The following is a 57,671-nucleotide window of genomic DNA, read 5'->3' as shown; positions in this document are numbered from 1 at the left end:
TTAACTGATCAGTCATTTCAGTGGCAATGAAACCAGGTGCAACACTGTTCACTGTAATCTGACGACTACCCATCTCTTTGGCTAAGCTACGACCGAATGCTTCAATCCCTGCTTTTGCTGCCGAGTAGTTGGCTTGTCCAGGGTTGGCAAAATGTGCAACCACTGAACTAATATTAATAATGCGACCAAAACGTGCTTTCGTCATACCTTTAAGCACACGCTTAGACAAGCGATAAACAGCTTTCAGGTGAATGTTGAGAATGTCATCCCAATCATCTTCAGACATGCGAAGTAGCAAATTATCTTTGGTAATGCCTGCATTGTTGACCAATACCAACACTGAACCATATTTTTGTTCAATGTCTGAGACAAGTGCATCAATCGCTGTGCCATCACGAACATCGAGTACAGCACCTGCTCCATGTTCAGCAAAACTTTCTGTGAGTTTTTGCGCGCCTGATTCAGAAGTCGCGGTACCAACTACAAAAAAACCGTCTTGAATGAGTTGCTGTGCAATTGCTGCGCCAATACCTCGGCTTGCTCCTGTCACTAACGCAACTTTTCGTTGTTGTGTCATGCAATTTTTCCTTCAGCCACTAACACTGCGTTTAGGGCATCTTCCATACGTGCTTTGCTATCAATCGCAAATGCTTTTTCTATGTTCGGTAATCGCTTGGCAAGATTGCTGAGTACTGTACCTGGTCCACATTCAACCACGTACTGGATACCTTGATCTTGTAGATACTGCATCGTACGTGTCCATTGAACTGACTGGTATAACTGAGCCGTTAATGCCTGACGTAACTGAGCAACATCTGTCGCAATTTCCGCGTTGACATTTTGTATTACAGGAAGGTGTGGTAGCTCAATGGCAGTTTGTTCCAAAGCTTCAGCAAACTTTTCTGCTGCTGGTTTCATCAAGGTACAATGTGACGGAACAGAAACAGGCAATGCAATCGCTTTACCAGATTGCTCTTTTGCTTCAGCCATAACTTGCTGAACCAAAGCTGTACTGCCTGCAATCACCACCTGACCTTGCGCATTATAATTCGCCGCTTCAACCGAACCTTGGCCTGCCGCAGATGCATTCACTTTTTGGCAAAGCTCGATCACTTTCTCATCGGCTAAACCAAGAATTGCAGCCATTGCGCCTGTACCTTGAGGAACAGCACTCTGCATCAATTTTCCGCGTAAATGGACTAATTTAACAGCGTCAGCTAGAGTCATTGCCTCTGCTGCAACAAGCGCACTATATTCTCCCAAAGAATGCCCAGCCAAGTATTTCGGTGCTATACCCCCTAACTCTAACCATACACGCCATAAGGCAATACTTGCTGTTAGCAAAACTGGTTGAGTATTTTCAGTTTGATCTAAACCCTCACCACTTTGGGCAATCTGCCAAAGATCAAAACCAAGTGCTGCTGATGCTTCTGCAAAGGTATCTCGAACGACACTAAACTGCTCTGCAAGCTCAGCCAGCATCCCTACTTTTTGTGAACCCTGACCAGGAAAAACAAATGCTGTTTTTGTTGCTTGAGCAGCCTGCTCAAGTCGCTTAGTCGACATATAAAAATCCTTAAAATGGTCTATCGCCAGTTTTATCAACACTCATGATTCTACATGAGAATGACAACAGACTCTTTTCCGATGCGGCAATTTACCATTGATTAAATCGTTTTTTAATTGCGAAAAACAACAAAAAAGGGAGCTTTCGCTCCCATTTTTTTATACTTTAAGCTAACGCTTAATGCATATAACTCAATTATTCAGCATCAGCTGCTTTAGCGAATAATTGACGACCACGGTAAATACCGTCTTTAGTCACGTGGTGACGACGATGAGTTTCACCAGTAGTTTGGTCTACAGATAATGCATTCTCGGTTAAAGCGTCATGTGAACGGCGCATGTCACGGCGAGAGCGACTTTTACGGTTTTGCTGAACGGCCATGATGGCTCCTTACAAAGATCGAAAAATGGATCAGAACAAATTCAGTTGTCTTAACTCAACATGATAACACAAATTGTGTTATGAGTTAAGTTTGCCTTTCAAACTTGCCAAAACATCAAACGGGTTATCCCGCTTTTCTTCGACAACATCCTGAACGACAGGTTGATGTTTATGCTCACAAACATCATGTTTGGGAGACAAAGGCATCAACAATAACAATTCATCTTCTAGTAATGCGAGTAAATCAATCGAAGCAGGTGTATCAATACTCCCTTTTTTTGACGATTCACTTTCACCTAAAACGATGAAATCAGCATCCTCATCCAATCGCTCTATCAGTGACTCATCATCAATTAAAGCTAAATGAAATTCTGAGACTAATTCAATTTCAACAGATCCCAAACAACGTTGGCATTCCATTGGAACTTTAGTATCAATATGTCCATCTAACCATACAATGCGATGATAGGCATCCATTGATAGCTTACAGTCTATGTTGATCAATTGATCATCAATTGAACCAACAGCTTCTCGAGCAATACGAGCAAAGCGAGACAATGGCAGTGTTCCTGACCATGTATAGCCCTGTTCAGCCCATTTAAATGGCTCGATTTGGCTTGGAAAAGTATTTGCTGACATAATTAAGGCGGCAATTCTACAAATTCATCGGTACTCTGTCAAAGATTAAGATACAATTTTGCACTTCTTTAGACAGAACTCGTGGTAACACAGCAATGCATCTGTTGCAGCCGCAACTTGAAGTAACAACTTCATCACTTGTTAGCCCCCATTCAATCACTGCTCCTATGTTAACACCAGATCAAGTGCAACGCTCATCTTGGAAAACGTTAACAACAGAACCAGAACAGGTTGATTGGCTTATTTTACACTTTAATGATTGGTTTTCCCACCATAATGTCACGCTTGTTAAAGGTGATTTTGAACCAGAATATTTCCCAGCGATAAATCAACAGCCTGCAAAAATCCAGTTTGCACATGGTTTTTTTAACAGTGCCCTGCATGAAATTAGCCACTGGTCTATTTCTGGTGAGAAGCGACGTCTTTTACCTGATTTAGGTTATTGGTATGCACCCGATGGTCGTACTGCAGAACAGCAAGCTTTATTTGAACAAGTTGAAATTAAGCCTCAAGCCATTGAATGGTTATTTGCAACAGCCTTTGGTCGAAAGTTTCGTGTCTCTTTAGATAATCTAACGGGTGATAGCGGCAATGGGACACAATTTAAAGATAATGTTTTTGCTCAAGTACAACGTTATTTTTCAGGTGAAGCCACTTTGCCACGAGATGCTGCACTTTTTATTCACTATATCTGTGTTTGTACCCGTAATGGCTTACCATTACAACTAAATGAATTTAAACGTGAATTACTTGATTGAATGACAAAATTAACACATCTAGGACTTGCATCTTTACTAGAACAAGTTTCATACTTAATTCAGCCATAAAGATCAGGGAGTTACAATAATAATGTTACATTTACATATTCATCCTGAAAATCCACAGGCTCGCTTAATCACTCAGGCGGTTGAACGTATTCGTGCGGGTGATGTGGTGGTTTATCCAACTGATGCAGCCTATGCGATTGGTTGTCAGATTGGGAATAAAAGTGCGATGGAGCGAATAGCTCAGATTCGTGGCTTAGGTCCTAAACATCAATATGCAATTATGTGTTGTGATTTATCTGATATTGCAACTTATGCAAAAGTTGATAATGCGATGTATAGATTGTTAAAAGCCAATACCCCTGCTATTACCACATTTATTTTACCTGCTACCAGTGAAGTGCCAAAACGCTTAATGCACCCAAAGAAAAAAACCATTGGTCTGCGTATTCCAAGTAATCCTGTTGCACAAGCTTTATTACAAGAACTTGGCGAACCGTTACTCACCAGTACATTGATCTTGCCTGATCAAAAAGATCCGCTTGATGATCCTTATGATATTGAAAACCAGCTCGGTAAACGCATTGATGTGTTTATTGACAGCGGCTTTGGCACCTTATCCACCACCAGTATTGTTGATTTATCGGGAGAAAATCCTGTGATTGTTCGCCGTGGCGTTGGCGATGTCAGTGCTTTTGAATAAGCACTGATCCTTATTCAATCAAAAAAATCAGACAACTTCTGTTTCTGAATACCCTGCCAATCAAAATTGTCTGGGTTTAACCATTGCTGATAAGCATTTTTTAATTCCGACCACTCATCATCAACAATCGAAAACCATGCAGTATTTCGATTTCGTCCTTTTATGATCCAATCTTGGCGAAATACGCCTTCATACTGAAAACCGAAGCGTAAAGCAGCAGTTTTAGACGGCGCATTACAATCATCACATTTCCATTCAATACGTCTAAAACCATGTGCAAAACATTGTTCTAGCAGTAAGAAAATTGTTTCAGTTGACGCCTTTGATTTTTTCATTTTATGTGAAAAATAAACATTACCAATCTCAATCACGCCATGCCCAAGCCTCGGATTTAACAATGCAACCCAACCTTGTATCTCTTCAGCAACTTGAATTAGAAAATGAGTGGAATCTTTAAAACCGAATAAGTTGTCTAATGAATCTTTTAAACTATGTTGGCTCTGTGGAGCTGAATAAGGCAGATAAGTCCAGCATCGTTCATCGGGTTCTGTGGATACAGCTTTCCATAACTGTTCTGCAACCTGATTCGTAATTCCATCTGCTACATCAACCAACTGAACGTATTGTCCAAATATATTTCCCTGCACGGGTGAAGCTGTCACATTTTCTTCAAGCGAAAAACCTGTCGTTTGTCCGAACTGATTCCGTTGTGTTTTTAAATAATTTTTCATGGTGACTTATAGTTTAGAAATGCGATGTTGAATGACCGATTTAAGTATAAGATTTTTATATCATCCATATTCGCTTGTATAAGTATAGAAAATACCCTGAGAACTTTAAGGTTTTTGTAAGTGAGTAATTTATTAAATGAAGGATTTCGATTAGAATAGGCTTGCTTGTAGCATGTGTCACTTTCTTGAACACAAAAAAATCATCCTTTCATGCTTTTGAAAATTCGCGTGGCTTATAAACGGTAATGAATCAAATTCTTCCTTCGACCTTGGAATTAATTCCTTCCATTCGTGTGCTTGACGAGTGGCAAGAAGTCATACCTGAAGATTTGTACATTCCACCTGCCGCATTTGAAATTTTACTGGAGCAGTTTGAAGGGCCATTAGACTTTCTGATTTATTTGATTCAGAAAAATGGCTTTGATCTTTTACAACTCGATATTTCACCAATTGCAACCCAGTATTTATCCTATATGGATAGTATGAAGTCTTTGAATATCGAATTAACTGCTGATTATATGGTGATGGCAGCACTACTCGCTGATTTGAAATCACGATTATTGCTTCCAAAACCAACTCTAGTTGATCAATTTGAAAAAGATCCTAAACAAGAATTGATTGATCGTTTAGAAACATACCTCCGTATTAAGCAAGCAGCTGAACGATTGGGGCAAATGCCAATCTTTGAAAGAGATACTTTTAGTGCCAATGTCAGTATTGGACATATTGCTCCAATTTATGAGGGTTATGATGTCGATGCCCTGCGTGATGCATTATTCTGTATCTTTAACCGTCCTGAACCGATTACCCATGTGGTTGCACAGGAACCCGTATTACTTGAAGAACGTATAGCATTTATTGAAGGTCAACTTGCATCAGGTCAAGCATTAAGTTTTATGGAATTATTAAATCCTATGCAAGGTCGTATGGGCATGGTGGTGACTTTTATGGCAGTGCTTGAACTCACGCGCCAGCAAAAAATTCAAATCATCCATACAGGTATTGAAGCTCCTTTAACAGTTCAAGGCATTGCAGCATGAGTTTAGATCCATTTGACACCAATGAAGGAATGTCACTTGAAGATATTCATCACGATGTCTTATTACAGATTGAAGCAATTTTGTTCGCTAGTGACTCACCAGTTTCACTTGCACGATTAAAAGAAGCATTTCAAAACCAATATAATAAACAACAATTACGTCATTTTTTACAGCAACTTGCGATGTTGCAACATGGCCGTTCAATTGAGTTAATTGAGACGGCTCAAGGGTTCCGCTTTCAGGTGCGAGCAAAGTATCGCAATATTATTGCGCAGGTTTGGCCTGAACGCCCGACCAAGTTGTCACCCTCGTTGCTCGAAACAGTCGCCGTGATTGCGTACCATCAGCCTGTTACACGTGCTGATATTGAACAGATTCGTGGTGTATCGAATAATAGTCAGATCTTGAGAAACTTATTTGACTGGAACTGGATCAAAGAATCTGGTTTTAGAGATTTACCTGGAAGACCTGCGTTGTTAGTCACAACGCCCCAATTTTTAAATGCATTTGGTTTAGCTTCGCTAGGTCAATTGCCTCCCCTGCAGAACGCCAAGGAAGCATTCATGACACTCGATGCACATGCACCGAAGTCTTGAGAGGTGAACTGTTGATCATTATGTCTAAGGTTGTGCTGTCATGAGTGAAAAATTACAAAAGGTTTTAGCGAGAGTCGGGTTAGGCTCACGTCGCTATATGGAGGAAGTCATTGCTGCTGGTCGCGTCAGTATCAATGGAAAAATTGCTCAAGTGGGTGAACGTATTGAACCTACAGATGAACTCCGTATCGATGGTCGTAAAGTTCAGTTTCAGGTTGAAGATGAAATTCGCCGCCGTGTTCTCATTTATTATAAACCAGAGGGTGAAATTTGCTCACGCAATGATCCTGAGAAACGTCCAACTGTATTTGATCATTTACCACAAATCGCCAATGATCGCTGGGTAATGGTGGGGCGTCTGGATATTAACAGTACAGGCTTGTTGTTATTCACGAATGATGGTGAACTTGCGAATCGTTTGATGCATCCTTCAAACGAAGTTGAGCGTGAATATGCGGTACGTGTGATGGGTGAAGTCACGCCACAAATTCGCAATAACATGCTGAAAGGTGTTGAACTTGAAGATGGTCCAGCCAAATTCGAATCATTCTCTGAAATTGGCGGTGAAGGTATCAACCGTTGGTATCAAGTTGTGGTGAAAGAAGGCCGTAATCGCGAAGTACGTCGTATCTTTGAATCACAAAGCTTAAAAGTAAGTCGCTTGTTACGTACCCGTTATGGCACTGTCATTTTGCCACGTGAATTACGTACAGGTCGTTGGATGGAATTAGATAAAACTGATATCGACAACTTAGCGAAATCAGTTGAATTAAAACCACGTCAAGGTACTGGCTTGTTTGGTATGGCGAAACGTCGTACTGAAAAAATGGCAGAAAAACCATTGGCTGCACGTCGTGGTGGTTATTTACGTCAGCAACGTCGTGATGATGAACAAGATCAATCACAGCAACAGCAACGTCCAAGTAGTAATGGCAACAATAACAATGGTCGTAAAACCATTGGTTTTAATAAAGGCTTTAAGAAGTTCTAATTCTTGGCTTTAAAATGAAAAAACGCTCTGATTAGAGCGTTTTTTTATGCTTGAATTTTAATGATGATGGCTTACCCCCTGCGGAATCGCATTCAGCAGTTTCTTGGTATATTCATGTTGTGGATGTAAATACAACTCATCCGAATTGGCAATTTCAACCAACTCACCATGATTCATCACCATTACCTGATCAGAAATATATTTCACTACAGATAAATCATGCGAAATAAAGATATAACTCAAACCAAATTCATCCTGTAGGTCCTGCAATAAATTCAATACTTGCGCCTGCACCGAAACATCTAAGGCAGAAACGGATTCATCACAGATCAAAATCTCAGGTTTTAAAGTCAGACAGCGTGCGATGGCAATCCGTTGCCGCTGCCCACCTGAAAACTCATGCGGATAACGGTCATAGGCATCTACAGGTAAACTGACTTTTTCCAGTAACTCCAAAGCCATCTTTTTGCGCTCAGCATCATTCTGACCTATGCCATGAATCCGCATCGGTTCTAATAAAATCTGCCCGATGGTAAAGCGTGGATTGAGTGAAGCATAAGGGTTCTGGAAAATAATTTGAATCTTACGTTGATACCGTGAAAATTCTTTCTCAGTCATGGCAAGAATATCTTTGCCACCAATCAAAACCTGCCCACCTGTCGCCTCATGCAAACGCATTAACAATAGACCAATGGTGGTTTTCCCAGAACCCGATTCACCGACCAAACCCAAAGTCTTACCTTTCGCCAATTGAAAAGATACACCTTTGACCGCCTGAAATTCCTCTCGCCCCCATAAACCTTTACGGCTATAAAACGACTTTTTCAGATCTTTAACATCAAGCACAATCGGTTCATCACCAGACAAACCACGGACACGCTGTTTCAGATTTAATTCGGACAAATTGGTTGCTTCAATCAATTGTCCATTTTCGTCCTGCTTCATAAAATCACTGGTCACAGGTAAACGGTATGGTCGGGTTGAAAGTTGTGGTCGGCAGTGCAACAAAGCACGAGTGTACACATCTTTCGGTTGTTCTAACACTTGCTCAACAGCGCCAGATTCACGGATTTCACCATGCCGCATTACGATCACTTCATCAGCAATTTCGCCAACCAGTGCTAAATCATGCGTGATGAAAAGCATCGACATTTGATGGCGTTGTCGTAATGATTCCAACAAATCAATGATTTGCTTTTGAATAGTGACATCTAAAGCCGTGGTTGGTTCATCCGCAATCAATAGCTTTGGTTCACAGGCGATTGCCATCGCAATCATCACCCGTTGCTGCTGACCACCAGAAAGCTGACTTGGATACGCATCTATTTTTGTTTCAGGTGCAGGGATACCGACTTCTCGAAGTAACTCAAGCACTCGTACTCTGGCCTGCTTGCGTCCCATGCCTAAATGAATGCATAGCACTTCGGCAATCTGATCTCCGACCGTGAATACAGGATTCAATGAAGACATCGGCTCTTGGAAAATCATGGCAATTTCCTTACCACAGATTTTCCGAATTTCTTTTGCAGATAAATTCAGTAAATCCTTACCCTCAAAAGTAATACGACTTTGCGCTGCAATTTGACTTTGTCCTTTCGGTAATAAACCCATCACCGCTAGGGAAGTAACCGATTTACCACTGCCCGACTCACCGACCAAAGCCACGGTTTTATTTTTAGGAATTGAAAATGAAATTCCTTTAACCGTTTCGATCCATTGTTTATTTTCACCTTTAAAGCTGATCTGAAGATCGTCTACCTGTAATAGCGGTGTTTCATTTTGAGGTTGCATATTTTTTCTCCGCTATTTCAACTTAGGATCTAAAGCATCACGCAATGCATCGGTAAACATGGAGAATGCCGTGACTAAAACCGCCATCGCAATCGAAGCCGCTGCCAATTGCCACCATTTCCCCAAAATCAATTCATTTTGCGCTTCATTCAACATACTGCCCCATGACACCACCCCCACAGGCACACCAAAACCAAGGAAGCTCAGAATCACTTCAGATTTAATGAATGACACCACCAGAATCGAAATTTGAACCAACGCGATATGACTGACATTCGGGAAAATATGCACAAACATACGGCGTAAATGACTCACTCCAATGGCTTTGGCGGCAAGTACATATTCACGCGATTTGTGTTTCATATATTCAGCACGAACCAAACGAAATACCCCAGTCCAACCCGTTAGACCTAAAATCAAAACAATTGACAAAATTCCTTTTTGTTGGAGTACCGCAGCGATCGCGAGCACTAATAGCAGATAAGGAATCGAAGTGAAAATGTTATAGAACCAATTCAGTACATCATCAATCCAACCGCCAAAATAACCTGCAATCGCGCCAAGAAAAGTACCAATCACCACCGCCAATAAAGCAGATAACAAACCGACCAGAATTGAGGTTTCAGCACCTTTAATAGTTTTGAGCAGCACATCTTGCCCCCACTTATCTGCCCCAAAAGGCAACGTGGTTTTTAACTCTTGTTTTTGATCAAGTAGACGCCCACCAAGCTGTTGATCAATTTGCTGCATATCCTCTGCTAAAGGATCAACCACACCATAATTATCAATGACTGAGCTACCTTGTTGTTCAGCCTGAATTTCGGCATTGAGCTGTTGAATCACATCTTTCAATGGATCAACTGGATTTTCAGGTAATGTCTCTATCTTCTGGCTACTGTCTTTCATTTGATCTGAGTCAGTATCCGCCCCTAAAAATGTCGGTGGCGCGTAGCTGACGGCGACTTCTTTATTCCAATTGGAAGCAATCACGCCTGTCATTGATAACGCGAGCAAGATGAAATAAAACAGCACCACCAAGAAAGAAACCACGGCGATTCGATCTGATTTCAATCGATTCAATGCCAACTGCCAGAGTCCTGTTGATGCAGGAGACTCACTTGAGGAGGATTTGCCTTTAAAAATTGTACTGAGCATTGTCATCCTCCTATTTCAACTGTACGCGAGGATCGAGGAGCTTGTAAATCAGATCGGCGATCAAGTTAAAAATCATGGTCACAACAGCGATATATACGGTAATCGCTTTAATTACAGGGAAATCACTACGCTCAACCGCAATAATAATTTCACGCCCGATGCCCGGAATACCAAAGAATCGCTCAATCAGGAAAGCACCAATCAGTAAGGCAGGCAGACTAGCCATCACTTCAGTGACAATTGGAATCGATGCATTACGCAAAACATGCACACTCAGTACCCTAGACTCCCCCACACCTTTGGCACGCGCAGTCCGCACATAATCTTGGTTAATTTCATCCAGGACGAAGCTTCGATATAAACGTAGTGTTGGGGCAATGCTCACCACCAACATGATTAAGATAGGTAGCAAAGAATATTGGAATAAGTTTTGACTAAACTGATCACTCCAGCCTTGTACGGGGAACCAACTGAGTTGGTATGCCAACACATACTGGAACACGATGATATACACCAAAATACTGATCGACATGCCAATGGTACACAGCATCATGACCATACGATCTGTCAGTGATCCACGTACCGATGCCACCGCCAAGGCCAGCACAATCGAAACCACAGTTTGTAAAATCACCAATGGAACCAGCAAGGTCAGCGATGGCCCCAAACGGGTCAGGATAATCTGTGATACAGGCTCTCCCGTACTCCAACTCGCACCATAATCGAAAGTCAGAATCTGTTTAATAAAAATCCACAGCTGCACATAATAGGGCTGATCAACGCCCAATTGTTTACGGATGTTTTCGATTTGCTCTGGGCTAGACATTTTCCCTGCCAAAATATATGCAGGATCTCCCCCCACCCAGTTAAACAAGAAGAAAATCAGCAAAATGACCCCCAACATGGTCGGGATCATTTGCCATAGTCTACGCACGAGATAAGCAAGCATAATGGCAAATCCTTATTTGACCCGTTGACCTGTAATTTCACTAAAGAAAGCTTTGTTATCTGGTTCTCTGCCTAAGAAATCTTTGACCAGTTGAGCTGCATTCTTTTGGCTGCCTTGAGATAAAATCGTTTGGCGGTAACGCTGACCCACTTCTGGATTATTCAAGTTATCACCGAAAGCAGACAACATATCCAGAGCCAATACTTCAGACCACATATAACCATAGTAGCCTGCTTGATAGCCCATCAGATGTCCAAACTGCCCAGGAAATTCAGTATTCGGCACATAGCCTAGAGCGGTTGCGGATTCCATTTTTTTCCACACATCCATCGGCTGTACTTTGAGTGCATCAACGCCATGCAATGCCATATCATATTGTGCATAAAGCGTTTGACGTGCATACCCTAATCCACGTCCATAATTATGCACAGCTTTTAATCGTGCAATCAGTGCATCATCCACTCTCGGACAAGCAGGATCACAATAGTCAGCGACTTTAGATAAAGTTTCTTTACGGCGCGCCCATTCTTCATACATTTGCGATGGCGCTTCAACAAAATCACGCTCTACTGATGTTCCTGACTGACCTGAATAGCGGGTTTTTGACAAAATTTCATGTAAAGCATGCCCAAACTCATGCACAAAAGTTTCAAGCTCATTGCTGTTTAAACCTTTACGATTAAAATTAGTCACTAATACTGAAATTGGTTTACGTTTACTCAGCGTACTGCCCCCATATACGCCCCATACTGCTGCATGACCATATTTACCTTCACGTGGGAACTTATCCATATATAAGCTACCCAATATCTCACCTGTTTTTTGGTCTACAACATCGTAATATTCGACTTCTTGTTGCCACGTATCCACTTTAGCGGCTTTAAACTGAATACCATACAAATTTTCGGAAATTGCAAATAACCATTTCTGTGCGGCGAGTGTTGGGAAATAATCACGCAGTTTTTCTTGGTCAATCTGGTATTTGTCCTTGCGTAGTTTTTCGCTCCAATACCCCACATTCCAACGGTTAATTTCAGCTTTTTCCAAAGAAATATTTAGGGTTTTAGCTTTAAATGCACGTAACTCCTGCACCTCTTTTTGCTCTAAAGGTGCCACGACTTTATGAACATCTGCTAAGAAGTTATTCACTGTTTTTGGTGTTTTCGCCATGCGTTTCTTTAATGCCCATTCTGCATAACTTGGCTGACCAAATAGCTGTGCTAATTCATAACGTAAGTCGACAATCTGTTTAAGCAGGACTAAATTCTTTTCTGTACCACGACGTGTAAATGCCGTTTGATAACGTTTTCTTGCATCATCACTGTCTGAAAGTTCCATAAATGGTTGATATTCAGGATATTCAAAACCCAATAAATAATTGCCTTTATCATTTTTCTTTAAGCCTGAAATATAACTTTCAGGTAGTCCCTTTAATTCGGCTGGCGTGAATTCTAATTTCTCTGGATTGTCGCGGACATTACGAGAGAACTCTTGCGAAAGTTTGGTGAGTTCATCCAATATATATTTTAAACGTGCTCGTTTTTCAGGTGCAAGCTGCACCCCTGTATCTTCAAATTGATCAAGAATATCTTGACGATATTTACGATCAATTGGATCTGTTGTTTTGGTATTTTTAATTCGTTGATACAATTTTGGGTTCTGATAAATTTCAGTCTGCAACTGATTGATTTTTACTTCACAATCATCAGCAGCCTTACGAAATTTCGCATCGGGATGCACATTGCTATATAAGCTAATTGGCCCAGAAAAATCCTCAAAGCTTGCCATCAATTGATCCCATTCAGCAAGAACAGGTGCAGCTGTCGATTGCGGTTGAATGGATTGTTGTTCTAATTGAGAAATACGCTGTTGTAACTTGTGTAAATTCGCATCGCACCATTCTGCACTGTCATTCAGTTTAAAAATAGGTAAAACAGCAGATGTGCTTTCTGCCCACACGCCTTGACTCATCCCTGTGATCGCCATAGATAACAGACATAGTGTCGATCGTTTCAAGATGTTCTTCGCCATTATTATTTCTCTCCAATTTAATTTCATTCATATGTTGTTTAGGTTTCTCACGAACCTTCTTTCGACACTATGGTTTGTTTTGTTGAATATCGATATACATCCACTCTGCGGGCAGAATCGGATGCTTTTTATAGCCAATCACTCGAGGTTGAGCCACGACAGTACGGTAACGGGTCGACATGAATTGTACAGGGGCATAAAACTCTAAAAGACGTGACATTTTTCGATATAACAAATTCCGTTCAGGACCATCAGCAAGTTTCAATGACTGTTCATATAAACGATCATATTCTGGCAATTTAAAACAAGTATGGTTGGTGGCATGAATATTATTGCCATAAAACAACTGCACAAAGTTGTCTGCATCAGGATAGTCTGCAATCCAAGCGGAAGCTTTAAACATGGTTTTACATTGTTTTTCAGCCTTTAAACCTTCTGCAAAAGGCACAGGTTTAGAGACCATATTGACTTTGATATTGGCTAATTCTTTCTTTAACAGTTCTGCCATCTGCATACTGCGTGCACTGCTACTGGATGGCATAAACTCAATCACCAGTGGCTTGCCATTCGGCAACATCCGCCAACCATCTTTGCCCACTTTGTAGTTATAACGATCTAGTAATAAATTTGCTGCTTTGACGGAATACGGAATGCTGCTTCTATAACTGGGATCATGCCCCGCGATACCATAAGGAATCGGCGATTCTAAATTTTTGGCGTTCCCTTTGGCTAAAATGTTGATAAATTTCTCTTTAGAGGTTGCCATCGCCATTGCACGGCGTAAAGCAATTTTCTCTTTACTCACGCCACCGACCACAGGGTTTTGTATATTCCAATACAAATAATCAATCGAAGGGTCAGCAATACGTGAAAGTTGAATCCCTTTTTTTGCTAACTCTGGCTTTAACTGACCGTCTTTTAAAGCTTGTGCAGGTAATTCACCATCTAAAGTAAATATATCTAGCCCATCTTTTTGGAAAGATAACCATCCTGACTGTGATTCTTCAATCACCTGAATATCAACTACACCAATCTGCGGCATTTTTTTGCCTTGCATTTGCTGTACGATTTTCTGATCTTCAGGATGGGTCGCTTTAAAATTCCATGTGTAACCGCGATAATCAGGATTTGCTTTCAAAATAATACGCGAGCCTGGTGTCCATTGTGCAAGAACATAAGGCCCTGTCCCTACAGGATGTCCCATCGCATAGCCTGCTTTATCACGATAATCTTCAATCACTTCACGCGCGACTGCCCCCGTTGGTTGATGTGCAAGTAGCATTGGAAAATTATAATTTGGCTCTTTTAATCGAATCACCAAAGTATAACGATCTGGTGTTTGTAGCCCTGCAATCGGCTGATCGTAATTAAATTTTCCATTTTTCGCTGCTTGCTGGATAGCACTATCTATTCCTGAGATACGTCCATCAAACAACCAACTGTTGGGTGAATGTAGATTTGGATCAAGCAAACGTTTAAAAGAATAGGCATAGTCTGCTGTAGTTAATTCTCTCGCTTTGCCTTTAAATACAGGATCAGGGGTGAAATAAATTCCTTTTTTTATTCGAATGGTATAGGTCAAACCATCGGTACTCACTTCTGGCAAAGCCACCGCCGTATTTGGAACGAGTTTTGCGGGTGAAGCTAAATAATCATAGGTATATAATGTTTCAAACACTGAATACAAAATATGTGCTGAATATAAATCTTGTACAGCAACAGGATCAAATCCAGTCTCAGCCACGGGAAAAGCATAACGTAACACTTTTTTTGGATCGGCAGGGCTTTTCGCTTCTGTAATCGTTACCCCTAGACTCAATGTTGTCCCCAATAACAGCACCAGACTAGTCCGTTGCATCGAAAGTTTAAAATTTTGCTTCATCATAAACACATCACTTATTTTTGATTTGGTGAAACAATATCTAAGTATTGCCAGTTGGTATTCATAATTGGATGAGCTTTAAATCCCTGCACATCAGGTTGAATCAACCAGTTCCGAATCCGTGTATCTTGTAAAATCCACGTTCCATCTGCTTCAATTTGGCGACTCATTTTTTCATAGAATGGCATACGTTTTTCAGGGGCTTGCTGCATCGCCTGTTTATATAAATTGTCATAAGCAACTGACTGATAACAGGATTGATTACCACGACCAACATTCGGACCATAAAGCAATTGCGTGAAATTTTCACCCTCTGGATAATCCGCATGCCATGCTCCACTCCACATCATGTATTGACACTGGGTTGCGGCTTTTAAGTTATCGGCAAAATTACTGACTTTAAAGTCTGCCCGAATCCCGATTGCATCTAAATTTTTCTTCCACAATTCAGAATACATCACGGAAGCTGTACCACTCTCGGTATTTATTTTTAAGGTTAAAGGCTTCCCATTGGGCAAATTACGATAGCCATCTGGGCCTTTTTTATAGCCAAAATGATCAAGTAATTTATTGGCTAAAACAGGGTTATAACCAATACTACTGCGATAATTCGGGTTATGACCATTAATGCCTGCAGGTACCAGCATTTCAGCCTTAACCGCCTGACCTTTTCTTAAGATACGAATATATTCATTGACATTAAAAGACATGGCGATGGCACGTCTTAACGCAATTTTATCTAGGCTATTTCCTCCAACAACAGGATCACGCATATTCAACATTGAATAGGTGATCTCTGCCTCTTTATTGGCATACAAACGTATACCCTGCTTTTGCATTTCTGCTTTTAACTGATTATTTTGATCAAGCACTTTAGGAATTGCACTTGAAGTGACCTTATCAAAATCCAGTTGTTTGGACTGAAAAGCCAGCCAACGTGATTGTTCTTCTTCGATAATGCTGATATTGACTTTGCCAATTTGTGGCATACGCTTGCCACTCATTTGCTTGACGAGTTGATTATCCCACGCTGTTCCAGTGGACTTGAAATTCCAAACAAAGCCGCGATAATTTGGATTAGCAATCAGTTCAATCTTGCTACGTGGGACATATCGACTCAACATATAAGGCCCTGTTCCCACAGGATGCATGCCTAATTGATCTTTATAATATTCAACCACTTCTCTAGCCGTCGCTCCAAATGTGCTATAGGCAAGAATATAAGGAAAATTATAATCAGGTTGCGTCAAGGTAAATTGAATCGTATATTTATCCAGTGCTTTAACGCCGTCAATCTTGGCATCATAGTTAAATGTGCCCGTTTTTTTGGCTTGGTCCACCAGTGCATTTGCACCAACTAATTTGTTATCAATAAAAGAAAAAGAAGGCGCATGATTTTTAGGGTCTAATATCCGCTTAATGGAATAGACATAATCTTCAGCAACTAGCTCTCTACGCTTGCCTTTAAATGCAGGATCATCGGTAAAATAAATCCCTGGCTTTATTTTAAATATATAAACCTGACCATTTTTTTCAATCACAGGTAGGCTTTCTGCTGTAGATGGAACCAATTTTACTGGGTTAGCGAGATAATCGTATTGAAGCAATCTTTCAAAAATTACATCGGCGACATTTCCGCTGTAAAAATTAAAAGTTTTAACCATATCAAAACCATCATCTGGGGCTTCAAAAGCAACACGGAGTACTTTATCTGCCTGAGCAGGTGTTTTTGCATACCCCATCGGCATAAATACAATAACGGTTGATAATACAGTGACCGTAAAAAAAGTTGACTTCAAATCAGTGCTCACATCATCGTTTTTTAATAAATACTAGACTTTTAGATTGTATTCAACTTTATAACCAAACTTACTTTAACTATTTAATAATTCAGTATTTTTATCAAATCATTATTTCTTCTAAAAAATTTAACAAGCAATCAAAACATACTCTTGTTTATCTATTTTATTTCATTGATGACAACTGGAATAAGCTTACTACTCACGTTATAGCCTTGTGGTTTGTTATTACATGCATCTCCGGTTACTGTCGTTCGAATCACATAAGGTGAATAAGGCATGACATTTAAATAACCCGAATTGTCTCGGCCAGTACGGCAATCTTCTGCGCCCAGTTTTTCATCGTAGCGACCGTCATAAGAAGATTCCTCCACTTCTGTAATCAGTTTGCTTGTCCACTGAGTGAAATAAACTAAACTTTTAGTAGTTTCAACAGTACCTTGTCCCGACCCAGCACTTTCAATTTCGATCAGTTGAATCGGTTTGCCTTTATAAACGGTTGAATGCACTTTAAAGCTATTTGATTGGCCACCAAACTCTTTTAAGATTCGAGCCTGTTTTAATTTTGGACGGGTTAATACATAACCAGCCCAAAAATTACGTCCTGCATTGTCAAAACTCACACTCGATAAATAGGCTTCTTCACCTGAGATCAGTTTTACGGCTTCGGTTGAATCGATATGAATGGCTTGAGGTGGATTGGCATTTGAATCTTGTAAATTAGTGATCCAACTAATGATGGTTTTATCTGTGGGTACAGTAGCGTGAGTTGTCGAGATTAGACCTGACAGGCAGAGGGTTATATAAATAAAATTCTTTTTATTCATTATGATTTCTCTTTAGTGATTAAATCTGAAAGCGGTCTTGACGGAGTCTCCCCCAGCTCTCATCCGATCATAGGGAAACCTTCTTACTTTTCAAAGATGAAAAGTAACAAAAATCTTTTGTTAGACTGACGGTACGTCCTGAGCAATTTCAAAGCAAGGCTTTGAAAGCAGCGCAAGGCACTCTAACTTGGCGGCATCCTTGCCGCCCATCACGATTACAGATATTTACTAGACAATAAATATCTAAAGCTATTTAAATTTTTCCAACTCAATCCATTCTGCTTCTGGAAAATGCTTTGTCAAATAAGCTTTTAAATAATCAGCCGTATCTTTCGAAATAAGTGGATCTTTCGACTCATCCTTTAAGTTATACACCAAAGCATGCAAATTCAAATCACGCTGCTTTAATGCCTCTAAACTCAATAAGGTATGATTAATACTACCTAAACGCCCAGAAGTCACTAAAATCACAGGAAATTGATGTTGAGCAATATAATCAATGGTCAACAACTCTGTGGTTAAAGGCACCATTAAACCGCCCGCACCTTCTAATAGCACCACATCAAAACGCTGAGCAAGCTCTTTAGTTGCAGCTTCGATCTTGGCAAAATCTAGATCACGCCCATCCAACCGCGTGGCTAAATGTGGCGAGGCAGGATAGCTAAAAATTTCAGGCATGGTCAATTTTTCATGATCTTCTGGAAACCAACCACTTCCCATAATTTCACGGTGTTTTTCGATGTCTTCAGACACATCGACATTACCCGTTTGTACTAATTTCTGGGTGATAACACGCTGCCCTTGTTCGGTCCAAAGTTTGGCAAGATAACCTGTGGCATAAGTTTTACCAATTTCAGTATCAATACCGCTGACAAAATAAATTGCTGCACTCATGCTATTCTCCGCGCAATCACATAGATCGGGTGATAAGTCAGGCTAAAACCCTGCTCACCATAAAACTGTTGATAATCTAAATAAAACTGCTGCAACGATTGCTTAGTCCAACGATGCGATTTTGCTGTTGCGGTCACGCCTGTTGCTTTTAAATGCTGCAATACCGATTTTGGATGATCAAAATAAATCTGCTTCACTTCTTGCTCAATGAACAGCACTTCAAAGTTTTGCTGTTCAAGCTGTCGTTTTAAAAACTCTAGGCTAATATAATTTAAGCCTTGTCCTGTCAACTGCTTAATTTCAGTGAGATTATCTGACCCAAAAGTGGAAAAACCGAAATATGCATTGGGTTTTAAAGCATCATGAATTCGGTGCAATAACGTAGGTAGATCAGTCATCCACTGTAATGCTGAACTAGAAATCACTGCATCTAAGGACTGCGGTAAATGCAGTTGCTCAATATCTCCGATCAACCAAGCTATATTTTCAATCGTTGAAAAATGCTGATCTACATCCTCATAAAGATCATTTAAAAATAGTTGATCAACTTGAAAATAAGAATGAAATAAGTGAGTTAAATTACCCGAACCGCAGCCAATCTCAAGCACAGAGGCTAAGTTCTGCGGACAATACACTTTAAGGTATTTAAATAATTGTGCACTAATCTGTTTCTGTACCACAGCATGCTCGACATAGCTTTGCCCTGCTTTGGCAAAACGTTGGGCAACCAGTGCTTTATTAATACTCACAAATACTCCACTAGTTGTTGCAATTCATTTTTTTGCACCAAAGAGGTTAATGAAATTCGCAGGCGTGAACTATTTTGTGGCACTGTTGGTGGGCGTACTGGCATAGCATAAAAGCCTTGTTGCTGTACATAACGTGCTTTTTCAATGGCCGCTTGGCTTTCACCTACGATAACTGGAATGATATGACTGCTCGAGGGGCTTGAAAAACCTTTTGCAATTACCGCTTGCTGTAAATACTGACTGATCTCGGCCAAGTGCTGACGCTGTTGCTGCATGCTCAATACTTTATTAAAAATAAAATCTGACCATGCCATTGAGATCGGTGGCAATGCGGTACTAAAAATCAATGGACGCATTTTATTGATCAGATAATCACGGATAATCGAATCACAAATGATATAACCGCCCACTGAGGCAATTGCTTTGCCAAAGGTTCCCACCAAGAAATCAATCTGATCCAATACGCCATATTGTTCAGCACAACCCAGACCTTGCTCTCCCCTAACCCCAATCGCATGTGCTTCATCGACATACAACATGGTTTTGGCAAAGCGCTGCTTTAACTGCGCCAATGCAGCTAAATCCGTTTCGTCGCCATCCATACTAAAAATACTTTCAGTCACCACAATAATGCGTTCAACTTGTTCATCTTGATGATACTTTTGCAATAACTGTTCCAGATGCTGCAAATCATTATGGCGATAACGCACATATTGAGTATTCGATAATCGAATGCCATCAATCATACTGGCATGTACCAGTTTATCGGCTAGAATCACGGTTTTGCTATCACACAAGGCTGGCAAAATACCGATATTCATGTGGTAGCCACTATTGAAAAGTAAAGCTGCACGACCAAAGGCTATGCTTAGGCTATTTTCAAATTGTTCATATTCTGCAAAATTACCCGTCAGTAAGCGTGAAGAAGATGAACTAAAGAGCGCTCGTTCAATTTTCAGCGTATCAAGAAATTCTTCTCTTAAATTTAAGTCAGCGGCCAAGCCTAAATAATCATTGGATGCCAGATTCAACATGGTTCGATCTTGAATCGTGATCCATTTTCCCTGCTGTTGATTTGCAGTAAATTGGCGGAAATTACCTTGCTGTTTGAACTGGTCAAGCTGCTCGGCATAATGATCAAGCAAGGACATTGGCATTTGCTCCTTGCATATTTTTTACCACTTCACTCATCTGTGCTAATAAATAATGGAGTTCGTCATCGCTAATCACATACGGCGGCATCACGTACACCAATTTTCCAAATGGTCGTACCCAAATACCCCGTTCAACAAACTGTTGCTGCAAGGTTTTCATATCGACATTACTGGTTAATTCAACCACACCAATCGCACCTAAAACCCGTACATCCGCAACATGATCAAGCTGTGATAAATCATTTAAATGTTCAACCAGAATCTTTTCAATCCGTTGAATATTGGCTTGCCAATCTTGCTCAACCAATAATTGGGTGCTTCTTAATGCTACTGCACAAGCCAGCGGATTCGCCATAAAGGTTGGGCCGTGCATAAACACACCCGCTTCACCACGACTAATGCTTTCAGCCACTTGCTTGGTGGTCAAGGTTGCAGACAGCGTCATATAACCGCCCGTTAAACCTTTGCCAATACACATAATATCGGGTTCAACTTGGGCATGTTCCCAAGCAAACATTTTACCTGTACGCCCAAAACCCGTGGCAATCTCATCAAAGATCAGCAATAAATTGTATTGCTTACATAAAGCTTTGGCCTGACGTAAATATTCAGGATGATAAAAACGCATCCCACCTGCACCCTGAACAATTGGCTCGATAATCAATGCGGCAATACTCTGATGATGCTGTTCGATCTGCTGTTTGAGCTCTTGAACATCTTGTGGAGTCCACTCACCATCAAAGCGACATTGTGGCGCAGGTACAAAGATTCGATTCGGTAAACTACTGCCAAAAATCTGATGCATTCCTGTGACAGGATCACACACAGACATCGCATTCCAAGTATCACCATGGTAGCCAGAACGTGTAGTAATAAAATTGGTTTTCTCAGGTTGATTCAATGCAGCCCAATACTGCACTGCCATTTTTAAGGCGACTTCTACTGCAACTGAGCCTGAATCTGCGTAGAAAATCTTATCTAAGTTCGGCGGTGTAATTTTTAATAAGAGTTTACCCAATTCAATTGCAGGTTCATGCGTCAAACCACCAAACATGATATGCGCCATGTTTTGCAATTGGTCAGCAACTGCCTTGTTTAGTTGTGGATGGTTATAGCCATGAATCGCACACCACCATGACGACATGCCATCAACCAAAGTTCGCCCATCTTCTAATTCAATGGTTGCGCCATAGGCACGTTTCACTTTAAAAGTTGGCAGTGGATTTAACATCGAAGTATAGGGATGCCATATATGTTCTAAATCAAATGAGTCTGTCATCCGTTATTTACTCTTCATCCTAAGCCAATTAAATTCATGGCAGTACCTACGATCATGGAGGCGGCATGGATGCCGCCTGTTAAGCTGTGGTATCAAGGATGTACCATCAGCTTAACAAGTGCCTTTGCTTACTTTGGGCGAAACCAAAGTAAGTCTAGCTGAAGGCATATCCTGAAAATGGATGAGGACTCGGCACGATTCCGTTAGATCTATAAAATAGGTTTTATCTTAAACTTGTCAGAACCTAAAATATATTGCGAGAACTCTCAATTCAAGCAAGATTAAACCGTCTGTTAAATAAAATCTTCAATTATTTGCACAGTCTGCTCCACCATAAAGCATGGAAAGCCATGTGAAGCACCTTCAACAGAAACGATAGATGAATTATTTGCAGCTAAATCTTTAGTTTTTTGCATAACTTGGTAAGGAACTAAAGCATCATACTTGGCAAAGACATGCAACTGCTTACCCTGATAATTTTTATACAACTCAACCAAGTTTAACTGCTCCAGCAACTGTAACCCGTCCCTAAGCAATGCAATCGGTTGTGGACGAATCAATTTCTGCATAGCTACGAAATCTTTCTTTGCAGAACTTGCACCCTGACACACCAATAAACCAAACCGTTTTAGCGTGGTAATGGCATCCTGTTCAAATGATTGTTTAAATTGCATAAAGGTTTCAACAGGCATGGCCGTCATCCAATCTGCTTGAGCAACAAAACATGGATTCGACGCTAAAGTGATTAAAACTTTCTGTTCAGCATATTGTTGTTGTATTTGATTGACCAAGATTGTTGCCAGTTGTCCGCCAAGCGACCATCCAATAATTACATCATATTCAACCGCAAGTTCGACATGCTGTTGTAGGATTTCATTATCCAAAGCATTAAAAATATTAATTCGCTCAACTGAATGTCCTTGCTGTTCTAAAGCTTCATGTAAAGGTTTTAATAATTCGGCACCACCGCCCCATCCAGTAATGAGCAAAATCTTCTTCGACAAATGTATACCTTTAATGCTGATCAATCATTTTGTATAAAACATCGCATAGATTGGTTATTTTTTCTAGCTGACACGATTCAATTTGCTAAAATATGCGCTATTACTCCAACGATACTTTGAGATCAACATGATGAATACGATAAAGTCCAAAGTTATTATTTTATGCAGTTTATTTTTTTTACTTGGTATCCCTAGCCTTAGTACAGCGCAAACTTCTATTTTTTCTAAGCAAAATACAGCTCAAAAAGAATGGGTTGGACAGTCTGCACCAGATTTTAAACTGCAAGATCAAAGTGGTAAATGGCACACTTTAAACCAATATAAAGGCAAGTGGATTGTGCTTTATTTCTACCCTAAAGATGACACTGCGGGATGTACTCAAGAAGCGAATCAATTTAAATCACTTTATCCTCAATTCTTAAAGTCGAATGCAGTAGTTTTGGGTGTTAGCTTAGATGATGTTGCATCACATCAAAAGTTTTCACAAAAGCTTGGTTTACCGTTCCCAATTTTGGCAGATGAAAAAGGCGAACTTGCTGGAAAATTTGGTATTGTTAGAAACCTCGGGATTACAAAAATTGCCAAACGTGAGAGTTTCTTGATTAATCCTCAAAGTGCAATTATGTATCACTACACGAGTGTGAATACGCAAACGCATGCTGATCAAGTATTAAAAGATTTAAAAGAAGCCCAAACTAAAAAATAATTCATAAATAAAAAACTCAGCAGGTGCTGAGTTTTTTATTTATTCGAAAATCTTAAATTTGCGATTGAATATAATTTTGCAAACCAATTAATTCAATTAAACGCAATTGTTTTTCTAACCAATACGTATGATCTTCTTCTGTGTCCGAAAGCTGCTGACGCAACATATCACGACTAATGTAATCACCTTTATCTTCACAAAGCTTAATGCCTGTCGCTAGTTTTTCACGCACATGATATTCAAGTGCTAAATCAGCTTTTAAACAACTTACGACATCTGTACCCACATTGATGTCTTCACGATTCATGTTTGGTTGAGCACCCAAAAATAAAACACGGCGAATGATTGAATCAGCATGTGAAGCTTCTTCTTGCATTTCATGATCAATACGCTCATAAATTTTACTTAAGCCCCAATCTTCGTACATTCTTGAATGAATTAAATATTGATCACGAGCAGCCAATTCACCGCCAATGAGCATATTTAAATAGTCGATGACTTCTGGATTGCCACGCATAATATTTACTCCTATCGAATAATAATATTATGGTGAACTTAAATCATATTTGCAAAATTAAATTGTGTAAGTTTATGATTTTTATAAAATTAAAATGAGAAACATACGCATTTACAGTTTTAATTCGCCTAATTTATCTAAATAAAAGAAGCATTTGCATATCATTTTAACCTTTCAAAATAGATAATCTTATTGAAAATCATTTGTTTGATTTTTTGTAACGATTCGCAATGCTTCTTATTCCACTGCAATTTTGATCAAAAAAGATTAAAAAATGACTGCTCGGCTGTTGTTTGTTTATACAAAATTCGGTAAATAACATCAATCACAAAAACACAATGCGGAAATAAAATGGATAAAAGTAAGCCCATTCTGGTCACGGGTGCAACGGGTTATATTGCGAGCTGGATTATCGAACGCCTGTTGAATCAGGGTTATAGCGTTCATGCCACGGTTCGAGATCCATCTAAGCAAAATAAAATTCAGCACCTGTATGATCTAGCAGATAAATCATCAGGACAAATCCAGTTTTACCAAGCAGATTTACTCGAACCAAATTCCTTTGATGAAGCTATGCAAGGTTGTGAAGTTGTTATTCATACTGCATCACCTTTTGTAGTCACTAACTATAAAGATGCCGTCAAAGACATTATTGAACCTGCAGTGAAAGGCACAGAAAATGTCTTAGATAGTGTAAATCGTACAGAATCAGTCAAACGTGTGGTTCTCACTTCAAGCATTGCCTCAACCTATGGCGATGCGATTGAGATTCAAAATACCGCGAATAACGAGTTTGATGAAAGTCACTGGAACAATACGAGTAGTGAAACGCACCAACCCTATCCATATTCAAAAGTCGCGGCTGAACGTAAAGCATGGGAAATGGCCGAGCAACAAAATCGCTGGAGTCTTGTCTGTATCAACCCTGCACTGGTGATGGGACCATCACTCACTGATGCAAGTCAGTCTGGCAGTATTGAAGTACTACAACAGTTTGGCAATGGTACCACTCTGTTTGGTGTACCACCAATGTGGAATGGTATTGTTGATGTTCGTGACGTTGCCGATGCACATGTTGCTGCGGCACTCAATCCTAAAGCACAAGGTCGCTATATCATTTGTGGTGGCACATTAAGCCTACTAGAAATGGGCCAGGCATTAACGAAAAAGTTTGGCTACAGATATCCTTTCCCACATTTTACCGTGCCTAAAGCAGCTTTTTCCTTGATCGCACCAGTATTTGGACATTCCCGTCAATTTGTAAAACTGAATATGGGTTATCCTATCTACTTTAATTCACAACGTAGTGTGAAAGATTTAGGGATTCAATATCGCAATATTCGTGAAAGTGTTTGTGAACATTTCCAGCAATTGCTTGATGATGGGATTGTTAAAAAATATATTTAACACATTAAAAGGCGGCATCAACATGCCGCCTTTTTCTTCTCAAGGATCAACTTTAAATTAACTCGAGAAGAAAGAAATTAATTTTCATACTGCGCTAAAAATGCCAAAAATTCTTGTTCATTCATCACGCGAATCTCAAGCTTTTGCGCTTTATCCAATTTGCTTCCCGCTTTTTCCCCTGCCACCACACATTTGGTTTTACTAGAAACACTGCCACTGACACGTGCACCCAAAGCTTGTAACTTTTGTGTCGCCTCATCACGTCCCATGGTTTCCAGTGTACCCGTCACCACCCAACTCTCACCATTCAATGGCTGACGAGTCGGTGCAGTTGGTGCATCCCAATGAATTCCTGCTGCCAATAAACGATCGAGTACTTCAATGTTATGTGGTGCTTGGAAAAAGTCTGCAATCCATTCCGCAGTAATATCACCGACATCAGGAGTTTTCTTAAGTGCTTCAACATCGGCTACTTTCAAAGCATCCAAAGTTTGGAAAGTATTGGCTAACATGCGTGCTGTAGTTTCACCGACACCACGAATACCTAGGCCATAAATAAAACGTGCCAAGGTGGTTTTCTTACTTGCTTCGATTGCATCAATCAGATTTTGAACGGATTTTTCACCCATTTTCTCGATGGTCAATAAGGTGTCACGATGTTCATGCAAATGATAAATATCAGCAACGTCTTTGAGTAAGTCGAGATGTAATAGTGATTCCACCCAACGATCGCCCAAGCCTTCAATATCCAAGGCTTTACGCGAAACAAAGTGACGAATGGCTTCAATCCGTTGTGCTGCACAATACAGGCCACCCGAACAACGTGCCAATGCCTCACCTTCTGGCATCACTACAGGTGAATCACAGACTGGACAATTGGTCGGAAGATGAACCATCTCTGCATCGGCAGGTCGGAACTCCGCCCAGACTTTCTCAACTTTTGGAATCACATCACCAGTACGGTAGACGCTGACAGTATCGCCTACACGTACATCTAAACGGTGGATTTCACCAATATTGTGTAAAGTCACATTGGATACGGTAACGCCTCCCACAAATACAGGGGCTAAACGCGCAACAGGCGTTAAAGTTCCTGTTCTGCCAACTTGCCAGTCAATATTCTCAACTTTGGTTAAAGCGGCTTGTGCTGGGAATTTATAAGCTGTTGCCCAACGAGGTTCACGACTCAGGAAGCCGAGTTGTTGTTGTTGTTTAAGGCTGTCCACCTTAATCACCATACCATCAATTTCAACTTTAAGATCTGGACGTTCTTGTTGGATTTGTTCATAGCGTTGCTGTACCTCATCAATCGAGGCACAGAGAAATTGACGTTCAGCAATTTCAAAACCAAATTTGGTCAGCCAATGCAAACTATCGTGCATCGTAGCCAAACCATGATTTGGGACACACTGCGCGATACCATAGGCATAGAACGCCAATGGACGTGAGGCTGCGATATTTGGATCAAGCTGCCTTAGACTTCCTGCTGCGGCATTCCGTGGATTCGCAAAAGTCTTCTCGCCTTTCGCTTCTTGATCGGCATTGAGTTTTTCAAAGCCTTGCTTTGGCATCAGCACTTCACCACGCACCTCAAGAAACTCTGGAATCGCTTGATGCTGACTGGATAATACTTTAGGTAGATTCCGAATGGTTTTAACATTTTGAGTAATGTCTTCACCTGTCTCACCATCGCCACGAGTGACCCCACGAACCAATACACCATTTTCATACCACAGTGAAATCGCTAAGCCATCGAGTTTAAGTTCAACTTCATATTGAACTTCTTGATTGGGTAGACGCTCATCAATACGGCGTGCAAAGGCAAACAGGTCTTCCTGATTAAACACATTACCTAAAGACAGCATCGGCACTGCATGAGTCACACTTTCAAATTTTGACAGCGCTTGACCACCGACTTTATTGGTCGGTGTATCTGCCTGAATACATTCTGGATATTGTTGTTCTAAGGCTTTCAGTTGATGAAATAAATGGTCATATTCACTATCAGAAATGGAAGGTTGATCCATCACATAGTAAGCATGATTATGTTTTGCAATCAGTTGAATTAACTGACGCATTTGCTCAATAACTGAGTTGTGTTCCATTTAAGTTTCACCATATAAAAGGGCGGAAAAACCGCCCTATAATTTTTTACTAAATTTATTATAAAAGATTCATTAGACGGTTGCTTGATTTGGACGATAATCAATCACATGATGTCGCCAATGCTCTTTCAACTGCGGCGTGAATTCAAGATTGTTTTCATCGTAAACTTTACCATCAATCTCACGCGCAATTAAGCCTGCGATACTGGTCATCATGTCATAACCTGTCACCGCCTTGCTGTTTGGCAATGCAAGGAAAAATGCCAGACCCTGCACCTGTTCCGCAGATAATGTTTCCAAATCAAAACCCGCAGGCCCATGATCCGTCACACGTAATACAGAGAACATTAATGGGCTTGGCTCATCGGTATTTTCATAACGATGGAAGCAAGACATCTCTCCAAAACGCAGACCATATTTCAGCAATACTTTGAGAGCTTTATCACCAGACAAAGCACGGCGTGGATTTGGATAAACATTAAGGGCAATGATCTGTTCAGCAGTCGCCAATGCACTTTCATCATCACAGCGTTGCTGCTCATGCAGATGCACATCCAGAATATTGCTTTCACCATCAAATTCTTCAATTTCAACAGTTGCAATATTTGGGTTTAAGCTAAGCTCTGTTTCAGCTTTCTCATCCTCAGCTTTTTCTGGCGTTGCTAAAAGCGCTTCAACTTCGTCTTGAGACTGCGATTCAAGAATTGTCTCTTGTTTATTTGCACTCCTAGTGAACTCAACGACTGGCTCAGGTTCAATCACAACATCAGTTTCACTCGCTTTTACAATATTTTCTGCAGCAGTTGTTTCAACTGGCGCTTTTGCTTCAATCGGTGCCGTGTTAAAACTTGGTTCAACGCGTTCAACTGTAGCGGCGACATTGCTTTGTAGGAGTTGATCTCGCACATGACGAGGAATCACAGGTTGCTGACTTTCAGGGTTAACATGAAGATCTGCTTCTAATGAAGGCTCAACTGGTTTTGGTTTTCTTAAAATCATGATCAAACCAACGAGCATAATCACAACGGCGATAACAATGCCTATTATTGTATTCATTTCCATATTAGGACTCCGCAACTAACCCGTATTCTTTTGCCTGTTCTAAATCGACAGTCACTAATTTTGATGTGCCCGGCTCTGGCATGGTCACTCCCAGTAAATCAGTTGCCATTGTCATCGCCAATTTATTATGTGTAATGTAAATGAATTGCACTTGTTCAGAAAGCTCTTTTACCAAATTACAATACCGCTGTACGTTGGCATCATCAAGTGGTGCATCAACTTCATCTAATACACAGAAAGGTGCTGGATTTAACCTAAAGATCGCAAATACTAAAGCCAGAGCAGTTAAGGTCTTTTCACCACCAGATAATAGTGCCAAAGAACTATTACGTTTGCCAGGTGGACGTGCCATCAGCTTCACCCCAGACTGCCAATCATCTTCAAGGCTTAAAGTCGCTTCACCACCACCAAATACCTTTGGAAATAGCAGTTGTAACTCTTGATTGACCTGATCAAAAGTGGTCATAAACAACTTACGCGTTTCCTGATCAATGCTTTTCATCGCATCTTTGAGCTGATCAACCGTATTTTGTAGATCCTGCATCTGGTGACTCAGTTCATCAAACCGCTGTGACACGTCTGCATATTCTTGTGAAGCTGCCAGGTTTACCGCACCAATTTTATCAAATTGTTGCAATGCTCTTTCTAATTTCTGTTGATGATCTTTTATTTCAATCGAGAGATCAGATAAGGCATCCGCATTGAGTTCTTTGAGCTGTTCCAGATAATGCTCACGATCTGATTTAGCAGCTTGCCAAGCCAAACGCTTTTGCTCTAACTGCTCACGCACCTGCTCATCTTTTTGCTGTGCTTGATGACGTTGTTCTGTCAATTGCTGCTGTTTCTCTTGGACTTGATTCAATTCAAGTTGCCACTCATTCCAATTTTTTTGCAGCTTTTCTGTTTGCTGAAATTGCTCTTGGAATTGCGACTCTAAGTTCGGTAATTCAAGCTGAATCGGATCAACAAACTTCTTCGCTTGCTCAATCTGTTCAATGATTTGTCGATATTGGGTTTTCAGGAATGAAATATCCTTTTCGAGCAACTCAATTTGTTGATTGGCTTGTGAAGTCTGACGGCGCAAAGCTTCACGTTGCTGCTGCTGTTGCGTAAGCTGTTGTTGTTGCTCATCCAGCTGTTCATTCAAGTTTTCCACCTGAAACTGCAAGGTTTTATAATTTGGCAATACTGCTTCGAGTTTGAGTGCCAATGCATGTAAATCAATTTCCAGATCATCGCGCTGCATGGCATCTTCTTCAAGTTGCACATCCAGTTGTTTCAGTTGCTCTGCCAGTTGCTGTTGCTGCAATACAAAAGCCTGTGCGGTACTTTGTAGCTTGACAATCTGCACATCCAGTTGCTGCAACTCTTTTTGCTTTTGTTTCACACTTTGCTGCTGTTGCTGCAAGATTTGTTGTTGCTGTTGCAGGCTTTGCTGTTGTTGGAAAAACTGGTTTTCCAAATCAAGCAACTGGGGTTGTTTCTGTGCCAGTTGCTGTTGAATTTCCTCTAAACGCACCTGATGACTGAGCATCCCCTGCGCAGTTTGACTGTCTTCATCATAGTGCAGTGCAATCACCCAGTCTGAGCCGACATGATAACCATCAAGCGTCAGAATAGATTGTGCTTGCTGGAGATCCGCTTGATATCGCAAAGCTGTGGTTAAATCTTCTGCAACGGCGACATTTGTCCATAAAGAAGATTGTGGTGCCTCGATCCATTCACTCAAACAAGTCAGCTCTGCAACTTGAATAGGCTGCTGTTGTGATGATTTTAACTGCCGTGCGATACCCTCTTGGAAGGCTTGCTCATTCCCAATCAACTGCGCTTGTAACCACTTGGCTAAGAACTTCTCAATAATGCTTGCATGCGCTTTAGCTTGAGCGCTTAAACGTAGGCTTTGCATCAGTCGAACTGCATGTTGATCCTGCTTCGGGCTTTGCTTTGCGACAAGCTGATTCAGGTTTTTTTGTTCAGCCAATAAAACTTGAATTTCAGTTTTCAGGCTTTGCAGATCCATTTTGTTCGACTGTTGTTGATCTTGCTTAGTCTGAACATCCTGCTGTAATTGTTCAATGGCAGTTTCTAACGTAATAATTTCCTGTTGCAGTTGCTGCTGCAACTGTTCTAACTGCGCCTGTTCATCATCCTGAACCTGAGCACGAATCTGAGTGGTTTGTGTTTGCAGAGTCTGCTTTTGCTGCCCAATCCGTAGCACATTCTTACCCAACTGCTCAATTTGCGCTGCCATCTGCAACTTTTTTTGTTGTTGCTGATCGACTTGGATTTTCAGTTGTTCAAATTGCTGTTGTGCTTGCTTATGTTGTGCTTGAACATCGCTAAAATTTTGCTCAGCCGTTTGTGTCTGCTGTTCTAAAGCAAGTAAGCTTTCGTTTTGCTCATCAAATTGAGTTGTTAAAGTCTCAACCTGTAACTCTGATAATTGTAAACGCTCTTTGGTTTGTAATTTTTGCTGTTCAAGTTGCAGCAAGCTGGTACTGTTTTGCTGGAATAAACTCTGTTTTTGTTCCAAGGTCATTTTTAATTCAGACAGCTTTTTCTCGGCCTGTTGCCATTCATGCTGCAACGGTGAAGACTGCTGAATTAAGCGTTGGAATAAAGCACTGGTGGCTTCAAGATCGTGTTCAATGGTTTGAGATTCTGAACGGACTAACTTAAAGTTTTCGCCGAGTGCCGTCATTTCAACAGTATATTCTTGTTGTAGCTTTTGACTTTGATTGGCTTGAAACGAAAGAATTTCAATTTTTAAAGTTCGAATCTGCCCTTCTAGGGTCTTATATTGAATTGCAGCTTCAGACTGGCGCTTTAGGCTTCTAAGTTGGGATTTTAGTTCAGCGGCAATATCGTCTAAACGCGCCAGATTTTGCTCAGTATGCTCTAAGTGCTGCAAGGTTTCACGACGGCGCGCTTGATAACGAGACACTCCTGCCGCTTCTTCAATAAACACACGCATTTCTTCAGGCTTGGCATCAACCAGACGGTTAATCATGCCCTGTTCAATCACCGCATAAGAACGTGGCCCTAGGCCTGTCCCCAAGAAAATATCAGTGATATCACGACGACGACAACGCGTGCCATTTAAGAAATATTCAGACTTACCTTCACGTGTGACTTGGCGACGGACGGCCAGCTCGCTATAAGCATTATAAGCACCGCCTAATTTGCCATAAGTATTATCAAAACGAAGTTCGACACTGGCAACCCCGACAGGTTTACGTTTGGCTGTCCCAGTAAAAATGACATCCTGCATACTACCGCCGCGCAACTGACGTGCATTGGATTCACCCATCACCCAACGAATAGCATCGATGACATTTGATTTACCGCAACCGTTCGGTCCAACCACCGCAGTACGGTTGGCCTTAAAATTTAAAGTGGTACTATCGGCAAAAGATTTAAAGCCTGAAAGTTTTAAACTGCTTAAACGCATAACACCGTGTTTTGACCTAAAAAATTAGCGGCGTGAGCGTCTTGCCCAAGCCAATTCAATCTGTTTCATACGAGTCAGAGATTCCAACACAAGGTTACGTAAGTGTCGACAAAAATCTTCCATAAATAAAGCAGCTTGTTGTGATTTTCGGATCAAAATAGCATCAATCACTAACTTAAACAGGGTAAAAGATTCCTGTAATTCACGACGTGAAGTATTTAAGGTTAAAAAGTAGCTACGACGTAATGAAGGCAACAGTTCTTTATAAAATTGCATTAAATAGGGATTGGCCACCATATCATGCTGATCTGCTAAATATTTAAAAATCGAATCGTAGAATTTTTCAATGTCCCCAGCACGTACAAATTCAACCAGTTGATCTAATAAGGTCTGTAGCTGTTCAGCCTCATTAACTCTCCAAGTCTCACTAATTCGTTGCACAATATGCCCAAGTACCATGACATTGGTATCAAACAAAGCTTTAACTTGTTGAGCTGACATTTCAGAAACAATTGCACCACGTCTTGGGAAAATTTCAATTAAATAAGTACGTTCTAGTAGTAGCAAAGCTTCACGAACAGAACCTCGACTCACATCTAATTCTTTCGCAATACGTAGCTCTTGAATACGCTCTCCCTCAACCAGCTCACCACTAATAATTTGTTCACTAATATATTTTGCAATCTGTTCAGAAAGACTATCAGCCTCTTCGAGATTCATGATCCCCTCGCTATCGTTGTTATACGCATATTCCAATGCTATTTGCGCTTTTTTGTTTTAACTGATCTCACTGCATAAATTCTATATCATTGTCTAACAATTTTATTGCTTTTTAAGTCAATCGAAAGATAAAAACAATATTTTAAGGAAATATTTGGTTAAAAATTTAAATTCCTTATGTTTAAGATCAATGAGTTAAGCTTACGAAATTGCGCTAACCGAATATCTGAAAATTAATTTATTCACCAAAAATTTATTGATATTAATCACATAAAACAATATATTCCACAAACATAAGCACGTTTTTATTAATTTTACTGAATTGCTCAGCAATTATGAGTAGCATTATGAGTCTTCATCAAGCTGTTAATATCGCAATTTTTGGGCTCAGTCTCAGAACATTGAATGAATTAAAAGAACATGTACAAACTGCTATTCCTAGTCATATCCAAGTCAATTGGAGCAATATTGCTGAACCACATCTCGATATTTTGATGATCAATCATATCTTTTTTGATTCACCGAATATCAAAAGCTTAATCCAAAATAACCATATTAATGTTCTACAAATTGCCAATAATGCTGATAAAAATAGTTCAATCGAAGATGACATTCTATATCTACCATTGAATCATCTTCACTCACTACATCAATGGCTAAATGAGCGCTTAGCTAAAAATGCTGCGATAGAGAAAGTATCCCCACCTCAAGCAACGAATACTACAATTCATCGGAAACAAATCGGGGAAGTTCTACAAGAAATCCTCAATCCTAAAAATGGCAAAATTCAGTTGTTTGATCACAATGGTTTAATTGCAATTGCAGACCCTCGTAACGAATGGGTTTGGCAAAATCCGATGCTACAAACATTACATACAGATCCAAGCTTAAATTACACCTACGCCACACAAAATGACCAACTTTGGATCACAGAGACTCCACAACAAGATTTAAAACAATGGTTATGGAATTTACTTTGGGCATCAAAAGATTTTAATGAACTTTGCCCCCCCTCTGCATCAAGTTTCTATTTAGAGATTTGGCCACAACCAATAAATAAAATTGAGCGCCAAGATATTTTACGTATGGCTGCTTGTTTTGCTAAAGGGGCTGAAATTTCAGTTGTAGCCAGCCAATTAAAATTACCTGAACAGCGTGTCAAACAATTTGTTGCAGCAAGTTTAGGTGCAAATTACGGCAAAATTATCAAAGATCATCAAGCCAACTATCATCCGCAAAATAATCAAAATATGACTGAACAAAATTTTATGAAAAAATTGTTTGGTCGATTACGTAACCGTTTAGGCTTCTAACCTAGGATAACTCTATGATTATACAACAATATAAAATTGTCTTTGGTGGAACTATGGGGTCAGGTAAATCCAGTGCGATAAAGGCCCTCTCGGAAATTGACGTACTCAGCACCGAGGCTTTAAATACTGATCTTGAATCGCATGAAAAAATGCTCACCACTGTCGGTATCGATTATGGTGAGATTACTTTAGATGATGGCGTCAAAGTCGGGTTATACGGGACGCCTGGACAAGAACGTTTTGAGTTTATTTGGGCTGTAATTTGCAAAGGTGCAATTGGTACGATTATCATGATTGACCACGCCACAGAAAATCCACTACTCGATCTAGCTCAGTATGTAGAAGCATTCAAACCATTTGGCAATAATATTGTGATTGCGATTACTCATATTGATCAAAAACCAGAAAGAACGCTTTCGATGTACCGAGATTGGCTTGCAACACAAGGCGTTAATTACCCTCTGTTTTTCATCGATGCACGGCAACAGGATGATGTTTTGCTGTTGGTAGAGACGCTGATCGCAAATATTGAAGTACATTATGGGCTGATAACTTAAATTAAACCTTTATAAATAAAGTAGCAGCCAACAACAACTAATAAGCCTGCAAAAGATTTTTTTAACATCGCAGATGATAAGCGATGTGCTACTTTTGCTCCCAGTTTAGCTGTAATAAAGCTCATTGCGCTAATACCAAGAAAAGCATAAATATGAACATAGCCAATCGTATTTGGCACATTAATTTGTTCTTTTGCACCAAACCACATAAATCCGATTGCACCAGCAATCGCAATCGGCAATCCACACGCCGCTGAAGTTGCCACCGCCTTTTGCATCACCACACCATGACGGTTCAAATAAGGTACCGTTAGGCTACCACCACCAATCCCAAATATCGCAGATGCCACTCCAATTCCACCACCAGCAATAAACTGTAATGGTGCAGATGGTAAGTGGCGATTTGGATCAATAACAGCATGCGCTCCGCTAAACATTTTATAAGACATCCACACTGCAAATACACCAATAATTAACTGTAAATGCTGCCCAGAGAGTAAATCCGCCACACCTGCACCGAAGAAAGACCCCAAAACCAAACCTGGTGCTAAATTACGAAATACATTCCACAAGACAGCACCTTTTTTATGGTGAGCAGTCACAGAACTAATTGATGTTACAATAATTGTAGCTAGAGATGTCCCCACAGCTACATGCATGATCACATTCGGGTCATAATGCATTTGAGTAAAGACAATATATAAAATTGGTACAATAATTAATCCACCGCCAACACCAAACAAACCTGCAGTAAATCCAGCAATTGCGCCAATCAGCAAATATATGATTAACTCCATAAACACATGACCACTCTACTTATAAAACAATGGAAGATTTAGCAACTCGCCAGCTTCAGCAATTACTTAATGCAAAAAATCAATTTCCTGAAATCGTCTTGCTCAAAACGACGACAACATCGACAAATGATGATATGCGTGAAATTGCACAAAAAGGCATTAGCTCAGGATTAGTTTGCAGTGCACTGCAAACACAAGGTCGAGGTCAGCACCAACGGCAATGGTCTTCTCCTGAAGGTAATATTTATTTAAGCACACTGATTCAAAGCAAGACAGCGCTAGATGGTCGTCTTGCACTGGAAGTTGCTTTAAATATCCTACAAATGACAAGCTTACAAGGTCTAAGTTTACAAATTAAATGGCCAAATGATTTATATAGTGCTCAAGGAAAATGGGGAGGTATTCTGGTTGAACCGCTCTCCCCTCATCAAGCGATTGTTGGCGTAGGCATTAACTTGAACACACCCCCTGTAGAAAATGCGGATCAGCCAATTACCTCTCTGACGATGCTCGGTTTAGCTCATATTGATCGTTTAATGCTTATTGCTGAACTGTACACTGCGATTCAACAGGCTTCTCAATGGTTTGAACATGGCAGTTATAATTTAGCTGAACGCTTTAACCATCATGCAATATGGCTCAATCAACAAGTTGAGTTTGAACATGCGCAAGGTAAGCTTCAAGGGCGTTTTCAAGGCATCTCCAATGATGGTGCTGTACTCATTAAAACCGATCATGTTCAAGCCTTCTATCAAGGCCGTTTACGCCTCGCGCCCATTTAAGGAATGATCATTTTATGAAAAGTCTATGGTTGGATATTGGTAATACCCGTTTAAAGTATTGGATTACCGAAAATGATCAAGTGCTTGAACATGCTGCCGAATTACACTTACAGTCACCTGCCGATTTACTGTTAGGTTTAATTCAACATTTTAGACATCAAAATTTAAGTCAGGTTGGAATTTCATCTGTTTTAGATACAGAAAATAATCAACGTATTCAAATGATCCTCGATATTTTGGAAATTCCAATTATCTTCGCTCAGGTACATGCTAATTATGCAGGACTTCGTTGTGGTTATGATGTTCCAAGTCAACTCGGGATTGATCGTTGGTTACAGGTCTTAGCAATTTCAAAACCTGATCAAAACTTTTGTGTGATTGGCTGTGGTACAGCGCTGACCATTGATTTAGTAGAAGGGTTACAACATTTAGGCGGTTATATTCTGCCAAATTTATATTTGCAACGAGATTCACTGATTCAAAATACCAAAGGTATTAAAATTCCTGATTCTGCATTCGATAATCTGAAACCAGGACACAACACCGTTGATGCTGTGCATCACGGTATCTTGCTAGGTCTAATTAGTACTATTGATCAAATTATGCAACAGTCACCTAAACACCTGATTTTAACAGGCGGAGATGCTGAGATATTTGCCAAATTTCTGCAACATCATCGACCTTTGATTGAATCTGATCTCTTACTTAAAGGACTAAAAAATTACGTTCAACTTAAGTCAGCATTAACCAATGTTTGAAGTATCTGGAACAACTGAGGAAACATCGTATATCCATCTTCAGTGCGAAAATGCCCTGCATGAACAGCTTCAATCAGTTGGGCATTCAGTAAAAAGGCGCAATTTGCGCCTTTTCTAGAGAGCTTTAGGTTATTTTTTTGGTTCATTACTACCAAATAAAGGTCCCATGTTACCGCCACCAAATTGTTTTTGCATATTACCTAATGACTTCAACATTTTGCTCATTCCTGACGGATTCGCAAATTTCTTCATCATTTTCGCCATTTGAGCTTGTTGCTTAATTAATTTATTCACTTCAGCAACGTCCATACCACAACCCGCAGCAATACGCTTCTTACGGCTTGGATTCATCAAATCTGGGTTACGGCGTTCTTTAATGGTCATCGATTGAATAATCGCTTCCATTTTTTTCACTTGCTTTTCAGGATTTGCTTGTGCAATCGCATCTTGAATACCAGAGTTACTCATGCCAGGCAACTTATCCAAGAAGCCCATCATACCACCCATCTTGCTCATTTGCTCAAATTGCATCAGCATATCTTCAAAGTTGAAGGTTCCGCCTTTCTGCAATTTCTTCGCCATTTTTTCGGCTTTTTCTTTGTCGATTTTGCGTTCAACTTCTTCGACCAAAGAAAGTACGTCACCCATACCTAAGATACGTTGTGCAACACGATCTGGATGGAATGGCTCAAGTGCATCTAGTTTTTCACCGATACCCAAGAACTTGATCGGTTTACCTGTAATCGCACGAACAGAAAGCGCAGCACCACCACGTGCATCACCATCAGTTTTAGTCAGAATAACACCAGTCAAAGCCAAAGCATCGTTAAATGCTTTTGCTGTATTAGCAGCATCCTGACCTGTCATCGCATCGACAACAAACAGAGTCTCTGTTGGCTTAACTGCAGCGTGTAATTCTTTAATCTCATCCATCATGTCTTCATCGACATGTAGACGACCTGCTGTATCGACAATTAAAACATCCGCAAACTGGATTTTAGCTTGTTCAATCGCACGATTAACAATATCAATTGGCTTTTCAGATGCTTGCGATGGAATGAAACCCACACCAACTTCACTGGATACGGTTTCTAACTGCTTGATTGCGGCTGGACGATAGACGTCAGCAGAAACAGTCATTACTTTTTTCTTTTGGCGCTCTTTCAGAAAACGCGCTAATTTTGCGGCAGTTGTTGTTTTACCCGCACCTTGCAAACCTGCAAGTAAAACCACGACAGGTGGCTTTGCACTTAAATCTAGAGTCTCATTTGCCTCACCCATCATTTTGGTGAGTTCATCATAGACAATTTTTACAAATGCCTGACCTGGAGAAAGCTGAGTCATGACTTCTTGACCGAGAGCTTCTTCCTTAACCTTCGCGATGAATTCACGAGTTACAGGTAATGCCACATCGGCTTCAAGAAGTGCCATACGTACTTCACGTAAGGTATCTTTAATATTGTCTTCGGTCAGCTGCCCTGAGCCAGTAACATTTCTTAAACTCTGTGTGAGTCGTTCTGTTAAGGTATCAAACATTGCGAAATCCGCTTAAAATGGCTAGTTGCAAAAAAATCTTTCTTAAAATAGAAAATTTATGCGTAAGATGCTATAGGATACTGTAGTTCGAAGCGAATTTACATCTTATATAGTGAATATTATTCAACCCCCTGAAAAAGGTTTGACATGATCAGTCTCCCCTTGGTTTACACAATTTTGGCACTTGTAGCCTATACCAGTTCTTTTTGGTATTTGTTTATACGTTTGATGTCAAAACGTACTCCAAATCTTTGGTGTTATTCGATTATGATTGGTCTAGGGCTACTACTGCATAGTACGGTGCTCTATCAAGACATGATGACACCAATGGGAGTAAATTATGATGTATTTAACCTAATGTCATTTACTTCGGGGCTGATGTTAGCACTCAGTTTAATTTTAAGTTTCATTCGACCAATCTTGCCATTAAATTTAATCGGCACTCCTGTTGCCGCAATTGGTTTAATTTTAGGATATGCTTTTAGTCAATCAAACCAAGTCATTGAACAACATAGCTTAGGTTTAGATCTGCATATCATCCTCTCTTTATCAGCTTATGCTGTTTTACTAATGGCAACTATTCATTCCGTATTGCTTTGGTTTCAAGATAGAGAACTTAAGAAGAAACAAAAAAGACGAATTTGGGTTAACTTACTTCCACCATTCCAAGTGATGGAATCGGTACTCTTTGATTTAATTATCACAGGTTTTGGCTTACTCACTGCTGCACTTCTCTTTGGCTTTTTTACAATTGATAACTTCTTTGCTCAACATCTTGCTCATAAAACCGCTTTTAGTATTATTTCATGGTTTTTATATGGTGCGCTTTTAATTGGCCATTACAAATTCGGTTGGCGCGGACGCAAAGCAATTCGCTTTACCATTACAGGTTTTATCTTACTTGCAATTGGTTTTATCGGTAGTAAGTTTGTTTTAGAAATGATTCTGGGACGTTGATTTCTAGCTTCAGAATAAACTAGACAGCCTATCTGAAAATGCGTATAACGCTGTATTGTTTTAATTAGGTAATAATAATCGTGAAACTTGTGCTCGCTCCAATGGAAGGTCTAACTGATCCGATCATGCGTGATGTGCTCACTCATGTTGGCAGTTTTGATTGGTGCGTAACCGAGTTTATTCGTATTACCGATAGTATTCTTCCAGATCATATTTATTATAGTTTTTGTCCCGAACTCAAAAACTCAGGTAAAACTGCAGCTGGTACACCAGTTCATGTTCAATTTCTTGGGAATAATCCAGAGATGTTGGCCGCCAATGCCGCGAAAGTAGTCGAGCTTGGCGCTCCAGCGATTGATCTCAATTTTGGCTGCCCTGCCAAAACCGTCAATCGTCATCGTGGCGGTTCTGTTCTATTGGATGAACCTGAAACCGTACACCTCTTAGTTAAAGCAGTTCGTGATGCTGTACCTGCACATATACCCGTTTCAGCTAAAATGCGTCTGGGCTATCTAGATGAAAACCACACTTTAGATAATGCACATGCGATAGAAGACGCTGGTGCAAATTGGCTTACCGTACATGCGCGTACTAAAGCAGATGGCTATACCCCACCCGCTTACTGGGAAAAAATTCAGCCAATTACTGAGGCACTAAAAATCAATGTCATTGCTAACGGTGAAATCTGGAATAATACAGATGCCAAAGCTTGTATAGCGCAATCAGATTGCAAAGATATTATGATTGGACGTGGTGCGGTTACAACACCAGATTTAACCTTATGTATTCGAGAGAATAGTGATCAAGCTATCCTTTCTTGGTCAGAGTTAGTGCAACTCCAGCAACGTTTTTTAAGTGGTCAGTACAAAACTGAAATTGGAATGATCGGACGTTATAAGCAATGGTTAGGTATGATGACCAAAGCCTATCCTGAAGCTCAAGAGCTTTGGACAAAAGTAAAGAAAGAGAAACAACTAGATGAAATTTTAAAAAATTTAACTCGCTAATTATGCAGATCAAGTTACTGCTGGGCTTTCTTTTCCCACCATTCTAGCATATCTTCATTTTTAACCTGACGGTAAATATCCTCAACTGAAACAGTTAAATCAATTGAATGAAAGGTAATATCATCGCCCAAATAATAAACCGACTGTTGCCAAAGATTATCTTGATCTCGTGACCAAAATTCAATTTCGACAAAGTCCTGCTCAATCATGACATATTCTTTTAAGGTGGGAATTTGGAAATAGGCTAAACGTTTGTCTGTTTTATCGCGCTGACGAGTGGATTTTGATAAAACTTCAACGATAATACTTGGTTTTTCAACAACGTAGTCCGTCTCTTCATTGCTACAATCCACCATGACATCTGGATAAAAGTATTTTTTATCAATTTTAACTTTCATATCTGAAGCATAAGGTTGGCATGGTTTGTCTAATAAATGATTCGCAAATATTCGAAACATTTCACCTGTAATTAGGTTGTGATATTTATGTGCTCCTACCATCGCATAGACTTCACCATCAATATATTCATGGCGAATTTCAGATAACAATTCGCCGTTTAAATATTCTTGCTCACTGATCAAGTCATATTTTTTCGCAAGTGACATGTTCATTTCCTGTGAATCCGTACCATGAAATAACATATAGCATTTTTCAGCCATAAAAAAAAGCGACCGAAGCCGCTTTGGAAAACTGGTTATAACCGTTTACATGCCACTCACGCGCATTTTCAAATTAGTTGCAGAAATACCGACTGCACCAATATTACCTAAAGAACCGTTATTTAAACCATTAAAAACGTTGGCATTTGCAGCATCAGCATCTCCTAACCAAACATTATTTAAGTTCAAATTTAGTTTATCTGAAACACCTGTATTACCAAATATAACAGCACCAGGAATACTACCTGCGCCAGCTTCAATACCTGCATAGAAGCCATTTAAAGAAAAGCCATTGGCATCTTCCCCTGACATTTGCAAATCAAATTTAGCTCCTGTCGATCCCGAAACTAAATTAAATGAACACCCACTTGGCTGAGAATTAGTCGAAGCACAAACCGAATCAACTGCACCACTAAACATGACTAAATGACCTTGTGGAGAAGCTCCAAGCTGAATATTCATACGCGGTTTATTAGTGGTCACAAACTTAACATCAATATTATTACTCACACGCAATAATTCTTTAATATTTGAAGATTTAAGGGTTGTACCTGTACTAAAAATAGAGTGCTGTGTGTAGGTTGATCCCACCAAAGTAGAGATAGCATGTTTGGTAGAATCGCCCGGATCATATTGGTCTGGTGTCAAATAAACCGAGAATGGACGGATTCGAAGACCATTTACATCACTTCCCAAAGTCAAGGCAACATTGGCGAATGCACCATTTGTGCCTGTGCCTGCATCAGAGTCTATGACGGCTTTAAATAATTCAGACGAACTATTTTGAATGGAACCATTTGCATTAAATGTTTGCACAAAATCAATACCAATATTAGCAGGCCCACCTGGACTAGTAGCCATCACTAAAGCCGCTTTCCCTGGTAAAGTTGCATCTGGATTGCTAAAGCCGTCATTATCAATAATTGCGGCCTGCTTAAAGTCAAACTTGGAAATATTTACACTTACGGTCAGACCGTCTTGACCTGTCATAGCAGAAAGACTTTGATCGTCCAATGGCTGCATTGCACTTGCAAATGGACTGAACAACAATAATGCCAAACAACCTATTTTTTTGTTTTTTTCCATTGCCCTAATCCATAGACAAATGTTTAAAATATGAGCTGTAGTTTAACATAGTTAGCATGAGCAGTAACTATCCATAGAAAAATAAACTAACAGAACGTTAAAGAGCCATAACAGTTATCAACTGGAACTTGGTTCTGATTCAAATCTTTTAAATCCAAACCAAACACCGCTCCTAAAGTGGTATAAACACGTCTTGTGGTAAAGTTTTCAATTTTACCCTCTGGCATTTCCATCCACCAGCCTTTTTGGGCATTTAACCACTGCCCATTGGTATTCCATCTGACATCTTGCCCTTGTACAGAAATACCAAAATTTGGTGCACTTTCACCTAAATCATATTTCCCATTATTATTTGTATCTGTACCCAAAGTCATGTTATGGATAAATTTTAAACTCTGATCCAAATTTGAAGTAATCGTCAAATTCAGTAAAGATTTTACCTGAATTCCATTAAGCGCAACCCGGCTAGCACGCTGTAAAATTAAATCAAAGCGGTTGTCACCCGTGTTGGGCTCATCAACATTAATCGTGGAGTTAGTAGAAGTTAATTCAAAATTTGCGAATCCTGTACAACCCGTTTGTGTAGTAGGCGTACCAGCACAAATTGTAGTAGGAACGGTACCATTGTTAAGGATGGTAGGCAGATGTCCACTAAGACTATTAATCCCAGTATGGTTATCTGGATTATTGGCATCACTACCATTGGTCGGTGGTCCACCTATCGACAGCATTCCCCACACTGAATCAGCACCTATACGAAAACCCACCACCTCACGTGTTGCGGCACTTGTTGGGTTTTTAATGGCAAGTTCATAAAAAGGGTTAATTAAAGTAAAATCCGAAGCAGGACCCGCATCGGGAGTATTAGGATTAACAATCCCCGTAAAACTTAGGTTATCAATATCAATATCACAACCTGGCCCCTTAAAACCACCGCAACCCAATTGAAATTTCTTGATATTCGCGTTTAAATCAAGTTGCGCTTCCATGCCTAATTTATAAAAACCCACATCAGCACTTGGATTCGACCCACCTGGTGCAATATAAGACATATTAAAGAGGGCTTGTCCCGTTTCAGCAGATAACTCCGTATCTGTTAATGCCGTTAATCCTTCTTGCATTGCAAAGGTAGAGTTTCCCATTGTTACCAACACAATGAGAGCCAAATAATTTAATCCTTTCATTTCTTTACTCCCGTGCCGACTTAATGTGGTGTGATGTTAAACTTGCTGTTCAACATTCCACCTGTCAGTGCCATTTCACCTAACCGCTGGGCCGCACCACCCGTTGGGTAAAAATTCAAATCCTTAATACGAAACACATCTGCAGCCTGTTTATTCGGATTAATCGTCAATGCTGTATTAAAATCCACATTTCCATTGTTGATTTTAATTTGATTGCTAAAACCCAACTTACCTGTAATATTATCAAATCCAACAATTGAACCATCGATAGGTTCTACAATCTGCACAGCACCACTGGTTAAATTTAAATTACCATCGAAGCTAATAAAATTGGTTGCCGCAGTATTACCACCAGGCACCATGGTCATATCGACACTTCCACCCATACGCAGGCGTAACCCAAACAACACGTCTGCATTACTAATAAAGCCATTACTCGGTGCATAACCCTTACCAGCAGTTTTGTATTGTGAACCAGGCAGGTAACCTACAGCCAACTGTCCAGAAGCAGCAAGCATAAATTCAGGAATAGATAAATTGAGTTGACCATTTTCCAGACCAATACTGCCATAACCTGACATCAGCATGTCAATATTACGTAAACCGATATAATAGTTAATCGGGTTATAATCTGTTTCAGAACCACTCACATATGCATCTCGCACACCATTCGTTGACGCTGAATTATGATACTTTTTCCCATCAATCAATAAAATTGAAGTCGTTTTACTTCCATCTGCACTTACCCCTTTGGTTGACAGACCCAAACCAAAACCTAAACGTTGCGAGGGGTTCGTTAAAGTGGTTCCCCCATAAGGCGTACCGCTAAAAGTAGTGCCATAAATTGCAAGATTGGCATCGAGACCGTAAATAGGTAAGCCCAAGCCCCATGTACCACCCAGATTACTTGGCTGAGCGATATCTGGACTTGCGATAAAGCTTGTCTTCCGTGAGATTGCCTGAAACTCTGCATCACGGACAGCGATGATCAGAGCATTTGGGTTTGGTGCCGTTCCTGTCGCAGGCTGACTCACCAACAATTTATAATCATCAGGGGTAGCAAGTCTACCTGTAGGGGGGGCGGTGGTAGGAGCCAAAGTTGTATTGACTGGCAATGCCATACGTTTGGTATTCGCAAGGTTGAGATAGACACTTCCAGAATCGAAATGACCCGCCCCAGTATTTTCCCGATTGCTGCTATCATAGGTGGTGATCAGTGGGGTAAAGTTACTAAATTGCAGGCCATAGGCATTGTTGCCACCATGTGCAAGTTCCAGAGTGGTTGGATTCGTACCTGTGTTGGTAAAGTCGGCTTGCATTCGCATTGCCAGACCTGTGCTTCCCATGATATTTGCAGAACCTGTATCGGCTGTAGTCGTGGTATTTCCCGCAGCAAATGCCTTGCCTAAAATAGCGTTACCTGAACCACTTCGACCATCGGTTCCACGAAAAGTTAAGCTGGCATTCGTTAAATGCCCAGAAGCACCAACACGAATAAGCCCTTTCGTTCCTGTAGAAGCATCATAAGTATTCCCTGAATTTGCTTTAATAACAAAATCAATATTAAGTCCTGGTTTTGAGTTTGCAGAAGTCAACACTAAACCAGAAGCTGCACACGACACCGCATCAAGAATACAAACGCGATTTAAGTCAACATAGCCATTCGCACCTGTCTCTAAAATCAATCCTTTTGCCGCATCAACATACATATAACCTTGACCGCTAAAGTTAAAGTTAAAGTCCTTTAAAATTAATTGGTTGATTGCTGTCGTAGTCGGTGCGCTCAGATTTTCCATTTGACTTAGGAAAATATTGACGCGTTTTAAGGAAATTTCAGCACTCGATAAACTCGTCGGACTAAACAAACCATCTTTGGTAATAAAATGCAATGTCGCATTTTCCTGAGATTGAACCGTCAAACTACCTGGGCTTTGACCGCAGTTATTTCCTGCACCATCACAAATTTTAAATTCTTTTGCACTAATGGTACCATAACGTGACACAATACTGAGGTCTACGCCCGCTTTACCTGTAGCAGCATCCGATCCTGCATTCACTTTGTAAGTCGTGCCCAAGTTACTCCCTGTAATGGCAATACCATCGGCATAGGCACGTAAGGGGGTGTCTGTGCCATTTGCTAAACCAGCTTTATCTTCCCAATATAAGCGATCAATATCAATACGATCATACGAAGTGTCTAGCATAATTCCATCTTGAGCATTGATTGCACGTAATTCCTGCTCATTCATGGCCTGCATGGCATAAACCGAACTGTGCACCGCACATAAACTCATTGCCAGCACAGTCATACGCATCATCGGGCGGTGTCCATTTTTTTTGTTATCTGACGACATACTTTCCTCCATGAAAAAATGAATTAGCAACGTTTCATTGAGGCATCACAACTAAACACCTTTAATGTGCCTTGTAACGCCAAATTGCCATTCATCATCATCCCTGTGAAACCCGTTTCGCGACCTTGGTCAAATTTATTTGTGGTATCGGTATAAACACCATTTGCATAGGCTGTCACACCCGTACCACCACTTCCCATCGCTAAATAGCCTGACACATTTCCTGAACCTTCATTCGCCACGGTATCGGTTTCAATCGACATGGCATTAAATCCAAAATTACGGATAAGAATCGGAGAAGTCTCCTTAATACTCAATTGTAATGCAGCCTTAATTTTGTCTGGATCACCCGTCATATTGCTATCTGAGCTGTACAGCAAATCAACACCATCAATATCGACATTATTCAAAGCAATGGTTCCTTGTATCCCTTTGAGCACCAACCATTGTTTTCTATCTAAAGTGGTGCGATTGTTAAGCGACATTGCAAGACGACAAAACTTTACGTCTGTTCCATTACAGTATTCTCCTGTCGCATTCGCAAAAACACCAGGACTGCTATGGTTCAAACTGAGTGACCAGTTAATGGTTGCAGCACTTTGCGCTTCAACCGCTTGTAACTCTTGATTTTGCAACGGTCTAAGTTCCGCATGCGCACCCTGAATCACCATAAGCAAGAGCGAAGCAAATAATCCTATATTTTTCATCATTTGCTCCTTACAACCCTTTGGTAGTGAGTTTCATGTGTTGAATGAAGAATCCATCTATGACTGCAGAACCCAAATTACCCGGTGCTAAAAACTCTCGTGTAGATACTGGTGTTGCTGGAGCACCATTACTACTCCATGTTGTCCCACTCACCATGGCACCCGCTAAAGGTCCCCAAGCTGCTCCAGCACAAGTTGCAGAGGGAGCCACTGGCCCTGTACAAAAATCCGAAGCATCTGTTCGCCCCTCAACTTTATAGGCAGTATGCGACGTTTGTGGATTAATCGAAAATGTTGAATAATCCACCGCTGGCGCATTTATCCAATCCGCATTTGTAAATTCATTCCAACTAGTCCCTGTAGTTGAGGTTGTACCATTCGTGTAGGTTCCATCAGCCCCAAGATAAGTCCAACGAGGAGTTGTACCATTATTTTTCTGACGATATTTATATTGCAACTGGTAATAATTTTGCGTGATGTTTGTAGTTGCTGTGCTGTTCAGTGCTCCAAACGACACGCCGATGGCATCAGCCTCAGTATAAGCAGTTAATAAATTAGTTGCAGTGCCTGAATATACTGTTGAACCTATGCTAATACTGCTATGCGTAGCTGTCGCACTGCATTGATACGCATTACAGGTTGATCCAGTATAGGTAATTCCAGAATCTGGCACAGCATTTGGTCTACCCGCATAAGCTGAGTCAGCAGCGTAGCGTGTGTAAAGTTTACTATAAATTGCTTGTTGATTAGGAACACGCGCCAGTTCCATACTCAAATTTCTACCATCTGGCGCAACCCCAAGTGTTAAAGGCTGATAAAGCTGACCAAGAACCAAGTTCATGTTGGCTCCATACATAAACATGCCTTCATTGGCGGCAAATGTAGGAGCAACACCACCACCGATTGCTGGTGTTGAAGCATCCTCCCCAACAGCACCCCGTGTACTAAACCTCAATACCGACATACTAGTGGGAAGTGTGAACTGCACCCCTGTATAGGTATCAGTGTTTCGTATTGTCCGAAGTTGATAACACTGCATTACATCTTGGCATGTATTATCAGCCCAAGCAGCAGGAGCGCGTGATGCAGCTGTTGGGCTATATAAATAAATCGCCTGGTTAGCTGTAGTGCGGCTAACCGTCCCATCAGTAATAGTCGCCTTAAAGCCACTTGCGGCCCTTGTATCTCCACCATTAAATCTTAACATCCCCGCCAACCCCAACGTATTGTTGTATGACGTGCTTAAACCACCCGTATTGGTCGCCCCACCCAAAGTTTGAAACAGGTTAATTGAGCTACCATTGATACTAAAATCATCCCAAATTGCCTGTAAACGCAAGCGATTAGACAACCCATTACTCCAGCCTGATGGATTATTATCTGGTGCAGCGACCTTCGGATCCCGCATAAATGCATCCGCCCATAAACCGAGCTTTAAATGATAGTCATCTTTAGTTGCATCAGAAAAGCCTGCAATATCATAAGCCGGTGCTTCATAACTGAGATAAGACAGTGCGCTGCTTGCTCCCGCAAAATTAGGAACTGTCACTGTTTGTACTTTTAAGAGCCAAGGATTGTCAGCACTCCCCCATGAGGTGATTTGACCTGTTGTCGAGCTATTATAACGGTTATTTATATCAGAATCGGCGCGCGAAATAGCTAGACCATACAGGAAAAGATCGGCTTTTTGCGCCCCTTTTGCCGTCGCCTCTGCAGTTAAAGGTCCGACAGGAATAAAACGGATATAACCCGTGTCTTTACCACGATTGGTATAATCGGTCAGTTGTTCTGTCGTATTATCATTTGCGCCCTGAAACACCATTCTAAAATCTTCAGGTAGCATCGCAATGCCTTCACCCGTTGTGTCAGCAAGTGCGGAATCATCTAGAGGTTCAAGATTTTCAAGCGCAAAAATCGACTGGCTTAAACATAAACCAATCAAACTCGCCAAAACAGTTTTTTGAAATGATACCGTATGAAGTGTAGTCATCTTGACCTTCCTGTTACACGATGCTCCGCATCAGCGTTATTTTTTTTAAATCCTTTTGAGCGATTTATCTAAAAAGATGCGCTTCCAAGCATCGCTCAAAGTTTAGGCAAATTTCGCCCACTTAAATTCATCTTTTATTATGCCGAATATTTACACAAATGCAAAATATATTAGGTAAGCGTTTTATTTTCCGATGAATGAATTATTGTTCTTAAATAATTTCTTTTAAATATATGTCTGAATATTATATTTTTATTCTTTAAATATAAGGTTTGTATTGCAACAACCAAAAAACTTTATGATTGTTGCAAAATGTAATTTACAAATCATGTTTTCGGCAAGGTCACACCCGTTTGCCCCTGATATTTTCCGCCACGGTCTTTATAAGAGGTTTCACACACTTCATCACTTTCAAAGAACAGCATTTGTGCAACACCTTCGCCCGCATAAATACGCGCAGGTAGGTTTGTAGTATTGGAAAACTCAAGAGTCACATGACCTTCCCACTCAGGCTCTAACGGCGTGACATTCACGATAATACCGCAACGGGCATAAGTCGATTTACCTAAACATACTGTTAGGACATTTCGTGGGATACGGAAATATTCAATGGTACGTGCAAGTGCAAATGAGTTCGGTGGAATAATACAAACATCTGATTCGATATTGATAAAACTTCTATCATCAAAATTTTTCGGATCAACAATTGCAGAGTGAACATTGGTAAAAACTTTAAATTCACGTGCGCAACGGACGTCATAGCCATAGCTAGACACCCCATAAGAAATCAACTTTTCTCCGTTTTCATCGAAACGGACTTGATTCTCTGCATAAGGTTCAATCATGCCGTGTTTTTCGCTCATTTCACGAATCCAACGATCAGATTTTATTGCCATGACTTTTATCCAAAATCTAAGTTAATGATTGGCGAGTACTTTAACGTAAAACGACATTAATGAAAACAACAGAACCCTGCTACCTAGATTGTTCAAGGCAGCAGAAAATTAGAATTAGAGATTGATTAGAGCTGAATAGCTAATAGGAATGGCAAAGCTGATCAGTACAACTGATGCTGTGCGCTGTAATTTAGCTTGAGACAACCATTTTACTTTATTGGTTGCCAACACAGCGCCAACCGAAATCCAAAATAGTGCGATTGGAAGAATGAGTGCAACAAAGCTACTCATATGCGCAACATAGATTTCTTGCGCTTGCCATGCCGTTGTTGGGAAAATTGCTGAAGCAAATAATAAAGCTTTAGGATTTAATAGTGTTGCAAACAATAATTCTCTTGGTCTTATTGTAGGTTGATTTAAGATCACTTCTTGATTTGCTGTACGCCATAATTTTACAGCCAGAAAAATAATATAGCCTGCACTTAATAGTTTTAAAAATGTTGGTAATAAAGGTAATGTCGCTGAGACTTTACCAATCAACATTCCCCACGCACTGATCGCAAGAATATAACCAATTGCTTCTGCAGGAATCAGCAATAGAGATTTACGCAATCCCACCTGAATACCAGAGGAAGCAAGTAAAGTATTAGTTGGACCAGGAGTGAGCAAAATAGTTATCACTAAACCAATAAAAAACCATGAAATCATTGAATGACCTCACTACAAGATAAATTTAGATTAATATAGTTGCCAGTTGATAGCAAAATTTTAACTGTAAGCACTTATGACGAGATCCTATTTAAATAAATGTTTTATCTATATTTTATTAATTACAAGTACACTCTACTCAAGAGTCACATGAGTAAAAACATACGCTAAAATACAACACATATAACGTATTCTAAGTATTCTTATTTTTTAACAAGATAAACTTTGGTGCTATTTTAAGTTTTCAATAAGTAAATAATGTTATTTTATATACATTCGTTCACTTTTTCCTTTCAATGTGCTTCCTCGTTTATGCCTAAGAAATTTTTTAATAAGTGGCTGCCTTCATCAGAGAAAGTTGCTAGTCTAAAATTTATGAGAATTTTTGGTGAACGTACCTTAAACCCTCTACTTTGGTATGTGAACCGTCGTTCTATCGCGAAAGCCATGTTTATTGGAACATTCTGGGGAATATTACCTGTCCCTTTTCATAGCCTATTCATTATTTTGACTGTGTTATGGTTTGAAGTGAACTTGCCTATTGGCCTATGTATGGCTTGGTTAACCAATCCGCTCACTGTCGTTCCAATTCTGTATTTAGGTTTTTGGTTTGGAACTAAAATTTATCATGTGAACATGATCAATAGCGATATGCTATTAGGGGTTTTACACCAAATTATCAATTGGCTTAAAAATTTTGGTCATGGTCATATTGATTTCAGTCTTGCGAAGATTCTCGTATCAGGACTTGTCATTGAAGCAATTTTATTTGCGATTAGTTTTTATTTAATTACACATTTACTTTGGCGTTGGAGCGTAGTGAATGCTTGGAAAAAAAGAAAACAAGTACTGCAATCAAATAATGACATTAAAAAAAGCCTCTAAATGAGAGGCTTTTCAAATTTAGAAAATACGATTTTCATCACGCTGACGTTTTGGCAATTTATCCATTTGTTTTAATACAGCTTGTGCGATATTGAGGTAGCTCTCTGCGGCTGCATCCTGAGCAATCACACTTGGTTTACCATTATCTGCATGTTCACGAATTTTTGCGTCTAAAGGTAAACGTCCTAATAAAGGAATATCATATTGCTCAGATAACTGATCCCCACCCCCGATACCAAAAATCTGCTCTTCATGCCCACAGTTAGAACAAATATGTGTCGACATATTTTCAATAACACCGAGTACAGGAATATTTACTCTGTTAAAGAGTTCGATTCCTTTTACCGCATCCATAAGTGCAACATTTTGCGGCGTCGTGACAATCACAGCACCTGTTACTGGAATACGTTGTGCCAAAGTCAGTTGGATATCACCTGTACCAGGTGGCATATCAATCACTAACACATCTAAATCTGGCCAAAGTGTCTGGTTAAAAAGTTGCATCAATGCACCAGTCGCTTTAGGACCACGCCAAGCCACAGGTGTATTGTGTGCACCAATCAAATGTCCGATTGAAAGCACAGCCATGCCATACGCATCTAAGGGCACAAAATTTTCATTTTCAATTTGTGGAGTACGTCCCGCATTCCCTAACATGGTTGGAATACTTGGACCATAGATATCTGCATCCAACACCCCAACTTTTAGACCGAGTTGTTGCAATGCAAGCGCCAAATTCACTGTGGTGGTTGATTTACCGACCCCACCTTTTCCTGACGATACCAATATTACATTTTGAATACGTGGATGTGCAGCCACATCGCGTTGTTGTGGTGCAGCTTTTTGAATCGGTGGATTATTGGGATCGACTTCCGCTTTAGGAGAAGCATCCATTACAGGTGGTAAATTGCTATTTTCTGCTTTTGGCTTCGATGAGCAGCTATGACCTGCTTCACCATGCGCTGCATGTTTTTGTTGGATAATATGTAAATTTAACTCTTGGATACCACATTTATCCAGAGCTTCAGCGAGTTCGTCGTGAATCTGTTGTAAGTGATCTTTTTCTTGAGGAAAAGTATTAATCGTGAGTTGTAAAATCCGACCCTGTACATTCACTTGGCTGATACGATCTTTTAATGCATTTTCAGAATGTGGCAGCACATAATTTTGTAAAACAGTTTGAATTTCATCTTCCTTCACTTCTTGTGCTGGTGAAAAAACAGATTTTAAGGAAGAAAGCCACGACATTTTGTTTACTCCAAAAACAGATGATCAATATATCACTGAGTTTGGCTAGTTTAGCAGTATTGAAGATTGGACGCTCACATCAGAGAAGATAATTGCTCATTTTTTATGAACGTGTTTTCTTCTCTGAGTATAAGCATGATGTTAAATAGTCATCAAAAGATTAACCTTTGAATTTATTTAATGTATCTGTTGCAGCTTTCTTTAAATCATCCAGTTTATGGCTCGCTTGAGCTTTTAGATCTTCAAGCTTAGCAGTAGCTTCATCTTTTAGTTCAGCAGCTTTTGCTTTGGCATCTTCTAACTTATGGCTTGCTTCTTGTTTTAAATGATCTAATTTCTCTTTGGCTGCATGCTGAGTATCTGCCAATTTTTCTTTCAGCTCATCTGCTTTAGCAGATAAAGCAGCTTTACCCTCACCATACTGATCCGTTGCATTTGTTTTTAAATCATCTAAAGTTTGCTCACCCTTTTGCTTCAACTCATTCGCTTTATCTTTTGCTTGTTGCAGATCAGCTTTCGTTTGATCAAGATCTTTAGCTGCAAAGTTTTTAACGTCTTCGACAGTTTCCTGACCTTTTTGCTTGATGTCATTTCCAAGTTCGCTGACTTTATCTTTGACTTGCTGTAAATCTGTTTTAGTTTGCTCCAAGTCTTTTGATGCGAACTCTTTTAACTGATCAATTTTGTCATTACTCATGTCTTGTTCCTCTTGTTATATCGTAATAAATTACTGTTGCTTTCAATTATAGTTATACAAGATTCTGCGGATATTTGGAGGAATTGCTGCAAATTGAAACAAATGGGATACAGGAAGATTCAAATCATTTCTGTTCGGTAACCTTTTGAATTTTTAGATATAAAAATCATATAAAAGAATAACAGCAGTTTTGCCCTTTAAACTCCTGTTTAGATATTTCATACAGTACGTGCCAGCTTAATGGATGATAGATATCTAAAACAGGATGTTGAAATTCAGTGATCTTTCTCATTTTTATCTTCTCCATCACCTTTTGAGATTTTTTATTATCTAGGGTGGTAAAAGATACAACTTTTTCTAGTTTCAACTGATCAAAAGCAAAATCTAAGGCTGCATTTGCTGCTTCTTTTGCATAACCTTTGCCCCAAAATGGTTGATCTAAGCGCCAGCCAATTTCAACACAGGGCGAAAATGAAAACTGTGTGGGTTGATCATGTAATCCTACCAAGCCTATCAATTGTTGAGTCTGTTTTAATTCTACTGCCCAAAAACCCCAACCCTGTTTTTCAATAATTGCCTTTAATTTATCTATATATGCATCGCTTTCAGCACGAGTTAAAACTTTTGGAAAATACCGCATAACCTCTGGATTAGCACTCATCTCTGCAAAAGGTAAATAATCGGTGTCTCGCCATTGGCGTAAAATCAGTCTTGATGTTTCGATCATTTTTAGAACCATTAAATTTGTATAAAAAACTATTCACAATATAGGGAATTAGATCAGATATACTTTTGCGCTATCGTGAAATTAACCTGACTTATAAAGCTTTATATATGAATGAAAATGAACTTTTAGAAATTCAAAATGAACTGCAAGCTCAAGAAAAGCGCTTGAACTATATCCTCTCAAGTAGAAAAAGAGTCCAAAACATGATTGATTCTTTTGAGTGTGATTTAGCTGAGCAATTACTTCCTGTCATTCATAATGAAAGCAACGATTATGCTGGAATCGCAACAAGTTTGGCACTTTCAATTTGTTGGAAATTTTCAAAAGTTGAATTTCCAAAGACTGTTCATTGGTGCAGTGAATTAAGTATCAGCGATCTACAAGTTAAAGATGAATTTACCGCTGTAATTAAAGCTCAGGCTTGGTTAGGTACTTTAGGAAGTGATGAACTTTGGCAAACGCCACTCTTTGCCGAAATTACAGTTGATCCCAAAACCAATAGTTTAAAAAGCTATCACATTCATTTCTTATCAAAAGGAAAAATCATCTCTTTAAGAAAGAACTCTAAGCAAAGCGTAACGGTTAAACAAATGCAGAGTATGTGATCCTATAGGATTAAAAAGATTTCACCGATTCCCTTGTGCAAGTCGCTCTTAAGTCATGTAAAATCATTTGCCTTGTAAATACGAATGAGAGAACAATATCCGTGCGTAAAATTTTAGTCACCAATGCCCTTCCTTATGCCAATGGTCCTATCCATATGGGTCACTTACTCGGTTATATCCAAGCAGATATTTGGGTTCGTGCGATGCGTGCAATGGGTCATGACGTGACTTACGTATGTGCGGATGATGCTCATGGTACAGCGATTATGTTACGTGCCGAAGCCAATGGCATTAGCCCTGAAGCGCAAATTGCCAATGTTCAGAAAGAACACATTCGTGATTTTGATGGTTTTGGTGTGCATTTCGATCATTATGATTCAACTCATAGCGATGCAAACAAAGCACGTGCATCTGAGATTTATATTAAAAACCGTGAAGCAGGCAATATCGCTGTTCGCCCTGTCACACAATTGTTTGATCCTGAAAAAGGCATGTTCTTGTCTGATCGTTTCATTAAAGGCACGTGCCCGAAATGTAAAGCTGAAGATCAATACGGCGACTCATGTGAAGTCTGCGGTACAACCTATAACGCGACTGAGTTATTAAACCCACGCTCAACATTGAGTGGTGCAACGCCAGTTGAGAAATCATCAGATCACTATTTCTTTAAACTACCGAATTTCTCAGAATACCTACAGAAATGGACACGTGATCAAGGTCGTTTACCATTGTCTATTGCCAACAAGCTAGATGAATGGTTTGAATCAGGTTTATCAGATTGGGATATTTCGCGTGATGCGCCTTATTTCGGTTTTGAAATTCCAGATGCACCAAACAAATATTTCTATGTTTGGGTAGACGCTCCGATTGGTTATATGTCGAGTTTTGAAAACTACATCAAAGCTAAACGTCCTGATCTAAGCTTTGATGATTTCTGGAAAAAAGACAGCGACAAAGAAGTTTATCACTTCATTGGTAAAGACATTGTTTACTTCCATGCACTGTTCTGGCCTGCAATGCTTGAAGGTGCGAACTACCGCACGCCATCTGGTTTATTTGTAAATGGTTTCTTAACGGTGAACGGTCAGAAGATGTCAAAATCTCGCGGCACATTCATCAAAGCTGAAACTTATTTACAGCACTTGAATCCTGAATATTTACGTTATTACTTTGCTTCTAAGCTTTCAGATAAAGTTGAAGATTCAGATTTGAATTTAGATGACTTCGTACAAAAAGTGAATTCTGACCTTGTCGGTAAAGTGGTTAATATTGCCAGCCGTTGTGCAAAATTCATTAACAGCAATTTCAATAATACACTTTCTAAAACTTGTGCTGAGCCTGACTTGGTTCAAAGCTTTATTGATGCGGGCGATTCAATTGCTCAAGCCTATGAAGCACGTGAATTCTCTGCGGCTGTTCGTGAAATCATGGCTCTTGCGGACAAAGCGAATCAATATATTGATGAGAAAAAACCGTGGGCGCTTGCGAAGCAAGAAGGTCAAGAACAACAAGTTCATGATGTTTGCTCAGTTGGTATCAACTTATTCCGTCAGCTTGCGATTTACTTAGCTCCAGTGCTTCCAACACTTGCAGCTCAAGTTCAATCTTTCTTACAACTTGAAAGCTTTGACTTTGCATCACGTCAGCAAATCCTCGTTGCACACGAAATTGCTCAATTCCAACCACTGATGCAGCGTGTTGATCCTAAAGCAGTTGCTGCAATGGTTGATGCATCTAAAGACTCTTTAGCTGCTGCGGCAGAAGCACCAAAAGTGGAAAAGAAAAAAGAAAAGAAAGCTGAGAAGAAGCCTGAGCCTAAAGTGGGTGAAGCTGAAATTATTGGTATTGAAGACTTTATGAAAGTTGACCTACGTGTAGCTGAAGTTTTAGAAGCTTCAACTGTCGAGGGTTCTGATAAATTACTTCAACTCACTTTAAATGTTGGTGAAGCTGAGCCACGTAATGTGTTTAGTGGTATTCGTGAGTTTTATCAACCAGAAGATTTAAAAGGTAAATTGGTAGTAATGGTGGCTAACCTTGCTCCTCGTAAAATGCGTTTTGGTATTTCTAACGGTATGGTACTTGCAGCGGGTAATGGCGAAGGTGTTTGGGTGATTTCACCTGAATCAGGTGCTAAAGCTGGTGATAAAGTTTCTTAGGATTTAATTCTGAGACAAGAAAGAGCCTCTACGTTGTAGGGGCTTTTTTAATTTTAAATAGATAGCTTATTTTGAACGTAATTTTAGAAAATCTTGAATGATTTGTTGAAAACTTTTATCTTCTACACCTTTCATCGATTGAGTAATTTCATTCCAAGTTTTTTGATTAAGATCAGGATCAATTAAATTAGGTTCAAATACGCCATCTTGCATCATTTGATATTCCGCCTTTAAAATTTTCTCATCTAACCAATTAAGGTTTAGATTTAACCATTGAACTAATTCAATAAAATCCTCAGCTAAATCATTTCCAACTTTTTCTACCATATGAGTTTGTAAATCAATTGGATATTTTTGAGTTCTAGCTTCCTCCAATACATCGAATACTGTTGTTAACAACCAAGCACCTGAAAAGCATGCAACTTCACCAAGTTCACCTCTTAAACCATAATCTTTTCGGATTCTTTTTTTATGTGAGAAATACCTGATATGCAGCAATCTTGCTCTACGAACATAAGTATCAAGAATTTCGTTCTGAATATAATTCTTACTAAGAGTGACAAACTCCTCAAACGTATATAGTTGAATATTTGTATTTTGACATGCCTCAATTGCTCCAGACTGAAATCCAACTTGTGAAATAATAAATCCTTTATCTGCCCCAATATCATCAACAATTGTTCTTAAAGCTAATACTTTTTCTTTTGGAATTTTTGTCTGCCAATATTTAGCTTCTATCACCCACTTAATATTAGTCCCTAAATATTTTGAAGTTACATAAACATCTAAATCATGTTCTGTCCTTACGCCTCTGATTGTTTTGTTTGTTTCAGCTTGCACACCTAAACTTCTAAAATGTTCTGCAATTTTTTCCTGAAAATTGAACCAATCTTTTTCCATAACGTCATTATTCATATCAAATAGGACTTACGCACTATTATTTATAGATTCTCTGTGGTAGCAGATGATTTTTATCGAGAATAAAGTCATCAATGAAGTTTTTGATCATTGGTCTAAATAATTTCTTCTGCCAACGATATATATTTTCAAAGATCCGCTCAAACTGGTTCTTTTGTATCTCAACGTAGGCCATCAAGGCTGAAAAAATATGATTCAAAATCAGTTTAGATCGTCTTACTTGAAACTTTTCAATATGACAAACCTG

Annotated in this window: 52 protein-coding genes and 1 pseudogene (1 of these 53 running past the window's edge); 16 read left to right on the top strand and 37 right to left on the bottom strand. The window is 39.9% G+C overall.

What is annotated here, in order from left to right:
- From fabG to M5121_RS07420, 4 genes are all read right to left on the bottom strand, one after another.
- A protein-coding gene (gene fabG / locus M5121_RS07435; RefSeq protein WP_249570796.1) for a 3-oxoacyl-ACP reductase FabG crosses the window boundary here: on the bottom strand, positions 1–577 show its 5' portion. Its footprint begins 158 nt before the window's first position; 577 of the gene's 735 nt are visible here — the first part of the coding sequence; the start codon lies at positions 575–577; the stop codon falls past the left edge of the window.
- Positions 574–1,566: an ACP S-malonyltransferase gene (gene fabD / locus M5121_RS07430; RefSeq protein WP_249570795.1), complete on the bottom strand. Its 993-nt coding sequence runs from the start codon at positions 1,564–1,566 to the stop codon at positions 574–576. Before fabD ends, fabG begins: the two co-directional genes overlap by 4 nt.
- 196 nt (positions 1,567–1,762) lie before the next feature.
- A complete protein-coding gene (gene rpmF, locus M5121_RS07425) occupies positions 1,763–1,948 on the bottom strand; it encodes a 50S ribosomal protein L32 (RefSeq protein ID WP_004638135.1) in 186 nt (61 codons plus the stop codon).
- A 78-nt stretch (positions 1,949–2,026) separates the two neighbouring features.
- Complete coding sequence (locus tag M5121_RS07420) at positions 2,027–2,587, bottom strand: YceD family protein (protein WP_004663562.1); 561 nt, start codon at positions 2,585–2,587, stop codon at positions 2,027–2,029.
- Positions 2,588–2,682: 95 nt separating this feature from the next.
- Between M5121_RS07420 and M5121_RS07415 the strand changes: the two genes are divergently transcribed.
- Positions 2,683–3,345: an elongation factor P hydroxylase gene (locus tag M5121_RS07415; RefSeq protein WP_087544725.1), complete on the top strand. Its 663-nt coding sequence runs from the start codon at positions 2,683–2,685 to the stop codon at positions 3,343–3,345.
- Positions 3,346–3,436: 91 nt separating this feature from the next.
- A complete protein-coding gene (locus M5121_RS07410) occupies positions 3,437–4,054 on the top strand; it encodes an L-threonylcarbamoyladenylate synthase (RefSeq protein WP_087544727.1) in 618 nt (205 codons plus the stop codon).
- A 14-nt stretch (positions 4,055–4,068) separates the two neighbouring features.
- Here the strand turns inward: M5121_RS07410 and M5121_RS07405 are convergent, their stop codons facing one another.
- A complete protein-coding gene (locus M5121_RS07405; RefSeq protein ID WP_249570794.1) occupies positions 4,069–4,785 on the bottom strand; it encodes a GNAT family N-acetyltransferase in 717 nt (238 codons plus the stop codon).
- Positions 4,786–5,030: 245 nt separating this feature from the next.
- Between M5121_RS07405 and M5121_RS07400 the strand changes: the two genes are divergently transcribed.
- The 3 genes from M5121_RS07400 to rluB are packed head-to-tail and all read left to right on the top strand — an operon-like array spanning position 5,031 to position 7,412.
- On the top strand, positions 5,031–5,825 hold the full coding sequence (locus M5121_RS07400) for a segregation and condensation protein A (protein ID WP_249570793.1): 795 nt from the start codon (positions 5,031–5,033) through the stop codon (positions 5,823–5,825).
- Positions 5,822–6,421, top strand: coding sequence for an SMC-Scp complex subunit ScpB (gene scpB, locus M5121_RS07395; RefSeq protein ID WP_004663573.1), 600 nt, complete (start codon positions 5,822–5,824; stop codon positions 6,419–6,421). Before M5121_RS07400 ends, scpB begins: the two co-directional genes overlap by 4 nt.
- Before the next feature lie 40 nt (positions 6,422–6,461).
- Positions 6,462–7,412: a 23S rRNA pseudouridine(2605) synthase RluB gene (gene rluB, locus M5121_RS07390; RefSeq protein WP_005217971.1), complete on the top strand. Its 951-nt coding sequence runs from the start codon at positions 6,462–6,464 to the stop codon at positions 7,410–7,412.
- A 57-nt stretch (positions 7,413–7,469) separates the two neighbouring features.
- Here the strand turns inward: rluB and M5121_RS07385 are convergent, their stop codons facing one another.
- From M5121_RS07385 to M5121_RS07330, 12 genes are all read right to left on the bottom strand, one after another.
- Entirely contained in the window at positions 7,470–9,203 is a 1,734-nt protein-coding gene (locus M5121_RS07385) for an ABC transporter ATP-binding protein (RefSeq protein WP_249570792.1), read from the bottom strand.
- A 12-nt stretch (positions 9,204–9,215) separates the two neighbouring features.
- Positions 9,216–10,358 (bottom strand): ABC transporter permease, encoded by a 1,143-nt coding sequence (locus M5121_RS07380; RefSeq protein WP_249570791.1) that lies wholly within the window; start codon positions 10,356–10,358, stop codon positions 9,216–9,218.
- A 10-nt stretch (positions 10,359–10,368) separates the two neighbouring features.
- Positions 10,369–11,307, bottom strand: coding sequence for an ABC transporter permease (locus M5121_RS07375; protein WP_249570790.1), 939 nt, complete (start codon positions 11,305–11,307; stop codon positions 10,369–10,371).
- A 12-nt stretch (positions 11,308–11,319) separates the two neighbouring features.
- Positions 11,320–13,338, bottom strand: coding sequence for a M3 family metallopeptidase (locus tag M5121_RS07370; protein ID WP_249570789.1), 2,019 nt, complete (start codon positions 13,336–13,338; stop codon positions 11,320–11,322).
- 67 nt (positions 13,339–13,405) lie between these two features.
- Positions 13,406–15,220 (bottom strand): ABC transporter substrate-binding protein, encoded by a 1,815-nt coding sequence (locus M5121_RS07365; RefSeq protein WP_249570814.1) that lies wholly within the window; start codon positions 15,218–15,220, stop codon positions 13,406–13,408.
- A gap of 14 nt (positions 15,221–15,234) precedes the next feature.
- Positions 15,235–17,019, bottom strand: a complete 1,785-nt coding sequence (locus M5121_RS07360; RefSeq protein WP_249570788.1) for an ABC transporter substrate-binding protein — start codon at positions 17,017–17,019, stop codon at positions 15,235–15,237.
- A 161-nt stretch (positions 17,020–17,180) separates the two neighbouring features.
- On the bottom strand, positions 17,181–17,846 hold the full coding sequence (locus M5121_RS07355) for a hypothetical protein (RefSeq protein ID WP_249570787.1): 666 nt from the start codon (positions 17,844–17,846) through the stop codon (positions 17,181–17,183).
- Between the two features lie 249 nt (positions 17,847–18,095).
- Complete coding sequence (bioD, locus tag M5121_RS07350) at positions 18,096–18,740, bottom strand: dethiobiotin synthase (protein WP_249570786.1); 645 nt, start codon at positions 18,738–18,740, stop codon at positions 18,096–18,098.
- Positions 18,737–19,489, bottom strand: a complete 753-nt coding sequence (bioC, locus tag M5121_RS07345; protein WP_249570785.1) for a malonyl-ACP O-methyltransferase BioC — start codon at positions 19,487–19,489, stop codon at positions 18,737–18,739. The genes bioD and bioC overlap by 4 nt, the downstream gene beginning before the upstream one ends.
- Positions 19,486–20,640, bottom strand: coding sequence for an 8-amino-7-oxononanoate synthase (locus tag M5121_RS07340; RefSeq protein WP_249570784.1), 1,155 nt, complete (start codon positions 20,638–20,640; stop codon positions 19,486–19,488). The genes bioC and M5121_RS07340 overlap by 4 nt, the downstream gene beginning before the upstream one ends.
- Entirely contained in the window at positions 20,627–21,922 is a 1,296-nt protein-coding gene (bioA, locus tag M5121_RS07335) for an adenosylmethionine--8-amino-7-oxononanoate transaminase (RefSeq protein ID WP_249570783.1), read from the bottom strand. The genes M5121_RS07340 and bioA overlap by 14 nt, the downstream gene beginning before the upstream one ends.
- A gap of 293 nt (positions 21,923–22,215) precedes the next feature.
- Positions 22,216–22,926 carry an alpha/beta hydrolase family protein gene (locus M5121_RS07330; protein ID WP_249570782.1) on the bottom strand — a complete coding sequence of 237 codons (711 nt, stop codon included), beginning with the start codon at positions 22,924–22,926 and terminating at the stop codon, positions 22,216–22,218.
- A gap of 127 nt (positions 22,927–23,053) precedes the next feature.
- Here M5121_RS07330 and M5121_RS07325 point away from each other — a divergent pair, with 127 nt between their 5' ends.
- Complete coding sequence (locus M5121_RS07325) at positions 23,054–23,632, top strand: peroxiredoxin (RefSeq protein ID WP_087546994.1); 579 nt, start codon at positions 23,054–23,056, stop codon at positions 23,630–23,632.
- Positions 23,633–23,684: 52 nt separating this feature from the next.
- Here M5121_RS07325 and ftn read toward each other — a convergent pair whose 3' ends face one another.
- Positions 23,685–24,149 (bottom strand): heteropolymeric bacterioferritin subunit Ftn, encoded by a 465-nt coding sequence (gene ftn, locus M5121_RS07320; RefSeq protein ID WP_004663600.1) that lies wholly within the window; start codon positions 24,147–24,149, stop codon positions 23,685–23,687.
- A gap of 351 nt (positions 24,150–24,500) precedes the next feature.
- Here ftn and M5121_RS07315 point away from each other — a divergent pair, with 351 nt between their 5' ends.
- The gene (locus M5121_RS07315; RefSeq protein ID WP_249570781.1) at positions 24,501–25,556 is read left to right on the top strand and encodes an SDR family oxidoreductase; all 1,056 of its coding nucleotides are present in this window, start codon (positions 24,501–24,503) and stop codon (positions 25,554–25,556) included.
- 77 nt (positions 25,557–25,633) lie between these two features.
- Here M5121_RS07315 and ligA read toward each other — a convergent pair whose 3' ends face one another.
- The 4 genes from ligA to M5121_RS07295 form a co-directional block, all read right to left on the bottom strand.
- Entirely contained in the window at positions 25,634–27,661 is a 2,028-nt protein-coding gene (ligA, locus tag M5121_RS07310) for an NAD-dependent DNA ligase LigA (protein ID WP_249570780.1), read from the bottom strand.
- Between the two features lie 72 nt (positions 27,662–27,733).
- Positions 27,734–28,723 (bottom strand): cell division protein ZipA C-terminal FtsZ-binding domain-containing protein, encoded by a 990-nt coding sequence (locus M5121_RS07305; protein ID WP_249570779.1) that lies wholly within the window; start codon positions 28,721–28,723, stop codon positions 27,734–27,736.
- Position 28,724: 1 nt separating this feature from the next.
- Positions 28,725–32,174, bottom strand: a complete 3,450-nt coding sequence (smc, locus tag M5121_RS07300) for a chromosome segregation protein SMC (RefSeq protein ID WP_249570778.1) — start codon at positions 32,172–32,174, stop codon at positions 28,725–28,727.
- 24 nt (positions 32,175–32,198) lie between these two features.
- Positions 32,199–32,894, bottom strand: a complete 696-nt coding sequence (locus M5121_RS07295; protein ID WP_004663651.1) for a GntR family transcriptional regulator — start codon at positions 32,892–32,894, stop codon at positions 32,199–32,201.
- 347 nt (positions 32,895–33,241) lie between these two features.
- Between M5121_RS07295 and M5121_RS07290 the strand changes: the two genes are divergently transcribed.
- Together M5121_RS07290 and M5121_RS07285 are read left to right on the top strand one after the other, a co-directional pair.
- Entirely contained in the window at positions 33,242–34,207 is a 966-nt protein-coding gene (locus M5121_RS07290; RefSeq protein WP_178882730.1) for a hypothetical protein, read from the top strand.
- Positions 34,208–34,221: 14 nt separating this feature from the next.
- Positions 34,222–34,764 (top strand): GTP-binding protein, encoded by a 543-nt coding sequence (locus tag M5121_RS07285; RefSeq protein ID WP_249570777.1) that lies wholly within the window; start codon positions 34,222–34,224, stop codon positions 34,762–34,764.
- Here the strand turns inward: M5121_RS07285 and M5121_RS07280 are convergent.
- Entirely contained in the window at positions 34,761–35,561 is an 801-nt protein-coding gene (locus M5121_RS07280) for a sulfite exporter TauE/SafE family protein (protein WP_249570776.1), read from the bottom strand. The genes M5121_RS07285 and M5121_RS07280 overlap by 4 nt on opposite strands.
- A gap of 29 nt (positions 35,562–35,590) precedes the next feature.
- Here M5121_RS07280 and M5121_RS07275 point away from each other — a divergent pair, with 29 nt between their 5' ends.
- Positions 35,591–36,343: a biotin--[acetyl-CoA-carboxylase] ligase gene (locus tag M5121_RS07275; protein ID WP_249570775.1), complete on the top strand. Its 753-nt coding sequence runs from the start codon at positions 35,591–35,593 to the stop codon at positions 36,341–36,343.
- Positions 36,344–36,357: 14 nt separating this feature from the next.
- Positions 36,358–37,101: a pantothenate kinase gene (locus M5121_RS07270; RefSeq protein ID WP_005158532.1), complete on the top strand. Its 744-nt coding sequence runs from the start codon at positions 36,358–36,360 to the stop codon at positions 37,099–37,101.
- Between the two features lie 129 nt (positions 37,102–37,230).
- On the opposite strand, the gene ffh is transcribed toward M5121_RS07270, so the two are convergent.
- On the bottom strand, positions 37,231–38,637 hold the full coding sequence (gene ffh / locus M5121_RS07265; RefSeq protein ID WP_087544760.1) for a signal recognition particle protein: 1,407 nt from the start codon (positions 38,635–38,637) through the stop codon (positions 37,231–37,233).
- A 147-nt stretch (positions 38,638–38,784) separates the two neighbouring features.
- On the opposite strand from ffh, the gene M5121_RS07260 reads away from it, so the two are divergent.
- Both M5121_RS07260 and M5121_RS07255 read left to right on the top strand, forming a co-directional pair.
- The gene (locus M5121_RS07260) at positions 38,785–39,594 is read left to right on the top strand and encodes a cytochrome C assembly family protein (protein ID WP_249570774.1); all 810 of its coding nucleotides are present in this window, start codon (positions 38,785–38,787) and stop codon (positions 39,592–39,594) included.
- An 80-nt stretch (positions 39,595–39,674) separates the two neighbouring features.
- Positions 39,675–40,601 carry a tRNA dihydrouridine synthase gene (locus tag M5121_RS07255; protein ID WP_249570773.1) on the top strand — a complete coding sequence of 309 codons (927 nt, stop codon included), beginning with the start codon at positions 39,675–39,677 and terminating at the stop codon, positions 40,599–40,601.
- Positions 40,602–40,615: 14 nt separating this feature from the next.
- Here M5121_RS07255 and M5121_RS07250 read toward each other — a convergent pair whose 3' ends face one another.
- From M5121_RS07250 to M5121_RS07215, 8 genes are all read right to left on the bottom strand, one after another.
- Positions 40,616–41,206 (bottom strand): Uma2 family endonuclease, encoded by a 591-nt coding sequence (locus M5121_RS07250; protein WP_249570772.1) that lies wholly within the window; start codon positions 41,204–41,206, stop codon positions 40,616–40,618.
- 99 nt (positions 41,207–41,305) lie between these two features.
- Positions 41,306–42,346 (bottom strand): DUF6160 family protein, encoded by a 1,041-nt coding sequence (locus tag M5121_RS07245; protein WP_249570771.1) that lies wholly within the window; start codon positions 42,344–42,346, stop codon positions 41,306–41,308.
- An 86-nt stretch (positions 42,347–42,432) separates the two neighbouring features.
- Positions 42,433–43,530: a hypothetical protein gene (locus M5121_RS07240; RefSeq protein WP_249570770.1), complete on the bottom strand. Its 1,098-nt coding sequence runs from the start codon at positions 43,528–43,530 to the stop codon at positions 42,433–42,435.
- Positions 43,531–43,550: 20 nt separating this feature from the next.
- Entirely contained in the window at positions 43,551–45,884 is a 2,334-nt protein-coding gene (locus tag M5121_RS07235; protein WP_249570769.1) for a DUF6160 family protein, read from the bottom strand.
- A 23-nt stretch (positions 45,885–45,907) separates the two neighbouring features.
- Positions 45,908–46,591: a hypothetical protein gene (locus M5121_RS07230; protein ID WP_249570768.1), complete on the bottom strand. Its 684-nt coding sequence runs from the start codon at positions 46,589–46,591 to the stop codon at positions 45,908–45,910.
- A 10-nt stretch (positions 46,592–46,601) separates the two neighbouring features.
- Positions 46,602–48,581, bottom strand: coding sequence for a hypothetical protein (locus M5121_RS07225; protein WP_249570767.1), 1,980 nt, complete (start codon positions 48,579–48,581; stop codon positions 46,602–46,604).
- Between the two features lie 326 nt (positions 48,582–48,907).
- Complete coding sequence (dcd, locus tag M5121_RS07220; protein WP_249570766.1) at positions 48,908–49,477, bottom strand: dCTP deaminase; 570 nt, start codon at positions 49,475–49,477, stop codon at positions 48,908–48,910.
- A gap of 114 nt (positions 49,478–49,591) precedes the next feature.
- A complete protein-coding gene (locus tag M5121_RS07215; protein WP_249570765.1) occupies positions 49,592–50,185 on the bottom strand; it encodes a LysE family translocator in 594 nt (197 codons plus the stop codon).
- A gap of 312 nt (positions 50,186–50,497) precedes the next feature.
- On the opposite strand from M5121_RS07215, the gene M5121_RS07210 reads away from it, so the two are divergent.
- The gene (locus M5121_RS07210) at positions 50,498–51,070 is read left to right on the top strand and encodes a DUF2062 domain-containing protein (RefSeq protein WP_087536738.1); all 573 of its coding nucleotides are present in this window, start codon (positions 50,498–50,500) and stop codon (positions 51,068–51,070) included.
- An 18-nt stretch (positions 51,071–51,088) separates the two neighbouring features.
- On the opposite strand, the gene apbC is transcribed toward M5121_RS07210, so the two are convergent.
- From apbC to M5121_RS07195, 3 genes are all read right to left on the bottom strand, one after another.
- Positions 51,089–52,318, bottom strand: a complete 1,230-nt coding sequence (apbC, locus tag M5121_RS07205) for an iron-sulfur cluster carrier protein ApbC (RefSeq protein WP_005218055.1) — start codon at positions 52,316–52,318, stop codon at positions 51,089–51,091.
- 160 nt (positions 52,319–52,478) lie between these two features.
- Positions 52,479–53,015 carry a hypothetical protein gene (locus tag M5121_RS07200; RefSeq protein WP_178882715.1) on the bottom strand — a complete coding sequence of 179 codons (537 nt, stop codon included), beginning with the start codon at positions 53,013–53,015 and terminating at the stop codon, positions 52,479–52,481.
- A 166-nt stretch (positions 53,016–53,181) separates the two neighbouring features.
- Positions 53,182–53,742 carry a GNAT family N-acetyltransferase gene (locus M5121_RS07195; RefSeq protein ID WP_249570764.1) on the bottom strand — a complete coding sequence of 187 codons (561 nt, stop codon included), beginning with the start codon at positions 53,740–53,742 and terminating at the stop codon, positions 53,182–53,184.
- Between the two features lie 107 nt (positions 53,743–53,849).
- Here M5121_RS07195 and M5121_RS07190 point away from each other — a divergent pair, with 107 nt between their 5' ends.
- Together M5121_RS07190 and metG are read left to right on the top strand one after the other, a co-directional pair.
- A complete protein-coding gene (locus M5121_RS07190) occupies positions 53,850–54,347 on the top strand; it encodes a hypothetical protein (protein WP_249570763.1) in 498 nt (165 codons plus the stop codon).
- A gap of 101 nt (positions 54,348–54,448) precedes the next feature.
- The gene (gene metG, locus M5121_RS07185) at positions 54,449–56,506 is read left to right on the top strand and encodes a methionine--tRNA ligase (protein WP_249570762.1); all 2,058 of its coding nucleotides are present in this window, start codon (positions 54,449–54,451) and stop codon (positions 56,504–56,506) included.
- Between the two features lie 66 nt (positions 56,507–56,572).
- Here the strand turns inward: metG and M5121_RS07180 are convergent, their stop codons facing one another.
- Both M5121_RS07180 and M5121_RS07175 read right to left on the bottom strand, forming a co-directional pair.
- Complete coding sequence (locus M5121_RS07180) at positions 56,573–57,406, bottom strand: restriction endonuclease (RefSeq protein WP_249570761.1); 834 nt, start codon at positions 57,404–57,406, stop codon at positions 56,573–56,575.
- A 37-nt stretch (positions 57,407–57,443) separates the two neighbouring features.
- Positions 57,444–57,671: pseudogene (locus M5121_RS07175) on the bottom strand (IS701 family transposase); the annotation flags it as partial.

Source organism: Acinetobacter sp. ANC5681 (assembly GCF_023488045.1).
Lineage (GTDB): Bacteria > Pseudomonadota > Gammaproteobacteria > Pseudomonadales > Moraxellaceae > Acinetobacter.
The sequence above is the reverse complement of the archived record's forward strand: the minus strand, read 5'-3'. Positions and strand labels throughout refer to the sequence as shown.

What these genes read in the sequence shown, in the direction of transcription:
- fabD (WP_249570795.1), bottom strand. Translation starts at nt 1,566, where the DNA reads ATGTCGACTAAGCGACTTGAGCAGGCTGCTCAAGCAACAAAAACAGCA.
- rpmF (WP_004638135.1), bottom strand. Translation starts at nt 1,948, where the DNA reads ATGGCCGTTCAGCAAAACCGTAAAAGTCGCTCTCGCCGTGACATGCGC.
- M5121_RS07420 (WP_004663562.1), bottom strand. Translation starts at nt 2,587, where the DNA reads ATGTCAGCAAATACTTTTCCAAGCCAAATCGAGCCATTTAAATGGGCT.
- M5121_RS07415 (WP_087544725.1), top strand. Translation starts at nt 2,683, where the DNA reads ATGCATCTGTTGCAGCCGCAACTTGAAGTAACAACTTCATCACTTGTT.
- M5121_RS07410 (WP_087544727.1), top strand. Translation starts at nt 3,437, where the DNA reads ATGTTACATTTACATATTCATCCTGAAAATCCACAGGCTCGCTTAATC.
- M5121_RS07405 (WP_249570794.1), bottom strand. Translation starts at nt 4,785, where the DNA reads ATGAAAAATTATTTAAAAACACAACGGAATCAGTTCGGACAAACGACA.
- M5121_RS07400 (WP_249570793.1), top strand. Translation starts at nt 5,031, where the DNA reads ATGAATCAAATTCTTCCTTCGACCTTGGAATTAATTCCTTCCATTCGT.
- scpB (WP_004663573.1), top strand. Translation starts at nt 5,822, where the DNA reads ATGAGTTTAGATCCATTTGACACCAATGAAGGAATGTCACTTGAAGAT.
- rluB (WP_005217971.1), top strand. Translation starts at nt 6,462, where the DNA reads ATGAGTGAAAAATTACAAAAGGTTTTAGCGAGAGTCGGGTTAGGCTCA.
- M5121_RS07385 (WP_249570792.1), bottom strand. Translation starts at nt 9,203, where the DNA reads ATGCAACCTCAAAATGAAACACCGCTATTACAGGTAGACGATCTTCAG.
- M5121_RS07380 (WP_249570791.1), bottom strand. Translation starts at nt 10,358, where the DNA reads ATGCTCAGTACAATTTTTAAAGGCAAATCCTCCTCAAGTGAGTCTCCT.
- M5121_RS07375 (WP_249570790.1), bottom strand. Translation starts at nt 11,307, where the DNA reads ATGCTTGCTTATCTCGTGCGTAGACTATGGCAAATGATCCCGACCATG.
- M5121_RS07370 (WP_249570789.1), bottom strand. Translation starts at nt 13,338, where the DNA reads ATGGCGAAGAACATCTTGAAACGATCGACACTATGTCTGTTATCTATG.
- M5121_RS07365 (WP_249570814.1), bottom strand. Translation starts at nt 15,220, where the DNA reads ATGAAGCAAAATTTTAAACTTTCGATGCAACGGACTAGTCTGGTGCTG.
- M5121_RS07355 (WP_249570787.1), bottom strand. Translation starts at nt 17,846, where the DNA reads ATGAATAAAAAGAATTTTATTTATATAACCCTCTGCCTGTCAGGTCTA.
- bioD (WP_249570786.1), bottom strand. Translation starts at nt 18,740, where the DNA reads ATGAGTGCAGCAATTTATTTTGTCAGCGGTATTGATACTGAAATTGGT.
- M5121_RS07340 (WP_249570784.1), bottom strand. Translation starts at nt 20,640, where the DNA reads ATGTCCTTGCTTGATCATTATGCCGAGCAGCTTGACCAGTTCAAACAG.
- bioA (WP_249570783.1), bottom strand. Translation starts at nt 21,922, where the DNA reads ATGACAGACTCATTTGATTTAGAACATATATGGCATCCCTATACTTCG.
- M5121_RS07325 (WP_087546994.1), top strand. Translation starts at nt 23,054, where the DNA reads ATGATGAATACGATAAAGTCCAAAGTTATTATTTTATGCAGTTTATTT.
- ftn (WP_004663600.1), bottom strand. Translation starts at nt 24,149, where the DNA reads ATGCGTGGCAATCCAGAAGTCATCGACTATTTAAATATGCTCATTGGC.
- M5121_RS07315 (WP_249570781.1), top strand. Translation starts at nt 24,501, where the DNA reads ATGGATAAAAGTAAGCCCATTCTGGTCACGGGTGCAACGGGTTATATT.
- ligA (WP_249570780.1), bottom strand. Translation starts at nt 27,661, where the DNA reads ATGGAACACAACTCAGTTATTGAGCAAATGCGTCAGTTAATTCAACTG.
- M5121_RS07305 (WP_249570779.1), bottom strand. Translation starts at nt 28,723, where the DNA reads ATGGAAATGAATACAATAATAGGCATTGTTATCGCCGTTGTGATTATG.
- smc (WP_249570778.1), bottom strand. Translation starts at nt 32,174, where the DNA reads ATGCGTTTAAGCAGTTTAAAACTTTCAGGCTTTAAATCTTTTGCCGAT.
- M5121_RS07295 (WP_004663651.1), bottom strand. Translation starts at nt 32,894, where the DNA reads ATGAATCTCGAAGAGGCTGATAGTCTTTCTGAACAGATTGCAAAATAT.
- M5121_RS07290 (WP_178882730.1), top strand. Translation starts at nt 33,242, where the DNA reads ATGAGTCTTCATCAAGCTGTTAATATCGCAATTTTTGGGCTCAGTCTC.
- M5121_RS07285 (WP_249570777.1), top strand. Translation starts at nt 34,222, where the DNA reads ATGATTATACAACAATATAAAATTGTCTTTGGTGGAACTATGGGGTCA.
- M5121_RS07280 (WP_249570776.1), bottom strand. Translation starts at nt 35,561, where the DNA reads ATGGAGTTAATCATATATTTGCTGATTGGCGCAATTGCTGGATTTACT.
- M5121_RS07275 (WP_249570775.1), top strand. Translation starts at nt 35,591, where the DNA reads ATGGAAGATTTAGCAACTCGCCAGCTTCAGCAATTACTTAATGCAAAA.
- M5121_RS07270 (WP_005158532.1), top strand. Translation starts at nt 36,358, where the DNA reads ATGAAAAGTCTATGGTTGGATATTGGTAATACCCGTTTAAAGTATTGG.
- ffh (WP_087544760.1), bottom strand. Translation starts at nt 38,637, where the DNA reads ATGTTTGATACCTTAACAGAACGACTCACACAGAGTTTAAGAAATGTT.
- M5121_RS07260 (WP_249570774.1), top strand. Translation starts at nt 38,785, where the DNA reads ATGATCAGTCTCCCCTTGGTTTACACAATTTTGGCACTTGTAGCCTAT.
- M5121_RS07250 (WP_249570772.1), bottom strand. Translation starts at nt 41,206, where the DNA reads ATGTCACTTGCGAAAAAATATGACTTGATCAGTGAGCAAGAATATTTA.
- M5121_RS07245 (WP_249570771.1), bottom strand. Translation starts at nt 42,346, where the DNA reads ATGGAAAAAAACAAAAAAATAGGTTGTTTGGCATTATTGTTGTTCAGT.
- M5121_RS07240 (WP_249570770.1), bottom strand. Translation starts at nt 43,530, where the DNA reads ATGAAAGGATTAAATTATTTGGCTCTCATTGTGTTGGTAACAATGGGA.
- M5121_RS07235 (WP_249570769.1), bottom strand. Translation starts at nt 45,884, where the DNA reads ATGTCGTCAGATAACAAAAAAAATGGACACCGCCCGATGATGCGTATG.
- M5121_RS07230 (WP_249570768.1), bottom strand. Translation starts at nt 46,591, where the DNA reads ATGAAAAATATAGGATTATTTGCTTCGCTCTTGCTTATGGTGATTCAG.
- M5121_RS07225 (WP_249570767.1), bottom strand. Translation starts at nt 48,581, where the DNA reads ATGACTACACTTCATACGGTATCATTTCAAAAAACTGTTTTGGCGAGT.
- dcd (WP_249570766.1), bottom strand. Translation starts at nt 49,477, where the DNA reads ATGGCAATAAAATCTGATCGTTGGATTCGTGAAATGAGCGAAAAACAC.
- M5121_RS07215 (WP_249570765.1), bottom strand. Translation starts at nt 50,185, where the DNA reads ATGATTTCATGGTTTTTTATTGGTTTAGTGATAACTATTTTGCTCACT.
- M5121_RS07210 (WP_087536738.1), top strand. Translation starts at nt 50,498, where the DNA reads ATGCCTAAGAAATTTTTTAATAAGTGGCTGCCTTCATCAGAGAAAGTT.
- apbC (WP_005218055.1), bottom strand. Translation starts at nt 52,318, where the DNA reads ATGTCGTGGCTTTCTTCCTTAAAATCTGTTTTTTCACCAGCACAAGAA.
- M5121_RS07200 (WP_178882715.1), bottom strand. Translation starts at nt 53,015, where the DNA reads ATGAGTAATGACAAAATTGATCAGTTAAAAGAGTTCGCATCAAAAGAC.
- M5121_RS07195 (WP_249570764.1), bottom strand. Translation starts at nt 53,742, where the DNA reads ATGATCGAAACATCAAGACTGATTTTACGCCAATGGCGAGACACCGAT.
- M5121_RS07190 (WP_249570763.1), top strand. Translation starts at nt 53,850, where the DNA reads ATGAATGAAAATGAACTTTTAGAAATTCAAAATGAACTGCAAGCTCAA.
- M5121_RS07180 (WP_249570761.1), bottom strand. Translation starts at nt 57,406, where the DNA reads ATGGAAAAAGATTGGTTCAATTTTCAGGAAAAAATTGCAGAACATTTT.